This is a genomic window from Microbacterium kunmingense, assembly GCF_023155745.1.
In the GTDB taxonomy this organism is placed as follows: Bacteria; Actinomycetota; Actinomycetes; order Actinomycetales; family Microbacteriaceae; genus Microbacterium; species Microbacterium kunmingense.
In genome coordinates this window covers 1-56232 of sequence record NZ_JAKNUS010000008.1, presented here as the reverse complement: position 1 = coordinate 56232, position 56232 = coordinate 1, and the positions used below count along the sequence as shown (strand labels likewise).

Below are 56232 nucleotides of genomic sequence, written 5' to 3'. Positions count from 1 at the left end.
CAGCCGGGGACGATGCCGAGGGCGCCGAGGTGGTTGAAGTCGTAGAACGAGCCGTCCGCGACGATGGCGTCGACGCTGCCGTGGATCCACAAGATCGGCGGCTTGTCGTCGAGATCGACGATCCCCGAGACGTCGAAGTACCTCGGCGCCATGGTGTTGAGCACGCCGAGATGCCCCGCGCCGAACCCCGGCCAGTTCTTGCTCGGCACCGAGTTGCCGGGGTAATTGCCCTCGGCGGTCGAGGTCGTGAGCATCGATTCGACGAAGACGTCTTCGTGGGGCGTGGTGAATCCGGGTGCGACGTAGGCGGCCCGGAAGACGTTGCGAGGTGAGGTCTGGGCCTCGTCGCCGGTGTCGTGCGCGATGAGGCGCTCGACGAAGTCGGGGTTCGCCCCGCCGCCTCCGCAGCCGGCGTCGTCGTCGGTGAGCCGCGAACCGTCGCGTCGCGTGCCTCCAAAGCCGTAGGGCGATACGGGGGCCTGCAGGGTGAGGCTGAGCACCGGGTGATCGAGGGCGTACTGCATGACCACGCCGCCGCCCATCGACCAGCCGACGAAGTGCGCCGTCGGAATGCCGAGGGCCTGGAGGGCAGCGAAGATGTCGTCGCTGAAGTCTCGGACACCCCGCGTCGCGTCGACCGGGGTGTGCTCGCTGCCGCCGAAGCCACGGAGGTCGATGGCGATCACCCGGAGGTCGCTCGGCAGGTCGAGCATGGTGGACTGCCAGAACAGCGCCGACGAGACGTTGCCGTGCACGAGCACGACGGTCTTCTGCGGCACCGTTTCGGGATCGTCGCCGCGGCGCTCGAGGATGTTGACCGCCACGTCGGGCGTGTCGATGATGCGTGACGTGATGCCGTCGAAGAGCGAACTCGGGGGCGTGATCATGGCGGTCTCCTTCTCGCCCGGGGCGTCCGCGCCCCGCCGTTTCGACTATAGCCCGGGGCCCTCGGCGCGTCGGGGTGGGTTCGTAGGATGGCGGGATGACCGACGCGTTCACCCTCCCGTCCATCGCCGTCCTCGGAGCAGGGTCGATGGGAGGAGCCGTCCTCCGCGGCGTCGCCGCGTCCGCCCTCGCCACCGCAGGGCTCGTCGCGACGAATCGCTCCCGTGCGAAGGCCGACGAACTGGCATCCGTCCCCTCGGTGACGAGTCTCGCCGTCGAGGACGAGTCCGACGCGAACGTGCGGGCGGCGGCGAAGGCCGACATCGTGCTGGTGGGGGTCAAGCCCGCGATGGTGCCCGATCTTCTCCGCGAGATCAGCCCGCACTTGCGTCCCGGCACGATCGTCGTGAGCCTCGCCGCCGGGGTCACCATCGCGACATTCGAGGAAATTCTGGGAGCGGATGTCGCGGTGTTCCGCTCCATGCCCAATACGCCCGCGCTCGTGGGGAAGGCCGTCACGGGAATCTCGGCCGGGAGCCGCGCGAGCGAGGCCGACGCGGTGCTCGTGCGGCGTCTCTTCGAGACCGTGGGCACGGTGATCGAGCTGCCCGAGACGCAGATCGACGCCCTGTCGACGATCTCGGGTTCGGGGCCGGCGTACGTCTTCCTCCTCATCGAGGACCTCACGCGCGCAGCGGTCGGCAAGGGGTTCGGTGAAGCGGACGCCCGTGTGATGGTGGAGCAGACCTTCGCCGGCGCGACGGCACTGCTCACGGCGACGGGGGAGGAGCCGGCCGAGCTGCGACGCCGCGTGACGAGCCCGAAGGGAACGACCGAGCGCGCCGTCGCCGTGCTGCAGGAGGCGCGGCTGGACGAGGTGTTCGCACGGGCGACCGATGCGGCGCTCGCGCGCGCGAAGGAGCTCGCCGCGGGGGCGTGACGCACCCGGGTGTCAGCTGGTCTTCGACCGGTCCATCCACCACTCCACGAACGACCGGGCCCGGCCGTCCTCGGCGAGGTCGATCACCCACAGGTTGCTGTAGCTCCGGCCGCCGGTGTAGGCCGTCTCGGCCTGCACGAACGCCCGGTCGCCGTCGACTCCTGCGACATCCCAGGTGAAGGTGAAGGAGTCGGGCTCGTCCTGTCGGCGCAGCCACTCGGCGACGATCGCGTCATGCCCGGTGAACGGGGTCGTCCACGGTTCGAAGCGCACCTCGGCATCCTCGGTGAAGAGTGACCGGATGTCGTCGGGTTCGTTCGAGCGCCACGCGACGAGGTAGGCGTCGATGAAGCGGCGCGCCGCGGCCTCCGTCTGCTGTCTGTCGGTCGTGCGGGCATTCTGGGCCCGCCCTGCGACACGAGTCGACCGGGTTGACGGGGCCGGCGTGTGCGTAACTCCTGCAAAACCTGCGCCGGGGGGTTGTCGCAACCGGTTCCACACCGGTTCCGGCCGATTCTTGAGGAGTTGTGCAGGAGTTAGGAACGGGCGGTCAGCGGTCGAGCGCCGCGAACCGCTCGATGTCGGAGTTCGTCCCCGAGACGATGATGAGGTCGTGGTTGGTGACCACGGTGTTCGCCTCGGCGTAGCGGAACGGCTTGCCGGGGCTCTTCACACCGACGACGGTGACGTTGTACTTGGTGCGGACGCCGGATTCGTTCAGGCCCACGCCCCGGATGAACTTCGGCGGGTACATCTTGGCCAGCACGAAGTCGTCGTCGAAGCGGATGAAGTCGAGCATGCGGCCGCTGACGAGGTGCGCGACGCGCTCGCCGGCCTCGCGCTCGGGGTAGATGACGTGGTTCGCGCCGACGCGGGCGAGGATCTTGCCGTGCGACTGCGACACCGCCTTCGCCCAGATCTGCGGCACCTTCAGGTCGACCAGGTTGGCGGTGATGAGGACGGATGCCTCGATGAGAGACCCGACCGCGACGACGGCGACCTGGAAGTCCTGCGCGCCGATCTGCTTCAGGGCATCGATGTTGCGCGCGTCGGCCTGAACGGTGTGGGTGACCCGGTCGGACCACTTCTGCACGAGCTCGAGGCTCTCGTCGATGGCGAGGACCTCGCGTTCGAGCCGGTCGAGCTCGCCGGCGCAGGCGGCGCCGAAACGCCCGAGGCCGATGACGAGGACGGGCGCGTCCCCTCTGATGCGATCACCCAACGATCGGCCTTTCCACGGGCAGCGAGTACAGCTGCGAACGGGATGACGCGGCCACGGCCGCGGCGAGAGTCACTGTACCAATGCGGCCCATGAAGATCGTGACCGCCTGCACGTAGACGGCGGCGTCGGGAAGTTCTGCGGTGAGGCCGGTCGACAGACCCACAGTGCCGAACGCCGAGATGACGTCGAAGAGCACCTCGTCGACCGGAGCCTTGGTGATCTGGGCGATCGTGATCGTCGACAGCGCGACGATCGTCGCACCCCAGGCGACGACCGACAGGGCAACGCGCTGCACGTCGCTGGGGATGCGTTTACCGAAGACCTCGACCGACTGGCGGCCCTTCGCCTCCGACCACACCGCGAGCGCGAGGACGGCGAGGGTGGTGACCTTGATTCCACCGGCCGTGGAGGCCGAACCGCCGCCGACGAACATGAGCATCGACCCCACCAGCAGCGACGAGCCGTTGAGCTCGCCGATGTCGACGACGGAGAATCCGCCGGAGCGGGTCATCGCCGAGAGGAAAAACGCCTGGAAGGTGGTGTCCCACGCCTCCATCGAGCCGAACGTGCCGGGATTGTCGTACTCGAGCGTGAGGAAGGCTGCGGCGCCGGCGACGAACAGGACTCCCGTCGTGATCAGCGTGAGCTTGGTGTGCAGCGACCAGGCCTTGACATGCCACACGTTCTTCCACAGGGCGTAGATCACCGGGAAACCGATGCTGCCGAGGAACACCGCGATCATCAGGATCGTCAGGAGCACATAGTCGTCGGCGAAGGGCTGGAGTCCGCCGGGGTTCGGGGTGAACCCGGTGTTCGTGAAGGCCATCGCGGCGTAGAAGGGCGCCTCCCACAGCGCCTCGAGCGGGCCGATCCCGGCGAAGACCAGCGCGGGCCACAGCGCGATCGCGACAGCCGCTTCGATCACGAGGGTCGACAGGGCGACCGTGCGCAACAGCTGGCCGACCTCTCCGAGGCGCACCGCCTGGCCCTCGTTCACGGGACCCCCGTGGCTGCGCAGCGGGTTCGAGTCGCTCGCGGCGATGAGCTTGGCGCGCAGCCCCAGCCGCTTGGAGATGATCAGGCCGAGGATCGAGGCGAGCGTCAGCACGCCCATGCCGCCGATGTTGACGCCGATGAAGATGATGACGAGGCCGAGCGGCGTGAATGTGGTCGCGACGTCGACGGTCGCGAGCCCCGTCACGCAGATGGTGGACACCGCCATGAAGAGGGCGTCGGCGAGGGGCAGGGGCTCTCCGACGGTCGCTGCGGGCAGGGACAGCAGCGCCGTGAAGACGAGGATCAGCGAGACGAACACCAGAACGGCGAAGCGTGCCGGGGAGGAGGTGGTGAGGTTGCGGAGCGCGTCCCAGGCGCGTTCGCCGACAGCGAGCAGTCGGCGCCGCGCCGCACGTGCTTGGCCCGTCGGCATGCGCCGCCCCTTTCGCCGAGAAAACCTGAGTCATGGTACTCCGCTGCTGGGCGGCACTAACCTAAAGCCATGGCGGACATCTTCGACGTGATCGCAGACGGGACGCGACGCGACATCCTCAGGCTCCTGCTCGATCGCTCCACCGCCGGTGAGAACGGCACGAGCGTGTCGCAGATCGTCAGCGCCCTCGGAGTCAGCCAGCCGACGGTCTCCAAGCACCTGAAGGTGCTGCGCGAAGCGCACCTCGTCTCGGTGCGCGAGGTCGGTCAGCACCGCTACTACAGCCTGCTCGCCGCACCCCTGGACGAGGTCGATGACTGGCTCGTCCCCTTCCTCGACACCGCGGATCTCGAGGCTGCCGACAACGCCGCGCTGATCTCGCTGCCCGAGCCGGCGGCGCATGCCGCGGAGCTCGTCGGCCGCGCCGCTGCATCCGCTCAGCACGCTGTCGCGAACGCGCTGAAGAAGCTGCCCGGGCGCTGAGGAGGCGGGGTTCGGCGGCCGTCGAGGAGACCCGCCGGATCTCATGAGTCACACGGGTTTACACGCGTCGCGGCGACCCCATAAAGTAGGCCCAGCAGAACTGCAGAAAAAGAGCCGAGCGCCGGAAGGGGGCACCGTGGCTGATTTGCCGGATGTCCGCTTCCTCACCGTCGCCGAGGTGGCCGAGCTCATGCGGGTGTCGAAGATGACGGTCTACCGTCTCGTCCACGCCGGAGAGCTGCCCGCGGTCCGCTTCGGACGCAGCTACCGGGTGCCCGAATCGGCGGTCACCGAGGCTCTGCAGCGGCCTATCGCCGACGTCGGCTAGACTGACCCGAGGCATTTTCCGCTTTTGCCCGTTCCCGATCGTGCATGCCCGTGCGATCAGACCCCGACATAGTGAGGTTTTCCGTGGGTTCAGTCATCAAGAAGCGCCGCAAGCGCATGGCGAAGAAGAAGCACCGCAAGCTGCTTCGCAAGACTCGCCACCAGCGCCGCAACAAGAAGTAAGCGGCACCGACACCGAGCGCCTGTCCGATGGACGGGCGCTTCGTGTTCGTGGCGCCGTGCGCCCGGCATCCATCCGGTATCCGACGTTCGGAGGAATCATGAAGACGATCACCGTTCACGAACTGCAGCAGAACCCCGACGTCCCTCTCGTCGACGTGCGGGAGGAGCACGAGTTCGTCGAGGGACGTGTGCCCGGTGCGATCAACCTGCCGATGTCGACGCTTGGTGAGCGGATCGACGAGCTGCCCGAGGGACCGTTCCGTGTCGTCTGCGCGCTCGGCGGTCGTTCGGCTCGCGTGGTCGAGGCGCTCGAGGCGCGCGGGTACGACGCCACCAACGTCGAGGGCGGCACGACGGCGTGGGCCGAGGCGGGTTTCCCGCTCGAGCGGTGACGACGCCCCTCCCGACCGCCCCGACCGCGCCGCACCGCCGTAAAATAGCGGATGTGACCACCCTCACCGTCATCGGCAAGCCCGACTGCCACCTGTGCGACGTGGCGCAGGGCGTCGTCGAGGCCGTGGTCGCCGACTTCCCCGAAGACGAGGTCGTCGTCGAGCACCGCTCGATCGTGGATGACCCTGCCCTCCACGCCGAATGGTGGGAGAAGATCCCCGTCGTCCTCATCGACGGGCGGCTCCACACCTACTGGCGTGTCTCGGCCGATCGCCTGAGCACGGCGCTTCGCGAAGCCAAGCAGTCCTGACGCTCAGCTCCGCCGCTCGCCGCCGTCCCCGCCACCCACGACGGGGATCGCCTGCGTGAAAGCACTCGCGCGCTCGACGGCGTCGGCGCTGCCGGTGAAGAGCCCGCCGGTGTCGGGGCGCGGCTCGTCGGCCTCGGCGGTCTCGCCTTCGCCGCCGCCCGTCTCGGTCAGGAGCACGCGCTGGGTCGGGAGCGCGGCGGGCATCGTCCGCTGCATCCACGTCACCATCGCCTCGCGCACGGCGCAGCGCAGGTCGAACAGCGTCGGTGCATCCACCGCCGAGACGAGAATCCGCACCCGGACGTACCCGGCGACGGCGTCGGTGACCTGCAGCACGGCGGTGCGTCCGTCCCACAGGTCGCTGTCGGCGACCACCCGCGCGAGCTGATCGCGCATCTTCGACGGCGAGACCCGCCAGTCGACGTCGAGCTCGACGGCACCGAGGAGCGCGCTGCCCTGCCGGGTCCAGTTCTCGAACGGCGTCGTGGTGAAGTAGGTGCACGGGAGCACCAGCCGGCGCTCATCCCAGAGGTCGAGCACCACGTAGCTGAGCGTGATCTCGCCCACCCGCCCCCACTCGCCCTCGACGACCACGACGTCGTCGACGCGGAGCGCCTCGCTGAAGACCAGCTGGATTCCGGCGAACATGTTCGCCAGCACCGACTGGGCGGCAAGGCCGGCGATCACCGAGGCGATACCGGCCGAGGCGAGGACGCTCGCTCCGACGGCCCGCACCTCGGGGAAGGTCAGGAGGATCGCCCCGGCGGCGAGCACGACGATGATCGCGATCGCGAGGCGTCGCAGGATCAGCGTCTGGGTGCGTATCCGCCGCGCGACCCGGTTGTCGGGCACGTCGATGCGGTACCTGCCGAGTGCAAGATCGGAGAGGAACAGCACCATCGCCCCGACGAGCCACGCCCCGACGATGATCGTCACGATCGTCATCGCCTGGTTCAGCCCCGGCTTCCACGACGGGTCGGGGAAGGTGACGGCGATCGCGATCCACAATCCGATCACGAGCACGAACGCGCGGAACGGTCGGCGGGCGCGGGTGATGAGGGATGCCGGCCACTGGCGCTTCCGCACGAACAGGCGCATCACGCCGGTGACGATGAGGGCGAGAGCGACGGCTCCGACGACGGCGATGGCGAGTGCGATGGCGAAGTTCAGCCAGTCCTGCCACATGGGATCCTCCGTTCGGGGGTCGGCGGAACGACCACCTTAGGCGACCCGCCGATGCGACCCTCTCACCGAGTGACCAGCCTTCGGCGGATCGCGCGCGGGGAGTCAGATTCGCGCCCGCACCACCACCGGCTCGGGCGCGAGCGCGATGCGCACCCGATCGCCGAACTCGACCCGCTCCGCCACGGGGTGCTGCACCTGCACGAGCGACCCGTCGGCGGTCTGGACGAGGGTGCGCCGAGAGCTCCCGAGGAAGGTGCTCTCCTGCACCACCGCGTCGACCCCCGCCTCCTCCACCCCGGCGAGCCGGACGTTCTCCGGCCGCAGGAACACCTCGACCTCACCCGCCGCGGGCGCGGCGCCGTCGGTGGCGCGCAGCGGCAGCGGCAGGCCCCACACCTCCACCGTCTCGCCGCGGAGCGTGCCGGGCACGACGCTGGAGACCCCGACGAAGGCCGCGACGTACGGCGTCGCCGGCCGAAGGTAGAGATTTTCGGGGGTGCCGATCTGCTCGATACGTCCGGCGTTCATCACGGCGATGCGGTCGGAGACGGCCAGGGCCTCCTCCTGATCGTGGGTGACGAAGACCGTGGTGATGCCCAGACGCAGCTGGATGCGGCGGATCTCATCGCGCAGCTGCACCCGCACCTTGGCGTCGAGGGCTGAGAGGGGTTCATCCAGGAGCAGCACCCGCGGTTCGGTGACGAGGGCACGCGCGAGCGCCACCCGCTGCTGCTGGCCACCCGAGAGCTGATGGGGGTAGCGGTCGGCCAGGTGCCCGAGCCCGACGAGGACGAGCGCGTCGGCGGCGCGGGCGGCGGCATCCCTCTTCCCCACTCCCCGCCGGCGCAACCCGAAGGCGGTGTTGTCCCGCGCCCGCAGGTGCGGGAAGAGCGAGTACGACTGGAACACCATGCCGATGTCGCGCTTGTTGGTCGGAACGGATGACACGTCGTTTCCGCCGAGCAGGATCTGCCCCTCGGTCGCCCGCTCGAGCCCCGCGAGGACGCGGAGCGCCGTGGTCTTGCCGCACCCCGAGGGGCCGAGCAGCGAGACGAACTCGCCCGGGGCGATGTCGAGGTCGACGCCGCGCAGCACGCGCGTCGCGCCGTAGTCCTTCACCACGGTGCGCAGCTCGACGCGGGTACCCGAACCCGCCTCGGCGAGGAGGGTGTTGTCGGCGGTGGCGGGCAGGGTGCGGGGGCTGGTGTCGGAGGTCGTCACGAGCGGCTCCTTCGAAGGGTGCGGCGGGGCGAAGCGGTGCGGGGCGAGACGGAGCCGCCGACCCGCCCGGCGCGCCCGATGATGAGCAGCAGCACGAACGCGAAGGCGAGCGCGAGCAGGGTGAAGATGGCCGCAGCGTAGGCATCCTGTCGGTTGATGACGACGAGCCCCGTCTGCAGCACCTGGCGGTTCAACAGCGACGCGATGGTGAATTCGCCGAGGACCACCGCGACCGAGATGAGGGAGGCCGCGAGCAGGCCCTGACGGAGGTTCGGCGCGATGACGCGCGCGAGCACGGTGAACCACCCGGCGCCGAGCGTTCGCGCTGCCTCGGCCAGGATCTTCACGTCGACCGCGTCGATGGAGGCCTGGATCGAGCGGTAGGTGAAGGGCAGGACGAGGATCCCGTACGCGAACGCCAGGGTCCAGGCGCCGGTGCCGAGGGTGCGTCCGATCTGGAGGTAGATCGGGGCGAGGCCCACGACCAGCACGATCGCGGGGATCGTGATGGGGAGGAGGGCGAGGAATTCGAACCCGCGCCGGAGCTTCGGGAACTTCAGCGCCACGAGCACCATCGTGGGGGTGAAGAGGAACAGCACGATGAGCACCGTCACCCCGGCGAGGATCAGCGAGTTGCCGAGCCCCGTCCAGATCGGCGCGTACCGTGACGCGTTCGCCGGGTCGAACACCGACAGCCAGCGCTCGAACGTCGGGGCGCTGCCGTCGGGCGAGGAGAGGGTGAACAGGAACGTCGCGACGAAAGGGACGGCGAAGACGAGCCCGACGACGACGCCGATGAGCCACCGGACTGCCGGCGGCGGGGCGATGCCGCTCATGCCTGCCACCTCGCCGTGCGCCGCTGGATGAGGGAGTAGAGCCACATCACGACGGCGACGACGACGATCATGCCGAGTGCGAGGGCACCGGCGAGGTTCTCGCGACCGAGGACCGTTTCGCTGGTGAGTGCGGCGCGGATCTGCAGCGGCACGATCTGCGACCCCTGGCTCGCCAGCGCGGCGGCTGTCGCATAGGACGAGAACGCGTTGGCGAACAGCAGCAGCAGGCTCGCGAGGAATGACGGGGCGAGCACGGGGAATCCGACGTGCCGCCAGAACTCGCTCCGCGTACCGCCGAGGGTGAGGTGGGCCTCGAACCACTGCGGGCGGAGGGCCGCCAGGGCGGGCATGAAGGTGATGACCATGAGTGGGATCTGGAAGACGAGATAGGCGGGGATGAGACCGGGGAGGGCGTAGATCCACGCGCCGCCGGCGAAGATGTCGATGCCGAGCGCAGCGCGGAGGAAGCGCGTGACGATGCCCTGGGTGCCGATCGTCGCGATCATCGCGAAGGCGAGCATCACGCCGCCGAACTGGGCCAGGACGCCGGATGCCGCGTCGACCGTCGTGCGGACGACGCCGGCGTCGGGAAGGCCCAGCATCGCGTAGCAGACCGCTGCTCCCACGACAGCGCCCACGACGGCGGTGAGAAGGGAGACCCAGGTCGAGTTGACGAACGTGTTGATGATCACCGGGTCGCCGAGCGCGGCGATGTTCGCCAGGGTGAACGCACCGTCTCCGTCGAAGAGCCCTGAGGCGATCGCGAGCACCGTCGGGAGGGCGAGGAAGAGCAGGACGTAGACGGCGAACGGGGTGAGGCCGAGCCATGACCAGTCGCCGGACGCGCGGCGCTGCCGTGCCGGAGCCTGGAGCTCCGGCACGGCAGCGACCGTCTCGTGGTCGGTGGTCGGCCCGGCGTGAGCGGGGGCTGCGGTCACCGGACCGCCGCTGCCCACTCCTGGCCGAGGAGCTCGCCGGCCGCGGCGCTCTGCTCCTCGGTCGGCACGACGGTGTCCTCCGGAGCCTCGGGCAGGGCCGCCGCGAGTTCCTCGTCGATCGTGCCGGCTTCGATCATCGCGTCCATGCGCACCGGGCGGGCGCCGCCCTTCAGCCACAGGTTCTGCACCTCGTCGCTGTAGAGGAACTCCTGCCACAGGCGCGCCGCGGCCGGGTTGGGGGCATCCTTGTTGATCGCCTGGTTGTAGTACCCGGCGTACCCGGTGCCGGGGAAGACCACGACCTCCCAGTCGGGGTTGTCGGCAGCGTGCGCGGCGTTGAGGTAGTCCCAGTCGAACACCACCGGGGTCTCGCCGCTCGCGACCGTCGCCGAGGTGACGTCGAGCTTCAGCAGATTTCCGGCGGCGTTGAGCTCGGAGAAGAAGTCGATTCCGGGCTGGAAGTCGTCGAGGTCGCCGCCGGTCTGCACGGTCGCCAGGCCCACCGCTGCGAACGCGGCACCGGCCTGGGTCGGATCGCCGTTCAGGGCCACCGCACCGCGGTAGTCACCACCGAGCAGGTCGTCGATGCTCTCGGGGGCCGGGAAGCGCGACGAGTCGTAGCCGACCGACATGTAGCCGCCGTAGTCGCCGACGAACAGGCCCTCGGGGTGCTTCAGCGCGTCGGGGATGTCGTCCCAGGTCTGCACCTGGTACGGGGCGAAGTAGTCGGTGCTCTGCAGGGCGACGGTGAGGCCGAGGTCGAACACGTCGGGGGCGGTGTCCAGGCCCTGGTTGGTCTCGGCGGCCTGGATCTCCTCGGCGCTCGAGGCGTCGGGCGACTGCTCGTTGACGGTGATCTCGGGGTAGCGCTCCGTGAAGAGGTCGATGATCTCGCCGTAGTTCGCCCAGTCGCGGGGGAGGGCGATGACGTTCAGCTGGCCTTCGGCCTTCGCGGCCTCTTCGAGGTCTTCGAAGGTGCCGAAGTCGGCCAGGCTCGTCGCGGTGGCGGCGTCGACGCCGAAGTCGGAGGAGGCGTCGCCGGAGCCGGCGGCGGCGCCGCCGCAACCGGCGAGCGTGACGGCCGCGGCGGTGGCCATGGCGAAGACGGCGAGCGCGCGGGTCGCCGGGCGAGGGATGCGTGACATGGGGTTGTTCCTCTCGGGTGAGCACACCGCGGTGCCGCGCAGCAGCGCGTGCGGTGCAGGGGACGAGAGGAAACTAGAAGCGCCCGGTTACCGGGCACACCGGCGCGGGTGAACGCGCGGTGAGCGCCCGGTGACGGTTCGCGGCGGCGACGCGCCTACGGCGCGAGCCGGGTCGGACCCCGGAACAGGAATGTGACCTCGCGGATCGACGACTCGCCGAGCAGCAGCATGAGCACGCGCGCGAGCCCCATGCCGAACCCCCCGTGCGGGGGCACGCCGTAGCGGAAGAAGTCGAGGTAGTGCTCCAGGCCCTCCAGCTCGAGGCCCTTCTCCTGAGCCTGCTTCTCGAGCACCTCGACGCGGTGCTCGCGCTGTGCGCCGGTGGTGATCTCGGTTCCGCGGTACAGCAGGTCGTAGCTCTTGGTGAGCCCCGACTCCTCGTCGCGCATGTGGTAGAACGGCCGGATCTCGGCGTGATAGTCGGTGACGAAGACGAAGTCGTGCCCGAAGGTCTCCTTGACGTACGCCGACAGCTGGCGCTCGCCCTCGGGGTCGAGGTCGCCGTCGGTGCGCGGGATCTCATAGCCGCGGGAGGCGACGATCTCGCGGGCCTCGGCGAGCGGGATGCGCGGGAAGGGCACCGCCGGCACCTCCACCTCGATGCCGAAGAGCTCGCGGATCTCGTCGCCGTGCTTGTCCTTGACCGTGGCGATGGCGGTGGCCAGGAGCTCCTCCTGCATGGCGGCGACGTCTTCGTGCGAGTCGATCCAGCTGATCTCGGCGTCGATCGAGGTGAACTCCGTGGCGTGGCGGCTGGTGAACGACGGGTCGGCGCGGAACGCGTCGGCGATCTCGAAGACCTTGCCGAAGCCGGCGGCCTGCGCCATCTGCTTGAAGTGCTGCGGGCTCTGCGCGAGATAGGCGGTCTGGTCACCGAAGTACTCGAGCTGGAAGAGCTCGGCGCGCGACTCCGACGGGCTCGCCATGAGCTTGGGGGAGTGGATCTCGATGTAGTCGCGCTCCACCCAGTACGACCGCATCGCGTGCTCGAGCGTGGTCTGCACGCGGAAGATGAGGTTGTTGCGGCGCTGACGGAGGTCGAGGAAGCGCCAGTCCATGCGCTTGTCCATGCCGCTGTCGGCGGCGATTGGGGTCTCGGGGAGCGCGGCGGCGGCGATCTCGAGCGACCCGATCTTCACTTCGACGCCGCCGAGCTTGACGCGCTCATCGTGCTTGAGCTCGCCCGTAACGGTCAGGAAGGTTCCCGTCGCGAGGCCGGAGATCGTCTCGGTGAGGGCGAGCGCCGCAGCATCCTGCTCCGACGGTTCCTCCGTCGGCCGGGTGGCGGGGTTGACCAGCTGCACCGCCCCGGTCTCGTCGCGCAGAATGACGAACTGCACCTTCTTCTGGTCTCGGACGGTCTCGACCCAGCCCGAGACGGTGACCGGCCCGTCGGCACGGCCCTGCAGTTGTTCCACCAGCACGCGTTCACTCACGAGGGTCGAGTCTAGTCGGCGGGTCACCGCGCCCCCGGGCCCGGAGCGGGGGATACCCCGAAGAAAACCCGGCGGCCGGCGCACAGGAGCCGGTGATCTCGATCGCATAGCCTGGGCGGATGACTTCGGGAAGCGACGGTTCGTGGCTGGGTGGGCTCATCGACTGGACCGTGTCGCTCATGGAGGTGATCGGCCCCGTCGGGGCCGGCATCGGGATCGCATTGGAGAACCTCTTCCCTCCGCTGCCGAGTGAGGTCATCCTGCCACTCGCAGGCCTGACGGCGAGCCGCGGTTCGTTCACCCTCGCCGAGGCGCTCATCTGGACCACGCTCGGATCGATCGTCGGTGCGTTCGTGCTCTACGGACTGGGCGCCTGGCTCGGCGTGGATCGCCTGCGCCGCATCGCCGAGCGCATACCGCTCATGAAGGGCGAGGACATCGACAAGACCGTGGCGTGGTTCCACCGCCACGGCGGCAAGGCCGTGTTCTTCGGTCGCATGGTGCCGCTCTTCCGCAGTTTCATCTCCATCCCCGCCGGAATCACCCGGATGCCGCTGTGGAAGTTCGGGCTCCTCACCGCCAGCGGGAGTCTCATCTGGAACACGATCTTCGTGCTGTCGGGGTTCTTCCTGGGCGAGGCCTGGCCCGTCGTAGAGCAGTACGCCGAGATCCTGCAGTACGTCGTGATCGCAGCCGTCGTCGTCGCCGTGGTGTGGTTCGTCGTCACGCGTGTCAGGGCGTTGAGGGCGGGACGCCAGGCGGACGCGTGAGCCGTCACGTCACGCCCGGCCTCGCCGTAGGGCGTCGATCTCTCGACACCGAGCCAGGTTCAGGATCTCCCCAGAAGCGGCGCCTTTAGACTGAGGACGTGCCCGCAGACCGCCTCCATCTCGTGCGTCACGGGGAGGTCGACAACCCCCGCCGCGTGCTGTACGGCCGTCTTCCCGGCTATGGATTGAGCCCCGAAGGGCGTCGGATGACACGTGAGGCGGCCGAATACGTCCGCGAGACCGGGCGGGGCGTCAGCCGCCTGGTGTGCTCGCCGCTCCAGCGGACCCGCGAGTCGGCCGAGCCCTTCACCGAGGCGTTCGGGCTCGAACCCGTCGTCGACGAGCGCGTCATCGAACCGACGAACGTGTTCGAGGGGAAGCGGATGTTCCGGGCGCTGCTCAACCCGTGGAACTGGCGGCACCTGCGCCGCCCCGCCCTCCCCAGCTGGGGGGAGCCCTACAACGAGGTGATCGCCCGCATGAACGCCGCGATGACCGAGGCGTGGGAGGCGGTGGACGGCGGCGATGTCGTGATCGTCTCGCACCAGCTGCCGATCTGGGTCACCCACCTCGCCGCGGCGGGCCTGCCGTCGCGGCACGATCCCCGCGAGCGCCGCTGCGCCCTGTCGAGTGTGACGAGCTTCGAGATGGTGAAGAACAAGTGGACCGAGGTCGGCTACGTCGAGCCAGCGAGTCTGGCCGGAGCACGGGACGAGGGAGCCGTATGACCGGGTTCCTGCGTCGCGGCCGTGCCGCAGCATCCGCTCTTCTCGCCCTCGTGCTGGTGGGCGGCCTCGCCGCCTGCACCAGCGATCCCCTCGCCGAGCAGTATCGCGAGGGCGCGAACACCGGATTCATCGCCGGCGACTTCCGGGTCGTCGAGATCCCCGAGGCCGAGCGCGGTGAGCCGGTGGCGTTCTCCGGCGTGCTCGACGACGGATCGACGGTCACCGAGGCCGATTACGCCGGCGAGGTGCTGGTCGTCAACTTCTGGTACGCCGCGTGCGCGCCGTGCCGGGTCGAGGCGCCGTTCCTCGAGGAGGTCAATCAGGCGTACGCCGATGCCGGCGTGTCGTTCCTCGGGGTGAACACCTACGACTCGGCCGAGGCCTCCCTGGCCTTCGCCGAGACCTACGGCGTGACCTATCCCAGCGCGCTCGCCGTGGAAGACGGCTCGACCAAGCTCGCCTTCGCCGAGCGCACGCCGCTGAACGCCACCCCCACCACGCTCGTGATCGACCGCGAGGGGCGCGTCGCGGCGCGCATCATCGGCCAGCTCGAGGACGCCTCGGTGCTCGACACGATCGTCGGCGAGTTGGCGGGGTCTACGGCGGGGTCGTCGTGAACATCTCCGCGCTGATCGCCGACGGTGCGCTCTGGCTCGCGCTGCCGATCGCGGTGGCCGCGGGGCTGGTGTCGTTCCTCTCGCCGTGCGTGCTGCCCCTCGTGCCCGGGTATCTCGGGTTCATCGGCGGTGCGGTCGCGCCGCGTTCGGCGCCGGTGCGCGCGGCGGCGCCGGCCGGCGCGCGGACGATCGGCCCGCGCGCGAACGATTCAGCCCCGGACGTCCTCGTCAGGGCCGATTCTCCGCGCGTGGACGCGGGCGGCGCCGTCGGAGAAGGGGATGCCACGGGCGTGCGCCCCGCCCGCGGACGCCTGGTGCTCGGCACCCTGCTCTTCATCGCCGGATTCACCGTGGTGTTCATGGCGATCAACATCTTCGGCGGCACCCTCGGCCGCTTCTTCGTCGAGTACACCGACCTCATCACGCGGGTGCTCGGCGTTGTGGTCATCCTTCTCGGCCTGGTGTTCATCGGCGTCTTCGGGTTCGCCCAGCGCATCGCGCGGCCCCAGATCCGCAGCAGCCTGGGTCTCGTCGGTGCGCCGCTGCTCGGCCTGGCCCTCGGGATCGGCTGGGCCCCCTGCATCGGCCCGACCCTGAGCGCCATCCTCGCGATGTCGTGGAACTTCGGCGACCCCGTGCGGGCCGGCATGCTCGGCCTGGCATATTCGCTGGGCCTCGGGATCCCGTTCGTCCTGCTCGCCCTCGGATTCGGGTGGGCGACGCGGTCGGTGGCGTTCCTGCGCCGGCACATCCGCACCGTCAACCTCGTCGGGGGCGCCCTCCTTGTGGTGCTCGGCCTGCTGATGGTCACCGGTGTCTGGACCGCGATCATGGCGCAGCTGCAGGGGGTGTTCCTCAGTGTCCCGCTCCCGCTCTGACGCCGGTGCCGGGGTGGCCGCGGATCCGCTGCGGCCCTCGGATCACGCCGACTCCGGATCATCCGCTCCCGACCAGCCGGCGCTCGGTCTCATCGGCTGGCTGCGCTGGGCGTGGCGCCAGCTGACGTCGATGCGCACGGCGCTCGTGTTGCTGCTCCTGCTCGCGATCGCCGCGGTGCCGGGGTCGATCTTCCCGCAGCGCAGCGCCGACCCGAACGGTGTCACGCAGTGGTTCACCGACAATCCCGACCTCGCGCCGGTGCTCGACAACCTGAGCCTGTTCGACGTCTACATCTCGCCGTGGTTCTCGGCGATCTACATCCTGCTGTTCATCTCCCTGATCGGGTGCGTCATCCCGCGCACCAAGCACCACTGGAAGGCCCTGCGCGCCCGTCCGCCCCGCACGCCCGCGCGGCTGGCCCGACTTGAGGACCATCGCGAGCGGGTCGTCCCGGTGCGCTCGGAGGATGCGGCGGATGACGCGCGCCTCGCGATCGACCTCGCGCACGATCAGCTGCGCCGGGCGGGCTACCGCGTCGAACGTTACGACGACGGGCTGTCGGTGTCGGCCGAGCGCGGGTACCTGCGCGAGACCGGGAACCTCCTCTTCCACGGCGCGCTCGTCGGCGTGCTGCTGGCCGTCGGCATCGGCGGCGGATTCACCTACACCGGGCAGAGCGTCATCATCGAGGGACGCACCTGGGTCAACTCGCTGCTGGACTACTCTTCGTTCAACCCGGGCCGGTTCGTCGACGAGGAGCAGCTCGTCCCCTATTCGATGACCCTCGAGGACTTCGAGGTGACCTACCAGCCGGTCGGCTCCAACGGCGCGGGGCAGGCCGGCGACTTCGCGGCGAACCTCACCACGCAGCTCGCCGGCGAGGAGCCGCAGGAGGGCGTCGTGCGCGTCAACGCCCCGCTCGAGCTCGCCGGAGACCGCATATACCTCATGGGCAACGGGTACGCCCCGACCCTCACGGTGCGCGACCCCGCGGGCGAGGTCGTGTTCTCCGAGGCGGTGCCGTTCCTGCCGCAGGACACCAACATGACCTCGCTCGGGGTGGTGAAGATCCCTGACGGGCTCTCGGAGCAGCTCGGCCTCGTCGGGTTCTTCTACCCCACCGAGGCGCCGCTGGATACCGGGGCGTTCACCTCGGCGTATCCCGCGCTCATCAACCCCGTCGTCTCGCTCGACGTGTACGAGGGCGACCTGGGGATCGACGGCGGCATTCCCCGCTCGGTATACGCGCTCGACACCGGCGACATGGAGCGGCTCACCGGCGGTGACACCGGCGTGGACTCGATCCAGCTCGCCCCGGGCGACACCGCCGACCTGCCCGGCGGGCGCGGCACGATCACGTTCGAGGACGAGGCCGGTGAGGGTGCCCAGGGGTACGACGAGTCGGTCAAGCGCTACGTGTCGCTGTCGGTGCACCGCGACGTGGGGGCGCCGTGGGTGCTGGCGTTCTCGGTGCTCGCCATGGCGGGGCTGCTGGCGGGACTCTTCGTGCCCCGGCGCCGCATGTGGGTGCGGGCGACCCCGGTCGCCGGCGACGGTGAGGGAGCCGTGAAGCTCGAGTACGCGGGTCTCGCCCGCGGCGAGGACCCGGGCCTGGCCGGTGCCGTCGACCAGCTCGCGCAGCGTCACGGCGACGCCGTGGCCGGCGTGCTTCGCGAGCGGGTGTAGCCCCGCGCGACCGTTCCACGGTCGCCCCACGCTCGCGCGCGCCCGCCCGCCCGCCCTGCCGCCGTGAACCCGCGGCGGCGGGATCTCACGACGGCGAACCAACCCCGGCTCGGCGTCGGACCCCGCGCGTAGACTGGGATCCATGCCCGACGCCACCCTGACGCTCGATTCGGTCTCGGTTCTGCTGGTCTGGACCGCCATCGCGATCTACGCCCTCGCCTTCGTCGCCTATGCGATCGACCTCGCCCGCCGATCAGCGTCGGCGATCGAGGAGAAGGATGCCGCGAGCGGCGCCGTCCGCACCGAGGCGCGCGAGCTCGTCGGGGCCGCCGCCGGAGGATCGACGACCCGAGCGCGAGGCGCGGGCGCCGTGACATCCGGCTCCGATTCGGTGTCGTGGACGCAGGCCGACGGTGCGAAGAAGCCCCGCCTCGTGTGGGCCCGTCTCGGGACGGTGCTGACCGTCCTGGGCTTCCTGTTCCACCTCGGCGCGACCGTCACGCGCGGCATCGCCGCCGAGCGGGTGCCGTGGTCGAACATGTACGAGTTCGCCCTGACCGGGACGCTCCTCATCATCGCGGTGTACCTCGCTGCGCTCGTGCGGTCGGATCTGCGCTTCCTCGGCTCGCTCATCACGGGCCTCACCGTGCTGCTCCTCGGCGGAGCGACGCTGGCGTTCTACGTCGAGATCGTGCCCCTGATGGACCCGCTCAAGAGCGTGTGGCTCGTCATCCACGTCTTCGTTGCATCGCTCGCGACGGCGCTGTTCGCGCTGGCGTTCGGGCTGTCGATCCTGCAGCTCATGCAGTCGCGTCGCGAGACGAAGGCCAAGGGCCCCGGCTTCCTGCGCACCCTGCCGCGGTCGGAGGCGCTGGAGTCGCTCGCCTACCGCTTCACGATCATCGGCTTCATGTTCTGGACGTTCACCCTCATCGCCGGCGCGATCTGGGCCAACGACGCCTGGGGCCGGTACTGGGGCTTCGACACCAAGGAAGTCTGGACGTTCGTCATCTGGGTGCTCTACGCCGGCTACATCCACGCGCGGGCGACGCGCGGCTGGCGCGGGTCGCGGTCGGCGTGGCTGTCGATCATCGGCTTCGCCGCCGTGCTGTTCAACTTCACGATCGTGAACATGTTCTTCAAGGGCCTGCACGCGTACAGCGGCCTGAGCTGAGCGCTCTGCGCGCTTCACCCGTGTGAAGACTCGGCTCCGGATGACTCGGGGCAGCGTTCTCCGACGACCCGCGTCCTGCCCGCGCCGCCACCCGCACTCGCGACGGATCGGCCGCACCCGTTGTCGGGCGCGCCCGTACCGCGTGCACCGGCTCCCCCGACGACATACGCCCCTCCCCGGGGCCGTGGAAGGGCGTTTCGTGACGGGGGAGCGGGGAGGGTGAGGCGTAAACGCGCCCGCGCACCGCAAAGCCAGGGGACCCCGGTCGTGCCCGCTGTCGGGCGCGCCCGAAACCACGTGCACCGGTTCCCCCGACGACTTACGCCCTCCCCGACGCGCTGGAGGGGCGTTTCGTGCCGGGGGAGCGGGGAGGGTGAGGCGCCACCGCGCAACCGCACGCCGCACACCGCGAAGCCCGCGACCCGTCAGAAAACGCGGCTTCGGCTCGCTCGAGGCCGCATTCATTGACGGGTCGCGATGATTCGGGGTCGCTTTCCCACAGTGCCCGAGCCGCCGGGGCGGCACTCGCCGAGGGTAGGGATGCCGCGGGGGCGCGTGCGGCGACGGCCCGGCTCCGCGGCGAGGGCCAAGGCCTCACGCCGGAACGGGTCGGAGGGGCGGGCGAGAGCCCCGCAGCACCCCGCCGCGTCAGGCAGGCGCGGGTGCGGCCTTCAGCGATCGGGCCGAGACGGTGCGCCGACGCGCGACCGCCAGGACCGTCGCGAGCAGGGCCAGGACCGTCCACACGAGAAGACCGCCGAGCCCCGCGCCGAGACCACCGGCCGAGGTGAGCGCCGCGAGCATGCCCTGGTAGGCCGGGGCGGTCGGCAGGAGCGATGCGACGGAGGTCAGCGCCCCCGGCACGGTCGAGACCACCCCGGTCGCGACGACGAGCACGCCGACGAGCGCCGAGATCCAGCGGCCGACGCCTCCGAACACCGCGACGAGCGCCTGGTTCACCGCGGCGAAGGCGACACCAGCGACGACGCAGACCGCGGCGAAGACCGTCCACTCTCCCCAAGTGTACGACGCCGCGAGCTGCACGATGCTGGCGATCAGCACACCCTGCACGGCGCCGATGACGGCCGCCGGAAGGAATCCGCGAAGCGCCAGCATCGCCGAGGGCGCCCTCGACGTCAGCGCGCGCCGTGACACCGCCTGCAGCGCCACGAATGTGCCGAGGCCGCCGAACCACAGCGCGAGCGTCGACAGCAGCGGGATCGCCGAGGCCCCGAAGAGGTTGTCGCCCACACCGCGAGCGGCGACAGGATCGGCCACCACCGTGGCGAGATCGGTTGCCTCGCCATCGGTGTAGGTCGGGATCTCCTCCGTCGCCGTCGCCAGTCCGTCGGCAAGGCTCGTCGTGCCGTCGGCGACCTCGGCCGCACCCTCGCTCAGCCCCTGCACGCCGTCGGCGAGCGACTGCGCGCCCTCAGCGGCCTGGCCGGCGCCGCTCGCAAGCGCACCCGCACCGCTGCCGATCTGGGTTGCCCCCGAGGCCAGCTGGCCTGCGCCCGCCGCCGACTGGTCCGTCCCGGCCTGGAGCTGGTCGAGACCCGACGCGAGCGAGTCGACGCCGTCGGCGGTCTGTCGGAACTGCCCGACGAACTGCGCGGTCGCCTCGGCGTTGAACCGCTCCAGCACCACCGGAACCGTCCCGGCATCGGTCGCCGCCTGGGTCGCCGACCCCTGCGCGATCCCCCCGACCTCCCCAGCCGAGCCGCCGATGCCGATCGCCACCTCACCACCGGCCGTCGCGGCGGCGGCGACGCGCTCGCAGTACGCCGGGCTCGCGCCCGACGCCGCACAGTCGGCCGCCAGGGCCGCGAGCGTTCCCGAAAGGGTCCCGGCGCTCTGCGCCACGCCGCCGAGCGTCTGCGCGGCACCGCCGATCTCGGTCGCCACGGTCACCGTCGACGCCGCCGCGACATCCGCGAAGCCCGACACCTGCGCCGGCACGAGCCCGTCCCGCTCCAGCTGGTCGGCGCCGCCCCGCAGCCCCCCCGAGATCTGCCGCGCCCCGTCGGCTGCTCCGCCGATGCCGCCGCCGATCTGCACGAGCCCGCCCTGCAGCGCCGAGGCGCCCTGCGAGAGCCCCGTCGCCCCGGTCGCGAGCTGTGAGGCCCCCGACCCGAGCTGCGCGATGCCGCCCGGCAGCTCCGCCGCGCCATCGGCTGCCTGCGACGCGCCGTCGGCGAGCTGGCCCGCGCCGTCGGCGAGCTGATCGGCCCCGGAGGCCGCCTCGCCGAGCTGCTCGCCGAGCGTGGTGAACCCGAGGAAGACGTTCTCGAGATACGTCTCCGACAGCTGCTGCCCCACGAGCGAGGCGGCGGTCGTCGTCACCTGCGCGGTGATCGCGTCGTCGACCACGCGGCTGTCGGGCGGGGTCGTGACCTCGATGGTGGCCTGCTCGGGCGTCTCACCCGGCTGCGTCGAGGTCGCTGCCGCAGAGAAGTTGGACGGGATCGTCACCACCGCGGCGTAGGTGCCGTCCGCGAGACCCTCGGCGGCGTCGTCCTCGTTCGAGATCGTCCAGGTGAGGTTGCTCTCGAGGTCATCCGACCCCTCGACGAGCCCGGCGCTCAGCTGGCGTCCGAGCGGCACGGTCTGTCCGTCGATCTCGACGGGCTCGTCCTCGTTCACGATCGCCGCGTTCAACTGATCGAGTCGCTCGGTGGGGTTGTAGAGAGCGGCGACGAGAATGCCGCCGACGATCACCGGCAGCAGCAGCACGCCGAGGATCGTCAGCCACGTCACCGGCTTCGGGTTGCGCGCGCGTTCGAGGGGAAGACTCATGAGAACACCTCATCGAAGGGGGAGGTCGAAGACGCTGCGTCGTCGGAGCGCGAAGAACGGGACGAGCGGGAGAGGACGGATGCCGCGGGGGGGCCGCTCACCGACAGCACCGTGACGGCGGAGCGGCCGGCGTCGACGAGCGCGCGCTCGGCGAAGGCGGCATCGCTGGCCGAGACGATGAGGGTGACCTCGCCACTCCGGCGGAGCACCTCGAGCGACTGGTCCCGAGCGGCCAGCGACTGCGTCTCGATGGAATCCAGCGCGTCGACAACCACCACTCGGCTGCCGCCGTCGAAGGCCTCGCGGAGCTCGCCGGCGGGGTCGTCGTTGTTGTGGAGGAGCGCGACCCCGACCCGGGGGCGCACCCAGGCGGAGCGCTCGGGGAGGAGATGCCCCTCGACCTTGATCCGCCCCTGGGTGGGCGCGAGGCGCCCAGCGATGGTGAGGAGGAGGCCGCGCGCGGCACGCGCGTCGTCGGAGGTGACGATCAGTGTCGACCCCGCCTCGAGGCGGAAGGATGCCCCGGAGTACACCACGCCCTCGCGGCGGTCGCCTGCGTAGGCGACCCCGACGTCCTCCGCCACCACGGCGGCGGTGGTGTCGCGCTCGGGCCAGTCCTCGAGCGCGATCTCGCGCTCGACGGCCTCACCCTCGATGTCGAAGTGCGGCAGCATCCGGTCCAGCACCTTCGGGAACCACCACGCCCTGTCTCCCAGGAGGGTCATCACCGCCGGTACGAGCGTCATGCGCACGAGGAACGCGTCGACGGCGATGCCGACGGCAAGACCCAGGGCGATCGGCTTGATCGACGTGTCTCCCTCGGGCACGAACGCGGCGAACACGGCGAACATGATCACCGCCGCCGCCGTGACCACGCGGGCCGATGCGGTGAAGCCCGAACGCACGGCGCCGACGGCGATCTCGCGCAGCTCCTCACGGGTGGGGGTGCGGCCGAGGCGCCGGCGGGCGTGGACGTAGTCCTCGCGCATGCGCGAGACGAGGAACACCTCATAGTCCATCGCGAGGCCGAACAGCACGCCCATGAGAATGATGGGCATGAAGCTGATGACCGGGCCCGTGCGCGACACGTGCAGCAGGTCGGCGAACCAGCCCCATTCGAACACCGCGGCGACGGCGCCGAAGCCCGTCGCGACCGACAACAGGTAGCCCGCGGCGGCCTTCAGCGGCACCCAGATCGAGCGGAAGACGATCATCAGCAGGATGAGCGAGAGCCCGACGACGAAGATGCCGAAGGGGAGCAGGGCCTCGCCGAGCCGATCGGAGATGTCGATGGCGACGGCGGTGAACCCGGTGACCTTCAGATCGACCCCGTACTCGTCCAGGAGCCGATCGTGCTGGGCGCGGAGTTCGCGGACAAGGTCGGCGGTGGCAGGGTCGTCGGGTGCGGTCTCGGGGATGATCTGGATGATGCCGGTGTCGGCTGTCTCGTTGGGGGTGGCCAGGGCCACCTCCGCCACCCCGGGCACCTGCTCGATCTCTGCGGCGAGGTCGTCCATGAGGCCGAGCGGATCGGTCGAGGTGACGATCGTGCCGGTCATGATGAGCGGGCCGTTGGCGCCGGGCCCGAACTTCTCGGCGACGAGGTCGTAGGCCTGGCGTGCCTCGCTCTCCTCGCTCTGCATCCCGGCGTTCGGGAGGGCGAGGGTGAGGCTCGCGGCCGGGATGGCCGCCGCGCCGAGAGCGGCGACGACGGCGATGGTCGTGACGAGGGGACGGCGCGTGACGAGCATGACCCAGCGGTTGGGCCTCTTCGTGCCGTCCGCCCGGAGCGACCTGGGCGCTTTCCGCCGCTTCCAGCCGATGACCCGACCCCCCGCGAACCCGAGCAGAGCCGGGGTGAGGGTGAGGGCGACGACCACGGCGATCGCGACGGCGACGGCGGCGGCGATCCCCATCGTGGTGAGGAACGGGATGCCGGCGAAGGAGAGACCGATGAGGGCGATGAGCACGGTCACACCGGCGAAGACCACCGCCGAACCGGCTGTGCCGGTCGCCCGCGCGGCCGACTCCTCGGGCTCCATGCCGGCCCGTACCTGGTCCTGATGTCTCGCGACGATGAAGAGGGAGTAGTCGATGCCGACAGCGAGTCCGAGCATCACCGCCAGCAGCGGCGTGGTCGACGAGATGGTCGTGAAGACGGTGGCGACGAAGATGAGTGCGACGGCGAGTCCCACGCCGATGATGGCGCTGATGAGCGGGAACCACGCCACCGCGATCGAGCGGAACGTGATCATGAGCACGAACAGCGCGATGAGCACGCCGATCGCCTCGATGATCGTCAGCGTCGGCACCGCGGTGGAGAACAGGTCGCCGCCCAGGGCCGCCTGAGACCCGGCGGGCAGGGACTCCGCGAGGTCGTCGGCGATCGCCTCGGCCGAGGCGACGGTCTCATCGGAGATCTCGGTGGCCTGTCCCTCGAACTGCATGCGGATGATGGCGGCGGTGCCGTCATCGGACAGCAGGCCGCTGATCGTGTCGTCGTAGGGGTCGGTGACGGCGATGACGTCGTCGAGGTCGGAGAAGTCCGCCACGGCGTCGTTGATCGCGCCGCGGTACGCGTCATCGTCGATCCGGTCGCCGTCGGCGGCGACCACGACGAGCTGGGCGCTCGTGCCGCTCACCTGCGGGAAGGTGCGGTTCAGCTCCTCCAGCCCCTCCTGCGCCTCGGTGCCGGGGATCGAGAAGGAGTTGTCGGTGCCCTGCGAGAACAGGGCGGCCCCGCCGCCGGCCAGCACCAGCAGCAGCACCCAGGTGACGAGCACCTTCCACGGCCGGCGGAACGACCAACGTCCGAGTGCGTACAGCAGTGTGGACACGAACGCCTCCAGAGAACGGGATCAGATATCGATACAGCGTTGTATCCAATACACAGGTGTATCGTAAAGCGCGTCCCGAGCGCCAGTCTGGGGACTTCCCGTGAAAGCCGAAGGAGGATCGATGGCGACGAGCACCACCCCTGCGCGCCGTCGCGACGCCACGCGTCAGCGTCTGCTGGATGCCGCCGGCGAAGTCTTCGCCGAGTCGGGCCTGGATGCCGCCTCGGTCGAGGCGGTGTGCGAACGTGCGGGGTTCACCCGCGGCGCGTTCTACTCCAACTTCGACAGCAAGGAGGAGCTCTTCCTGGAGCTCGCGGCACGGGTGTGGGAGGCACGGATCGACGCCGTGGCGGTGCGCGTGGCCGAGCTCGAGGACGGGGGGCACCTCGAGGTGACGACCGACGCGATCCAGGCCGTGGTGCAGCGCGTGCTCGATGGCCCCGCCGAAGACCGACTGGGTGTGCTGCTCATGAGCGAGATCCGCATGCATGCGCTGCGCAACCCGCGCTTCGCGGACGGCTTCCTCCGCCAGCAGGATGAGATGCACGCCAGCGTCGCGCGGATCATCGATGACATCGGCCGATCTACCGGGGTGCGCTTCCGCGTCCCCGCCGCCGACGCGGCGCGGCTGTTCATCTCCTCGTGGGAGTCGACGCTCGTCCGCTCCGTGATGGCGGGACTCGGCGACGACGAGCGTGAGCAGCGGTGCCGAGCCGAGGTGGCGCAGATCGCGCACCTCGTGCTCGCAGGCGACTGACGAACGGGATTCAGCCGCTCGCGAGGAGGGCGTGGCAGCGCGCGATGCGCTCCGCCCACCAGCGCCGACGCTCGGCGTCGACAGCCCGCCGCTCGAGCAACGCGGGGTCGGGGACGGGGCGGCGAACCGGCAGCGCCCCGTCGTGTGCGGCGTAAGCTGCGACATCCTCGGCGAAGAGGGCTCCGGTGCCCAGGCCGCAGTCGTAGGGCAGGTCGGGGAGGGATGCCGCCAGGGCCGCCCCCATCGACAGGCCGACGGCCGAGTCCAGCGCGCTGGAGACGACGACCGGGAGCCCGGCCTCGGCGACGATGTCGAGCGCCCGACGGATGCCGCCGAGCGGCTGCACCTTGATCACGAGAAGGTCGGCCGCGCCGGCCCGCGCCACGGCGAGCGGGTCGTCGGCTTTGCGGACGCTCTCGTCGGCGGCGACGGGGATGTCCAGGCGCGCGATGCGTCGCCGCAGCTCGGCGAGTTCGTCGATGCTCGCGCACGGCTGCTCGACGTACTCGAGGTCGTGATGCTCCATCGCCCGGACCGCGTGCTCGGCCTCGTCGAGGTTCCAGGCGCCGTTGGCGTCGATGCGGATGCGGCCCTCGGGCCCCATCGCGTCGCGCACGGCCGCCACGCGGGCGACGTCGTCGGCGAGGCGCTGGCCGGGGTCGGCGACTTTCACCTTGGCGGTGCGGCAGCCGGGGAAACGGGCGAGCACGTCGGGGACGGATGCCGCGGGCACCGCCGGCACCGTCGCATTCACCGGGATGCTGTCGCGGTGCGCAGGGGGAGGGGACGACCACCCGTATTCGAGGGTGGCGGCGAGCCACGCGCTGGACTCCCGGTCGTCGTACTCCACGAACGGCGAGAACTCCGTCCACCCCTCCGGCCCCTCGATGAGGGCCAGCTCGCGGGTGTCGATGCCGCGGAAGCGGGCGACGAGCGGAAGGGCGACGACGTGGAGCCTGTCGAGCACCTCGTCGAGCGGAGGGAGCGTCATCCCCCCAGTGTGGCCGCAATCGCGGCATCCATCATCGTGTCATTGACGATAGTGTGTGACACACAGTACAGTGTGAGCCATGAGCGAGACCGGAGCCCTCGACACCCACCTGCAGGAGCTGCGTCGCGGCACCGTCGTGCTGGCGTGCCTGCGGCTGCTGCGGGCACCTGGGTACGGCTACGGGCTGCTCGAGGAGCTGCAGACACGCGGCTTCGACGTCGACGCCAACACCCTGTACCCCCTGCTCCGACGCCTGGAGAAGCAGGGGCACCTCTCCAGCGAGTGGAACACCGACGAGGCCCGGCCTCGCAAGTTCTACCGCACGAGCGCCGAGGGAGCGCGGCTCGCCGCCGCCCTCAGCGCCGACTTCGACGCGCTCGCTCGCGCGATCGCCGCCCTTCCCGCCCCTCCGTCTCCTGAGGACACGCCATGACCATCACCCTGACCGACCGCTACATCGACGCCGCGATGCGCACGGTGCCCGAGAAGCAGCGCCCCGATCTCGCCGCCGAGCTGCGCGGGTCGATCGACGACCAGATCGACGCCCGCGTTTCGGCCGGCGAGGACCCCGTTGCGGCTGAACGTGCGGTGCTGACAGCCCTCGGCGATCCCGAAGTGCTCGCCGCGCGATACACCGAGCGCCCGCTGCACCTCATCGGTCCGCGGTACTTCCTCGACTGGTGGCGGCTGCTGAAGCTGCTGCTGGCCATCGTGCTGCCCTTCACCGCGCTCGGTGTCTCGATCGGTCAGGTGCTCAGCGGCGCCGGATTCGGCGAGGTGGTCGGGGAAGTCGTGGTCGTGCTTCTCCAGGTCACCGTCAACCTGGGCTTTTGGACCGTGCTGGTCTTCGCCATCGTCGAACGCACCGTCACCCGTCGCACCGACATGGGGTTCAGCGAGTGGTCGCTCGACCGGCTCCCCGAGCCGCGCGAGCGCGGTGCCGGGTTCGGCGACATGATGGGGAACCTGATCTTCCTGGCGCTGGGCGCCGGTGCGCTCCTGTGGGATCGCTTCGTCGGATTCGTCCCGAGTGAGCCGGGGCTGTCCTTCTTCGACCCCGATCTGTGGCCGTGGTGGTTCCTGGGGCTCTTCGCTCTGATGGCGGTTGAGGCCGCGCTAACCGTGGTGGTGTACCTCGTGGGTCGCTGGACGGTGCCGCTGGCTCTCGTGAACCTCGTGCTGAATCTCGTGTTCACCCTTGTCGCGCTGTGGCTGCTGTTCCAGGGGAGCCTGCTGAACCCCGAGTTCTTCCCGACGATCATCGGTTCGGACGGCGAGACCGTCGCGGGGATCCTGCGGGTCCTCGCCGGATTCGGCATCGTCGCGATCGCCGGGTGGGACACCGCCGACGCGTTCCTCAAGGCCCGGGCGGGGCGCGGTGGGGCGATGCTCGGCCGCTGACCGGACCTCATGTCGGGGTTTCGCAGGCTCCCGCCGTGCGATTTCTGCGTAACCCCGACATCACCCGGTGAGCCCCGACATCGGTCGCGATCCGCGGCTGCGCCCCGCGTTCTAGGCTGGCGACATGCTTCTCGACACCCCCGTGCGCCTCGGCGTGCAGATCCAGCCCCAGCACGCGACCTACCCGCAGATCCGCGACGCGGTCCTGCGCCTGGAGGAGATGGGCGTGGACATCCTGTTCAACTGGGACCACTTCTTCCCGCTCTTCGGCGACCCCGACGGCCTGCACTTCGAGTCGTGGACCATGCTCGGCGCCTGGGCCGAGCAGACCGAGCGGGTCGAGTTCGGGGCGCTCGTGAACTGCAACAGCTATCGCAACGCCGACCTGCAGGCCGACATGGCCCGCACCCTCGACCACATCAGCGGCGGCCGGTTCATCTTCGGAACGGGTTCGGGATGGTTCGAGCGCGACTACACCGAGTACGGCTACGAGTTCGGCACGGCCGGGTCGCGGCTGAACGACCTCGCCGAGGGCCTCCAGCGCGTGGTCGCACGGTGGGGCAAGCTCAACCCGGCACCCACCCGCGACATCCCGATCATGATCGGCGGGAAGGGCGAGCAGAAGACCCTGCGCCTGGTCGCCCGTCACGCGCACATCTGGCACAGCTTCGTCACCCCCGACGAGCTCCGGCACAAGCTCGGCGTCATCGAGAACTGGGCGGAGAAGGAGGGCACGGATGTCTCGGGCCTCGTCGTCTCGAACGACCTGCAGCGCCGCGACCAGTCCGACGCCGACGCCCTCTTCGACGCGGGAGTGCGGCTGTTCACCCTCGGGTGGGCGCCCTCCGAGGCGGACTACGACGGGATCGCCGGGTGGCTGCGCTGGCGCGACGCCAAGAACGGCACGGGGAGCGCGGTGTGACAACGCCCGCGGTCTCCGATCTCTTCGATGCGGCCGAGTGGGTCGCCGCGCCGGGCGCGGAGCGGTACACCGACATCACCGCGCACGTCTCCACCGACGGCCGCGTCGCGCGTATCGCGTTCGATCGGCCCGAGGTGCGCAACGCCTTCCGCCCCCGCACGGTCGACGAGCTGTACGACGCCCTCGACCTCGCCCGGCAGGACCCGCGCATCGGGGTGGTGCTGCTCACCGGCAACGGGCCGAGCCCGAAGGACGGCGGCTGGGCGTTCTGCTCGGGCGGCGATCAGCGCATCCGGGGACGGACCGGCTACCAGTACGACGGGACGGATGACGCGAGCGAGGCGTCCGGCGAGATGCGGGCCGCGCTCGGACGCCTGCACATCCTCGAGGTGCAGCGTCTGATCCGCTTCATGCCCAAGGTGGTCATCGCGGTGGTGCCCGGGTGGGCGGCCGGTGGCGGGCACTCGCTCCACGTCGTGTGCGACCTCACCATCGCCAGCCGCGAGCACGGCCGCTTCAAGCAGACCGACGCCGATGTGGGATCGTTCGACGCCGGCTACGGCTCGGCGTTCTTCGCCCGGCAGATCGGCCAGAAGTTCGCGCGCGAGGTGTTCTTCCTCGCCGAGGAGTACTCCGCCGAGCGCGCCTACGAGATGGGCGCGGTGAACCGTGTGGTCGACCACGCCGACCTCGAGCGCGAGGCGCTGGCGATGGCCCGCGTCATCCTCACGAAATCGCCGACGGCGATCCGGATGCTGAAGTTCGCCTTCAACGCCGTCGACGACGGCATCGCCGGCCAGCAGCTGTTCGCCGGCGAGGCGACGCGCCTGGCCTACGGCACCGATGAGGCGGTCGAGGGCCGCGACGCCTTCCTGCAGAAGCGCGACCCCGACTGGTCGCCCTACCCCTGGCACTACTGACGGATCCGGCGGTGAAGCTCCACCCGGTCGACGGCGACGATCCCCGCGACATCCTCCCCGCCCTGCGGGCCGCGGTCCTGGGCGCAGGCCCGGCTCTCGGGCTCGGGATGACCGGGGCCGACACCGGCGCCGACGCGGAGGAGGTCCCGGCGGGCACCGCCGTGGTGGTCACGACGTCGGGGTCGACCGGAATCCCCAAGCGCGTCGTCCTCAGCCGGTCGGCGCTCACCGCCAGTGCGCTGGCCACCGCCGCGCGGATCGGAGACGGCGCGTGGCTGCTGGCCCTCCCGGCGAGCTACGTCGCGGGATTGCAGGTGCTCGTCCGCTCGCTCGTCGCCGATCGGCAGCCTGGGCTGCTGTCGGGGCCGTTCCAGCCGCAGGCGTTCGCCTCGGCCGCGCTCATGCTCGTCTCCAGCGAGAACGGCCGGCGGGTCCCGACCTTCACCTCCCTCGTCCCCGCCCAGCTGATCCGGCTCCTGGACGCCGCCGACGACGACGCGTCGGTGCGCGCCGCCCTGCGCTCCTTCGAGGCGATCCTCATCGGCGGTCAGGCCCTTCCCGCTGCGGTGCTCGAGCGGGCCGAGAGTGCGGGCGCGCGGATCGTCCGCACCTACGGCGCGACCGAGACCAGCGGCGGCTGCGTCTACGACGGCGTCCCGCTGGACGGGGTCGGGGTGCGGATCGAAGGCAGGGAGGTGCAGCTGTCGGGTCCGACTCTCGCCGAGGGATACCTCGGCGATCCGGCGCGCACCGACGCCGCGTTCCCCACCGATCCGGACGGGACCCGCTGGTATCGCACCGGCGACGCCGGGCTCATCGACGACGGGGCGCTGCGGGTGCGCGGGCGCCTGGACAACGTCATCGTCTCGGGCGGCATCAACGTCTCGCTCGACCGGGTCGAACGCGTGGTGCGATCGGTGGCGGGCCTTCACTCCGCCGTCGTTGTCGGAGTGCCGGATGACCGCTGGGGCGAGGCATCGGTGATCGTCGCCGCGCGCGGCGAGGCGCTCCGCCGCAGCGAAGCGACCCAGCTCACCGAGGCCCGGGCGGCCGTGGCCGCCGAGATCGGCGCCCACGCCCGCCCCTCCCGCCTCATCCTCGTCGACGAGATCGCCGCCCTGCCGTCGGGCAAGCCCGACCGGGAGGCCATCCGACGGCTCGTGGCGGGGCACCGATAGCGTCCAGCCCTAGGATGTGACCTCGTGGCACGAACCTCCAGCAAGAAGCGCAAGCGTTCGGCATCCCGTCCCCGTCCCGGCGGCAACCCGCAGCGTCAGCCGGTGGCCCCGACCCGTGCACCGCAGAAGGCGACCGCGCGCGACTGGATCGGCGCTGCGCGCCTGCGCACCCTGCCGCTCGCGGTCACCCCGGTGCTCATCGGCACGGGCGCCTCGATGCTCGTGCTCGACGCGCTCCGCTGGGTGGTGGCACTGTGCTGCCTGGCGGTGGCTGTGTGCCTCCAGATCGGCGTCAACTACGCCAACGACTACAGCGACGGCATCCGGGGCACCGACGACTTCCGTGTCGGCCCCGCACGCCTCACCGGCGCCCGGAAAGCCAAGCCCCGCACGGTGCTCGTCGTCGCCCTGGTCTTCTTCGGCCTCGCCGCCGTCGCGGGCCTGGCCGTCGTCATCCGCACGCAGCAGTGGTGGCTTCTGCTCGTGGGCGCCGTGTGCATCGTCGCCGCCTGGTTCTACACCGGAGGCAAGCGTCCCTACGGCTACTACGGCCTCGGGGAGATCGTCGTCTTCGTCTTCTTCGGGCTCGTCGCGACCCTCGGCACCACCTGGGTGCAGGCGCTCGCCCTGCCGCAGGAGGCCTGGTTCGGAGCGGTGGGCGCGGGGCTGTTCGCCTGTGCCGTGCTGCTGGCGAACAACCTCCGCGACATCGAGCAGGACCGCGCGGCCGGCAAGCGCACCCTGTCGGTGCTCATCGGTCGCCGCGGCTCGCAGGTGCTCTTCACCGTGCTGATCCTCGTGCCCTTCGTCATCTCGGGTTGGATCGCGCTGTTCTACCCGATCGCGTGGCTGACCCTGTTCGGCCTCCTCGCGGCACTGCCCGCGGTGCTCATCGTCTGGACCTACCGGCTCCCGCGGGAACTGGTCGTCGCCCTCGCGCTGAGCTCGCTGGCGTCGCTGGCCTACGGCGTGTTCTTGTTCTGGGCCTTCGTCGGCTGATCGACGGCCTGCTCCCGCGCCATGGCGTCGGCCGCGGCATCCTCGTCCCCGGCGTCGGCATCGACGGCCGCCTTCTGAGCCCGCGTCGCGCGCTCGCGGCGGTTCGCGCCGAGCGATGAGGTGACATCGTTCAGGGGACGGCGGAGGAAAAGCAGCGACAGGCTCAGCCCGATGAGGGCGGCGAAGATCGCGGCGAGCCAGTAGAGCTGCTGGAAGATCGGGAAGAGCATCATGATCCCGAAGGGGACCAGGAAGGCCAGCAGCCGCAGCACGGAGTAGACCAGGGCGGAGCGGGCTTTCACCCTTTCAGTTTACGTCGGGCTCCCCGAGGCTCTCCCCCCGAGACCTCCAGGCCCCGCCCAGCCCAGCGCGCCTAGGATGGACGCATGACGAGGGTGCTCCTCATCGCGGCACTGCTGGCCACGGTGTTCTGGGTCTACAGCATCGTCGACTGCGCCCTGCAGCCGCCGAATCGCCATCGGGGTGTGAGCAAGCCGATCTGGATCCTCATCGTCGTCCTGCTGCCCGTCCTCGGCGGCGTGCTGTGGTTCGTGGTGGGGCGCCTTCGCAAGAAGACGATCGCCGCGCGTCGCGCGCCCGACGACGATCCCGAGTTCCTCGGTCGCATCGGCTCGATCAGCGACCAGGACGAGCGCATCCGTCGCCTGGAAGAGGAACTCGCACAGCTGGATGCCGAGGCCGACGACCCCCGTTTCCTCCCGCCCGAGCGTGGGGCGGCGCCCGGTACCACGATCGAGCCGCCCGCCGCTGGCCGCGATCGGTCGGCCCGCGCCGGTGACCGCCCGGCCGACGACGACGACCCGCTCGGCACCCGCGGACCGCTGAGCTGAGGTGTCCCGCGCCACCTCCGGGCCGCAGGCCCCGTCGACGGATGCCGCCGCCGCGCTGATCGGCGGGCTGGTCGCCGGCGGTGTGCGCCATCTGGTGCTGAGCCCCGGTTCGCGATCCCAGGCGCTGGCGCTCGTGGCCGCGGAGTTCGAGCGGCGCGGCGCCGTGCGCCTGCACGTGCGCATCGACGAGCGCGTGGCCGGTTTCGTCGCCCTCGGGATCGGGCGGGAGACGGGGATGCCGGCGGCCCTCGTCTGCACCTCGGGAACCGCGACGGCGAACTACCTTCCGGCGGTGCTGGAAGCCCATCACGCCGGGGTGCCGATGCTGCTCCTCACCGCCGACCGTCCGCCGGAACTGCGGGGGATCGGCGCGAATCAGGCCACGCGTCAGCCGGGCCTGTACGCCGGGTTCACCCGGTGGGAGGCCGATCTGCCCGTCCCGACCGAGACCGACGAGACCGGCACGGGCGACCAGACGATGATGCTCCGACGCACCGCCGCCGATGCCCTCGCCGCCGCCCGCGGCGAGAACGGCCGGCCGGCCGGCCCGGTGCACCTCAATCTCCCGTACCGCGACCCTCTCGCCGGCTCCCTGCCGGGGTGGCTCACGGCGCCCGTCGGCACGCCCGCCGTCGACGTCGCACCGCCCGAGCCCTCGGGCGCGCTCTACCAGGGCGGCGGCGGGATCGGCGGGTCGGAGGGCGCGAACGAGGCGGGGACGGCCGAGGTCGACCGCGACGCCGTCCTCGAGCGCGGACCGCGCACCGTCGTCATCGCCGGCGCCGACGCCGGCGCGGGGGCCGAAGCGCTCGCGCACGAGGGCGGATGGCCGCTCATCGCCGAGATCGTCAGCGGCGCCCGCTTCGGGCGCCACCTCGTGCACGGCTACCGGACGCTGCTCGGCGACCCGGCGCTCGGGGGCCGCGTCGAGCGCGCCGTCGTCTTCGGCCACCCCACGCTCAGCCGCGAAGTGGCCGCGCTGCTCTCGCGGGACGACGTGAGCGTGCTCGCCCTGCGCGGACCGGGCGAACCGCTGAACCTCAACGGCGCCACCGCGCAGGTCGACGCCGTCTCCGTCGCCCCCGGCGCGGTCGACCGCGAGTGGCTCGGAGCCTGGATGCGCGCCTCGCACGCGGCATCCATCGATCTGAGCCCTCCCGCTCCCGACCCCGACGCGCTGTCCTCCGCGGTGCCCGACGAGCGGCTCCCCGCGATCGCGGCCGAACTGGCCGTCCTGCGCGCACCCGTCGACCGCGCCGCGCTCGTCGACGCGGTGTGGCGGGCGACCTGGCCGCACGACCGGCTGATGTTCGGCTCCTCGCGGCTGGTGCGGGTCGCCGACACCATCCTCGGTGGCAAGAAGGTGCCGGTGCACGCCAATCGCGGCCTCGCCGGCATCGACGGCACGATCGCGACGGCGATGGGGATAGCCCTGGCGAGCCAGGATGTCCCCGGTCAGGATGCCTCCGGTCGGGATGCCCCCGCCCGGCGCGCCGCCGGGGTCACCCGGGTGCTCCTCGGCGACCTCGCGATGCTTCACGATGTCGGCGCGCTGCTCGTTCCGCCCGCGGAGGTCGCCCCGCGAATGCAGATCATCGTCGGCAACGACGGCGGGGGCACGATCTTCGACGGTCTCGAGGTCGCCCGGATCGCGGGGGAGGAGGCGATGGACCGCGTGCTCTACACCCCCCACGAGGCGCGGCTCGAGGAGATCGCCGGCGCCTACGGGTGGGAGTACCGACGCGCCACCACCCGTTCCGAGCTCGATCAGGCCCTCACGTCCGCGGGTGCGGGGCGCCTCGTCATCGAGGTACCGCTCTCCCGCTGAGCCCCGCCCTTCCGGCGCCCGCCCTGGTGAGTCATCATGGCGGGATGACGACAGCAGATTCCGCAGGCTGGATCGGAGACCCCGCAACCGCGCTCCGGGTCGATGAGGGATTCGACCTGGCCGCGGTCGATCCCGACGCAACGCCGGGCTACGTCGGCTCCAAAGACGACGGCGTCGCCGATCTGGCCGCCCAGGCCCCGAGGCTCGATGAGCTGCAGGAGCGCCTGTTCGCCGAGAGTCGCAGCGAGGCGACCGACCGAGCGGTGCTGCTGGTGCTCCAGGCGATGGACACGGCAGGGAAGGGTGGGATCGTCCGGCATGTCGTCGGCTCGGTCGATCCGCAGGGCGTGAAACTCACGGCCTTCAAGAAGCCGACCCCCGAGGAGCTCGCGCACGACTTCCTCTGGCGCATCGAGCGGCGCCTGCCCGAACCCGGCTTCATCGGCGTGTTCGACCGGTCGCACTACGAGGACGTGCTCATCGCGCGCGTGCGCGCCCTCGCCCCACCTGAGGAGATCGAGCGGCGCTACGACGCCATCAACGACTTCGAGGCCCGCGTCGTGGCGAGCGGCACCCGCATCGTCAAGGTCATGCTGCACATCTCCTACGCCGAGCAGGGCGACCGCCTGATGGAGCGGCTCGACCGGCCCGACAAGCACTGGAAGTACAATCCCGGCGACGTCGACGAACGCGCGCTCTGGCCCGACTACATGGCGGCCTACCAGACGGTGTTCGACCGGACCTCCACGCGGGTCGCGCCGTGGCACGTCGTGCCCGCGAATCGCAAGTGGTACGCCCGGCTGGCGGTGCAGCGACTCCTGCTCGATGCCCTCGAGGCCGTGGACCCGCAGTGGCCCGTGGCCACCTTCGACGTCGAACGGGAGAAGCAGCGGCTGGCCGCCACGATGTCGTCGTAGCGGCGCTCGCCGCCGGGCCACCGGCCCTCGCCCGGGACCGCGCGTCCGTAGGCTGGGTCGGTGAGCGCCCCCACCGACCCGGTCCACCTGATCGCCGACGACTACGTCGCCCGACTCGCCGAGCACGAGCCCGATGCGGCGCAGGCGATCGGCCGCAGTGACGGGCCCGACCTTCCCGATCTGTCTCCGACGTGGCTGCAGGAGAAGTATGCGCTGCAGGGCGAGGTCATCGCCCGACTCGACGCCCTCGCCCCCGCGACGGGGGACCGCGCGCTGCGCTCCGCCCTTCGGGAGCGCATGGAGCGTGAGCGGCTGCTCTTCGACACCGGCTTCACCCCGCGCCTGGTCGCGGGGCTCGCCACGCCCATCCATCTGGTCCGGTACGCCGCGGAGGGTCTGACTCTGACCCCGGATGCCGCCGGCGAGGCGCTCCTGCGACGGGTGGAGGCGGCCCCCGTCGCGACCCGGCAGTACATCGAGAGCCTCCGCTGGGCGCGGGAGAACACGCGGCGGTTCAGCGGGGGCGGTGTGGCGCCGGTGCGCCAGCTCGACACCCTGGCGGCGCAGGTGGAGAGGTGGGTCGAGACGGATTGGTTCGGCGCGATCCCCGTCGCCGACCATGTCGACGACGCTGCGCGGCAGCGTCTGCGCGACGCGGCGGACGCGACGAACGCCGCGCTCGCCGAGCTCGTCGCCGTGCTCCGCGACGAGCTGCGCACCGTCGCCCCGACGGTCGACGGCGTCGGCGTCGCGGTGTATCCGCGCATGGCCGCGGCGATGCTCGGCGCCGACATCGACCTCGGCGAGACCTACGCCTGGGGCTGGAGCGAGCTGGCGCGACTGGTCGCCCGGTCCCGCCGGCTCGCGACCGAGCTGGGCGGCACCGGCGAGGACCCGGTGCGCGCCGCAGCCGCCCTCCTCGACGCCGACCCCCTGTACCGCCTGGACGGCATCCCCGCCATCCGCGACTGGCTTCGCGTCCGCGTCGCCGAGACCACCGGTGCGCTGGCCGATGCGTTCGACCTGCCCGATGCCGTCGACCGCGTCGAGTGCGTCGTCTCCGAAGCATCCAGCGGTGTCGTCTACTACACTCCCGCGCCGCCCGACGGATCGGCGCCCAGCCGCATCGTGTGGACGATTCCGAGCGGCGTGCCGGTGGCGGCCACCTGGCAGGAGGTCACCAGCGTCCACCACGAGGGACTCCCCGGCCACCACCTGCAGTTCGTCGTGACCGCCTCCGACCCGGGGCTGCACCCGTGGCAGCGTCATCTCTGCCACATCCACGGCTACGCGGAGGGGTGGGCGCACTACGCCGAGCAGCTCGCCGACAACCTCGGCCTCGTCCGCGACCCGGCCGAGCGCCTCGGGCTCCTCCTCGGCCAGATCTGGCGCACCGTGCGCATCGTCGCCGACATCGGCCTCCACACCGGATGGCCCGTGCCCGAGGGAGCCCTCATCCCCGCGCAGCCGTGGACGCCCGCGCTGGCGCAGGAGCTGCTGGAGCGTTTCGCCCTCGTCGAGCCGGCGCTCGCCGGATTCGAGGTCGATCGGTACCTCGGCTGGCCGGGTCAGGCTCTGGCGTTCCGCGTCGGCGCGCGCCTGTGGACGCAGGCTCGTGACGCCCGCGAGGTGGTCGACGGCGAGGCCTTCTCGCTCCGGAGGTTCCACCGCGATGCGCTGGCGCTCGGTCCGATGGGCCTCGATCCGCTCCGCGAGCGTCTGCTCGGCTGAGCGTCGGATCGCGTCGCCGGGTCAGTTCGCGAGCTGGGGGAGCACCTCGCGGCCGAGCAGCTCGATCCCCTCGGCCGGCACCCGCCCGTGGGGTGTGCCGAATTCGATCCGGTCCACCCCGGCGTCGACGAGCAGGCGCGCCTGTCGCGCGATGTCATCCGGAGTGCCGGCGAAGGCGAACAGCTCCAGCACGTCGCGGGGAACGAGGCGCCCCGCACCATCCTCGTCTCCGTCGGCGAGTCGGGAGCGGATGCCGGGAAGCAGCCCCTCGGGCAGATCCACCGTCGGGTCGAGGGCGGCGATCACGTCGAGGTACATCGCCACCTCGCGGCGGGCGAGCGCTCGGGCCGCGTCGCCGTCGCGGTCGACGACGGTGACCGCGCCGATCACGACCCCGACGTCGCCCTCCGTGCGGCCTGCCTTCTCCAGCCCCGGGCGGAGCCGGTCGCGCACGATGGCGATCATGGCGTGGTTAGCAGACCCGCCGATCTTGATCTCATCGGCGATCTCGCCCGCGAGCGCCATGCCGCGCGGCCCCCACGACCCGACGAGCACCGGCGCCTGGGCTCGCACCGTGGGGTAGCGCAGCCGGACGCCCGGCTCGAGGCGGAACACCCGACCCTCGTAGCCCTCGCCTCGACCGCTCAGCAAGGCCTGGATGACGCCGGCGGCATCGCGCAGCGCCGTGATCGGTCGCTCCGGCTCGAGCCCGATGGCCTCGAGCCACGAACCGCGCGCGAGGCCGAGATACGCCCGGCCGCCCGAGGCGTCGTCGACGAGCGCGAACTGTCCCGCGATCTCGTACGGATGAAGGGTGAACGGGTTCCAGCAGGCGCATCCGAGCCGGATGCGCGAGGTCGTTCCCGCCATCTCCAGCAGTGCCGCGATCGGCGACTGATACAGCAGATCCGAGAAGACGCTCACGCCGTCGAATCCCAGGTCCTCGGCCAGCCGCGCGAGCAGGCCGTACTCGCCGAGGCGCTTGTCGGTCTGCAGGCCGAGGCTCACCTGCACCGGGCGGGAGGAGCCGCTCACGTGAGCTCGTCGGTCGGGATCGATCGGATGCCGGTGCGCTCGATCCGCATGATCAGACGCTCCTCGGGGTCGGGGCAGGCGACGAGGTCGTCCCGCTCCAGCCAATCACCGGCCGGGAGCTGCCGCTGCTTGGCCGGCAGGAGAGGGAGAACCGCCTGCAGGGCGTAGAGGCAGAAGTGTCCGCCGTCGGGGAGGCGCAGTCGGCTGCTCTCGACGAGATCGATGTGGTCGCCCACCGCCATGCCGCAGACCGACCGCCCCTCGATCCGTTCGACGACGACCCGGAGGTCGTACAGATCCGAGGTGGGCTCGTCGGCGCCGTTGGAGGAGGGCTCGGGGATCGCGGTGCTCATCTGGCTCATCCTGTCAGGCGCGAGCGCCCCTCACCCGGAGGAGACGTCGGCGCGGCGGTGGTCGTCGCGGACGACGACGCCGCCCTTCATGACCAGATCGATGTCGCGAAGCGCCGCGACGTCGGCCGTCGGATCGGTCGGCGTCACGACCAGATCGGCCCAGGCCCCGGGAGTGAGGGTGCCGAGTTCGCCCTCGGCCCCCAACCATCGGGCGGGGGCGGACGTGGCGGCGCGGACGGTGTCGGGGGCGGGGAGGCCGCCTGACTGCATGTGCTCGAGCTCGCGCACGACCGCGCTCGTCCCCTCGAAGTTCCAGAAGGGAGGCATGTCGCTGCCGAGCAGCACCTCGACGCCCGCGTCCAGTGCATACCGGTACGAGGCCATGTGCCGCGGGCCCGCGCCGAGGGAGCGCTGCTGCATCCACGTCGGCACCCCGAGATCGTCGAAGAACGCGCCGGCACGGGTGACGACGAGCGTCGGCACGAGCGCCGTGCCGTTCTCGGCCATCAGCCGGGCGACCTCGGGGGTCAGCTCGTAGCCGTGCTCGACGCAGTCCAACCCCACCTCCACGGCCTCGGCGATGATCGCCGCGGGTCCCGCATGCGCGGTGACCTTTCGGCCCCAGGCGTGGGCGGTCGATATCGCCGCGGCCATCTCCTCACGGGTGAGCTGGGGCGTGGTGATCTCCTCGTGCTCGCCGGCGATCCCGCCGGAGATCATCAGCTTGATGAGGTCGGCTCCGGCCTTCACCTGCGATCTGACTCCTCGCGCGAAGGCGTCTGCTCCGTCGCACTCGAGGGTGTCGTCGCTGTCGAATCCGTGACCCCCGGTGCAGCACAGCGCCCGACCGGCGGTGAAGATGCGCGGTCCCGGCACGTGTCCGGCGGCGATCGCGCGGCGCAGGGCGAAGTCGGCGCCGCCCTTCTCGGCGACGCAGCGCACGGTGGTGACCCCCGACAGCAGCGTGCGGCGCGCGCCGTCGGCCATGTAGAGGGCGAGCTCGTGGGGGCTCAGGCCGCTGACCGCGTCGCCGCCTGCGCCCGGAAGCGACAGCGAGAAGTGCGTGTGCATGTTGATCAGGCCCGGCATCACGAACGCGCCGTCGAGGTCGATCACCGCAGCACCGGCGCCGAGCGCGTCATCCGGTGAGGTGATGCGCGTGATCCGGCCGTCCTCGACCACCAGGGCGAGGCCCTCGCGGGGGGCGGGGTCGACGCCGTCGACGAGCTGCATGCCGACGAGCACCGCGTCGCCGCGCGTCGGGAGGGAGGGGACCGCGCCGCTCATGCCAGCGCATCCACGATCGGACGGAACTTCACTCGGGTCTCCAACAGCTCCGCCTCCGGATCGCTGCCGGCGACGATGCCCGCGCCGGCGTGGGCGACGACGGGGATCCCGTCGTCCTGGACATCGAGCCCCTCGAGGCCGAACTGCGCGCAGCGCAGCGCGATCGCCCACTCGCCGTTGCCCGACTGATCGACCCACCCGACCGGTCCGGCATAGCGACCCCGGTCGAAGGGTTCCAGGCGACGGATGACGGCGAGCGCGGCCTCGGTGGGGGTGCCGGCGACCGCTGCGGTGGGGTGGAGTGCGGCGACGAGATCGAGTGAGGACGCGCCGTCGTCGAGGGTGCCCTCGATGTCGGTGGCCAGATGCCAGACGTTCGGGAGCTTGAGCGTGAAGGGCTGCTCGCTCGAGGCGAGGGCGCTGGTGTGGGGGCGGAGGGAGGTCAGCACGCTGTGCGCGGCGTAGCGGTGCTCGTCGAGGTCCTTCGCGCTCGTGGCGAGCTCGAGCGATGCGGCGTTGTCGGCGTCGGCATCGGCCCCTCGGGCGCGCGTGCCGGCGAGGACGCGGGCGGTGACCGTGCCGTCGTGCACCGTCACGAGCGTCTCGGGGCTCGCCCCGATGAGGCCGTCGACTGCGAAGGTCCAGCAGTCCGGATAATCGGTCGCCAGGGCCCGCACCAGGCGGCGCAGGTCGGCGTCGCGCGGCACCTCGCCGACCAGGTCACGGGCGAGCACCACCTTGCCGACCTCCCCGGCGCCGATCGCGGCGACCGCATCGCGGACCGCCGACTGGTACCCCTCGTGGGTCATCCGACCCGGGCCGACCGCTCCGGGCCAGTAGGGCCCGAGTCTACGGGGGGAGGGTTCGGTCGGCGCCTCGTCGTCGGTGCGGACGGTCGTGATCCAGCCGCGTCCGCCCCGCCGGCCGACGACGACCCGCGGCACGATCAGTGCGCTGGAGGCCGCGGAGGCGGCGGTGAAGCTGAACGCACCGAACGCGACCAGGCCCGAGCCGGGAACCCCCACCCGATCGGTGACCTCCGCCCGCGCGGCCACCTCGCGCCAGGCATCGGCGAGCCGGGTGATGCGGGCATTGCGGGGTTCGTCGGGGGTGTCCTCGCCACCGGGCTCTTCCAGCCGGAGGGTCTCGCCGTACCCGGCGATGCCCTCGGCGCGGCGGATCCAGCACAGCGGCGACGCCGCGTCGGCGAAGGGGAGGAGCTCCTCGACGGGGTCGATGGGAGAGGTCTCGACCACCAGTCGGGGGAGGGGGGAGATCACGGCTCCACTCTAGATCCGGGCGCCCGGGGCCGGACGGCGACGCCGTATATTGACGAGGTGCCCGACGACCCGTCATCCGCCATCCGCCCCGAGATCGGTCAGCGCGTGCGCTTCCGCTGGCGCAAGTGGAACGGCGGCGTGCACTGGGAGCACGACTGCGTCTTCCTCGGCAGCGATCAGTGGGGCGACTGGGTGGGGCAGCCGGCGGGCTGGGTCAGCGAGCGACCCGGGCGGCAGATGGTCACGCGTCAGGCATGCGTGATGCTCCTGCCTCCGGGTGGGGAGTACGCCTACACCCGCAACGCCGACCCGAACCGCACGCAGATCTACATCGACCTGGCGTGGGATGTCGGCTGGCAGGGCGGCGAGCCGGTCGGCATCGACATGGACCTCGATGTCGTGAAGCACACCGAGCGGGGCATCTACATCGACGACCGCGACGAGTGGGACGAGCACCGCGTCGCGTACGGGTATCCGCTCGACATCGTCGCGCGGCTGGAGGCCCTCGCCGTCGACCTCGAGCAGCGGGTGCGCGGGGGTGTCGCGCCCTTCGACGACGCCACTCCCGCGCGCTGGCTCGCGCGACTCGAGGCGCTGGGGGTCTGAGGGCCCGCGAGTCGTCCGCGCCCGGTCCGGGCGCGCGGCCGCGCGCATAGACTCGACCCGTGACGACCGATCGCGAGCCCAACCGCGCCGACCTCGGCAAGGACCCGCGTCGTGTCAGCGGCATGTTCGACCAGGTCGCCCGCGGCTATGATCGCACCAACACCGTGCTGAGCCTGGGCAACGACCGGATGTGGCGGGCAGCGACCACCCGCGCGGTCTCGCCTCGCCCGGGGGAGCGCATCCTCGACCTCGCCGCCGGAACGGGCGCCTCCAGCGTCTCCCTCGCCAAGAGCGGCGCCGAGGTGGTCGCCGCCGACTTCTCGCCCGGGATGATCGCCGAGGGCGAGCGTCGCTACGGCGCGACGTCGCCGGGAGGCGGCATCCGGAATCTGTCGTTCGTGCAGGCGGACGCGACGGACCTGCCGTTCGGGGACGCCGAGTTCGATGCCGTGACCATGTCCTTCGGCCTGCGCAACGTCAACGATCCCAAGAAGGCGCTGCGGGAGCTGCTGCGGGTGACCCGGCCCGGCGGGCGCGTGGTGATCTGCGAGTTCTCGCACCCGCCGTCGGGCGCCTTCAACCGGCTGTACCGCTTCTACAACGACCGCGTGCTGCCGACCGTCGCGAAGGCGGTGAGCTCCAACGCCGAGGCCTACGACTATCTCAACGAGTCGATCCGCGACTGGCCGGATCAGCGCACCCTGTCGGCGTGGATCCGCGAAGCCGGGTGGACCGATGTGGCGTTCCGCAACCTGTCGATGGGGATCGTCGCCCTCCACCGCGGCCGGAGGCCCCGCGACGACCGTCGCTGACCACGGCGCCACTAGGCTGGGGCTGTGACTCCCTCCGCTCCCGGCTCGCCGATCACCGGTCAGCTGAGCCTGACCGAGCGGGTCTTCGCCGGCCCCGGGGCGCGGCGCCTTCTCGCTGCGGTCGAGGACGGACTCGCGCGCGTCGACGAACACCTGCGCAGCGAACTGCGGGTGACCGACGCCCTGGCCAACGCCACCAGTCGATACCTGTACAACGCCGGCGGCAAGCGCGTGCGGCCCACTCTGGCGCTCCTCACCTCCCAGCTCGGTGACGGCGTCACCCACGAGGTCGTCGAGGCCGCGTCGGCGCTGGAGATGACCCACCTGGGCTCGCTGTACCACGACGATGTGATGGATGTCGCCGACAAGCGTCGCGGCGTTCCCGCCGCCCACGCGGTGTGGGGCAACAATGTCGCGATCCTCACGGGCGATCTGCTGTTCTCCCGTGCGAGCCAGATCATGGCGCGGCTGGGGGAGCGGGCCATCCGCATCCAGGCCGACACCTTCGAGCGCCTGGTGCTCGGTCAGATGCATGAGACCGTCGGGGCCACCGAGGACGACGACCCGGTGGAGTTCTATCTGCAGGTGCTCTCCGACAAGACCGGATCGCTCATCGCCGCGGCCGCACAGGCCGGCGTGATCTTCTCCGACGCCGACCCCGCCTTCGAGGCGCCCATGGTGGTCTTCGGCGAGAAGGCGGGCGTCGCCTTCCAGCTGCTCGACGATGTGATCGACCTCTCGCCCGACCCCGGTGAGACCGGCAAGGTGCCCGGCACCGACCTTCGCGCCGGTGTGCCGACGATGCCGTTCCTCCTGCTCGGTCAGCGCTCCGACGCGGACGCGGTGCGGCTGCGCGAGACGATCGACGACGGCGTGGAGCGCATCGCCGAGGGCGCCGATCCGGCGATCCTCGACGGTCCTCTCGCCGAACTGCGGGAGCACGAGACCACCGAGGCCACGCGAGAGCTCGCACACCGGTACTCTCTTGAAGCGATCGATGCGCTGGAGCCGCTGCCCGACGGGCCGGTGCGCGAAGCGCTGACGCGCTTCGCCCGCGCGGTCGCCGATCGCGCGAGCTGATCGGCGAATTCTCCCGGAACGCCGCGGCGCGGCATCCGTCAGAAAGGACTTCATGACCAGGCTCAGGCTTGCCATCGTCGGTGCAGGACCCGCCGGCATCTACGCCGCCGACATCCTGCTGAAGGCGGAGCGTCGCTTCGACGTCTCCATCGACCTGTTCGAGCAGCTGCCCGCCCCTTACGGGCTGGTGCGGTACGGGGTGGCCCCCGACCACCCGCGCATCAAGGGCATCATCACGGCGCTGCGCGAAGTGCTCGACCGCGGTGACATCCGGATCTTCGGCAACGTGCGCTTCGGTGAGGACATCACCCTCGAGGATCTGAAGCAGCACTATCACGCCGTCATCTTCGCCACCGGCGCGGTGCGCGACACCGATCTGCGCATCCCCGGGATCGACGCCGAGGGCTCCTACGGTGCGGCCGACTTCGTCAGCTGGTTCGACGGACACCCCGACGTGCCGCGCACCTGGCCGCTCACCGCGGAATCAGTGGCGGTGATCGGCAACGGCAACGTCGCCCTCGACATCTCGCGCATGCTCGCCAAGCATGCCGAGGATCTGCTACCCACCGAGATCCCCGACAACGTGTACGAGGGGCTGAAGGCCTCGCCGGTCACCGACGTGCACGTGTTCGGCCGCCGCGGCCCGGCGCAGGTGAAGTTCACCCCGCTCGAGCTGCGCGAACTCGGTGAGCTGCGCGATGTCGACATGGTCGTCTACGACGAGGACTTCGATTACGACGAGGCCTCGAAGGACGCCATCGCCAGCAACAAGCAGGTCATGGTCATCGACCGCGTGCTGCAGTCGTGGCGCAAGCGTCCGAGCGTCAACAACGCCGGAGGCGAGGCGTCCCGACGGCTGCACCTGCACTTCTGGGCCAAGCCGGTCGAGGTCAAGACCGACGAACAGGGTCGGGTGTCGGCGTTCGTCTACGAGCGCACCCGCCCCGACGGCGAGGGCGGGGTCGTCGGAACGGGCGAGCTGCGCGAGGTCGCCGTGCAGGCGATCTACCGCGCCGTCGGCTACTTCGGTTCGCCCCTGCCGGGAGTGCCTTTCGACAAGCGCCACGGGGTCATCCCCAACCACGAGGGGCAGGTGCTGAAGAAGGACTCCAACGAGCGGGTCCCCGGGGTCTATGCGACGGGCTGGATCAAGCGCGGTCCCGTGGGACTCATCGGCCACACCAAGTCCGACGCGATGGAGACCGTGCGTCACCTCATCAACGACCAGGGTTCCTGGTGGCAGCCGACCGACCCGTCGGAGGAGGCCGTCCCGGCGCTGCTGGAAGCGCGCGGCGTGAGGTGGACCGACCTCGACGGCTGGCACCGCCTCGACGAGCACGAGGTCGCCCTGGGCGCGCCGCACGGGCGCGCGCGGATCAAGGTCGTGCCGCGCGACGAGATGATCGCGGTCTCGCGCGGGGAGTAGCCTCGCGCGGGAGCAGTCGCCCGAACCGGGAGCCCCGAGCCGGATAGGCTGGGGGGAGTTCCCCTTCACCAGGAGGTCACCTCATGCTGATCGCGCTCTACATGGTCCTGCTCGTCGGCGGGATGTGGATCCTGGGTGTGAGCTTCAACTTCCCCGACTTCGGCGGTGTGCTCTTCGCCGCCGGCGTGCTCATCATCTGCGCCGCGGTGGCCCTGCCGGTGACGCTCAGCCGTCACGAGAACCGCGACTCCAACCCCGGCAACTGGTAGGTCGCGGGTCGGTGACCCGCAGCCAGGCGATCGGATGACCGGGGGATGGGCTCCGGATGTCCTCGGGGCGCCGTTCGAGCAGCGGACGCTGCCGCTCGCCGATGACGACGAGGGCGCGGTCGTCGCCACCCTGGTCCGCTGTCTGCCGCCCCGATCGCTCCGCGCGTTTCTCACCGGCGGACCGCGCCCCTTCACCGACGTCGACGTGCTCTACGTCCACGGCTGGTCGGACTACTTCTTCCAGACCCGCCTCGCCCGGTTCTGGGCGGAGCGGGGTGCGCGCTTCTACGCGCTCGACCTCCGGAAGTACGGACGGAGCCTGCGGCCCGGCCAGACTCCGGGGTACATCGGCGACCTCGCCGACTACGACGCCGACATCGCCGCGGCGATGGTTGCCATGGGCCGGGACGCGGACGGCACCGGCGCGCGTCGCCTGGTGCTCGTCGGCCACTCGACCGGCGGGCTGACTCTCAGTCTGTGGGCGGCGCGTCACCCCGATGCCGCCACCGCCGTCGTGCTGAACAGTCCGTGGCTGGAGTTCCAGCTCAGTGCGTCGCTGCGTCAGGCCATCACGCCCGTGCTCGACATCCACTCCCGTCGCCGGCCGCTGGACCTGTGGCCGCAGGTGGACGCCGGGTTCTACGCTCGCGCACAGTCCGAGGTCGCCGATCCCGACGACCCGGTGCAGGTGGATCCCGCGTGGCGGCCCGAGCGCAGCATGCCGGTGCACGTGGGGTGGATGCGGGCGATCGTCTCGGGGCACGCGGCGGTGTCGAAGGGGCTCGGGATCAGGGTGCCGGTCTGCGTCCTGCTGTCGGCGCGGTCGGTCGCACCGGTGCGCTGGGACGACGAGCTCACCCGTGCAGACTCGGTCCTCGTGGTCGATGACATCGCCCGCGCCGCGCTCAAGCTCGGATCGTCGGTGACGATCGAGCGGATCGACGGGGCACTGCACGACGTGTTCCTGTCACGGCGCGACGCCCGCGAGGACGCCTATGCGCGACTGGAGCGCTGGACGACGGCGATGCTCTCACGCTGACGGCGTCGGTGACGCTTCGGTGCGGCCCGGACGGGGATCAGGAGAGCAATCCGTCGGGACGGGGCCGATGGGAGGCGATCGGTTCGGGCCGCTCGGCCCGTGGTCGGGCCGGGGGTGGGGCGGGAGGTGCTGCCGCAGGCGGCCGTGAGCTCGGCTGGGCGGGGCTTTCCGTGCGATCGGCGAACCGGCGACCCGTGATCGTGTCGACCGACAGCTTCAGGACGTGCGCCTTGTAGCGAGGGCTCGCCGAGACGACCCGGGTGATGCCGCTCCGCTCGATCTCCACCGCGTCGACCGTGCGTGCCGCATGTCCGTGGACAACCACACTCCAGACTCCGTCCTCATCCCGGCCGTCGATCTCGAAGGCCGCCGCCGGTCGGGCGTCGAGGCTGACCACCTTCGCGTCGGGCGCGCTGCGCACGTACACCGCGCCCTCATGGACGACGTAGTTGACCGGGAAGATGTCGGGTGCGCCGTCGCGTCGGGTCACAGCGAGCCGCCCGACCTCCTCGGCCTCCATCAGGCCCCAGCATTCCGCCGTCGTGAGTCGTCGTGCAGAAGGTCCGGTCGTCATGAGATTCTCCCCTCCAGGTGCGACACTTCGAGCATGCCCGCCCGAGGCGGATCGCACGAGTCCCTCATTGGTCAGCGCGGGGATGCCGCGCCAGCTTGTGAGACTCGAGGGAGAAGTCAGAGGCCCGCCGGCTTCAGCGATTCGCCCACAGGGCCCAGGCGATGAGGACGGGCTGGAGAAGCAGCCGGATGAATCGTGCCCGGTCGGTTCGCAGCATCGGGGCGGACCGACCGGTGCGCCACTGATGCACGTTGCCGGGGAAGACGAGCACGAAGAAACCGGCGACGAGCCACCCCACGCTGCGTTCCCGGGGGATGGTGGCCACAGCGCCGGCGAGGAGGAGCTCGGCGACCCCGGAGCCGACGACGATGGCGTCCTTGCTCAAGCCGGTGGTGCGGGCCGCCCAGTCGGGGACGACGATGCGATAGCCGCGTCGCCCCCAGACGAGATGGGAGACGCCTGCGGCGGCGAGGAGTGCCGCGAGGAGCCTGCGTGCACCCGCGCGCCAGAACTCCACAGAACGCAATACGCGGATCAGCGGTAGTTCACGAACTGGAGGTCGACGTCGAGGTCAGCGGCCTTCAGCAGGCGCTGCACCTCCTGGAGGTCGTCACGAGATTTCGACTGCACGCGCAGCTCGTCGCCCTGGATCTGCGACTTCACCGACTTCGGACCCTCGTCCCGGATGATCTTGCCGATCTTCTTGGCATTCTCCTGCGAGATGCCTTCCTTCAGAGTCGAGACGATGCGGTACTCCTTGCCGCTCGCGGTCGGCTCTCCCGAGTCGAGGCTCTTCAGCGAGATGCCGCGCTTGATGAGCTTCGTCTGGAAGACATCGAGGACCGCCTTCGCGCGCTCCTCGGAGTTCGCCTTGATAAGGATCGCCTCGCCGCTCCACTCGATGGAGGCGTCGGTGCCCTTGAAGTCGTACCGCTGCTCGACCTCCTTGCGTGCCTGGTTGAGCGCGTTGTCGGCTTCCTGCCGATCGATCTTCGAGACGATGTCAAAACTTGAGTCGGCCATACCGCGATTCTAGCGAGCCCGCCTGTTGGTGTAAGCGCTTCCAAGGGCGAAGCACGGGTGAGGTGTTGTGGCTCCGGCACAATTCCGACCGGGCGAGGGTCACAGGATGGTATCGACCCCGGATCGAGATTGCGGATGGCGCACAACTGGCGCAAACTGTAAGCGCTTGCAACATGAGCTTGCGACAAGGGAGCCGCTCCCGCGGTCTTGTCGCCCTCCCCAAAGAAAGAGGCGAACACCGATGAAGGTGATGAACAAGCGTGCACTGGGTCTCAGTGCGTTCCTGGTCGGCGGGGCCGTTGTGCTCGCCGGCTGCGCAGGCGGCGGCGGTGGCGAGAGCTCCGGCGGTGCCGACAACGGCGGCGACTCGGGCGCCGCGGAGAACACCCTGACCGTCTGGGTCGACGCCGACCGCGAGCGCGCCCTCCAGGATGTCGCGACCGCCTTCGAAGAGGAGAAGGGCATCGCCGTCGACCTCGTCGTCAAGGAGTACGAGGACATCCAGCAGGACTTCATCACGCAGGTGCCGAGCGGCGAGGGCCCCGACATCACCATCGGCGGTCACGACTGGACCGGTGCCTTCGTGCAGGACGGTGTGGTCGCGCCCGTCGAACTCGGCGACAAGGCCGCCGAGTTCGAAGAGGTCGCCATCGCGGCGGTCACCTACGACGGCAACACGTACGGACTGCCCTACGCGATCGAGAACATCGCGCTGGTCCGCAACGCCGACCTCGTGCCCGAAGCACCCACCAACTTCGACGACATGATCGCCAAGGGCACCGCGGCCGGCACGCAGTACCCGTTCGTCGTGGGTCTGAACCCGCAGAACTCCGACCCCTACCACCTGTACCCGTTCCAGACCTCCTTCGGGAACTCGGTCTTCGCGCAGAACGCCGACGGTTCGTACGACGCCGCCAACCTCACCATCGGTGACGAGGCCGGCCAGCAGTTCGCCACCTGGCTCGGTCAGCAGGGCGCTGCGGGCGTGTTCAACCTGAACCTCGACGGCGACCTGGCCAAGGAGGCCTTCAACGCCGGCCAGGCTCCGTTCTTCCTGACGGGTCCGTGGAACATCGCCGACGCGGTGGACGCCGGCGTCAACGTCGCCGTCGACCCGATCCCGTCGGCCGGCGGCCAGACCGCCCGCCCGTTCGCGGGTGTGCAGACGTTCTTCCTGAGCTCGCAGTCGGAGAACGCCCTCGCGGCGAACGAGTTCCTCGTGAACTACGTCGCCACCCCCGAGGTGCAGACCGCGCTGTTCGAGGCCGGCGGCCGTGCTCCGGCTCTGACCGAGTCGTTCGAGGCGGCGCAGTCCGACCCGATCGTCGCCGGCTTCGCCGCCGTCGGTGCCGAGGCCGTGCCGATGCCCAGCATCCCGCAGATGGGTGCCGTGTGGGATGACTGGGGCACCACCCAGGTGGCCATCATCCAGGGTGCCGACCCGGTCTCCAGCTGGACGACCATGGCCGAGAACATCCAGGGCAAGATCGGTTGATCGCCTTCGGCGGGGATGTCGCTCACGCGGCATCCCCGCCGAACCCCTTTCCCCTGACTGATCGACCGCGCCGTCGATCGTCCGCCAAGGAGCCTCGATGACGATTCCGACCCTCGACACCGACGACCGCGCGTCCGACCGACGCGCAGACCCGGCCACCGAGAGGCGCCGCCGCCGTGCGGCGGCCTTCGCCGACGCCGCCTCCGCGGGCTGGAAGGTGTGGCTGTTCAAGATCGTCGCGCTCGGCATCGTGGACGCGATGGCGATCTACGCGATCCTCGTCCTGGTCGTTCAGGAGCAGTGGGTGGTCGCTGGGGCCATCGCGGTGGGCGTCGTCATCCTCAACGCGGTGTACCTCATTCCCGGCCTCCTCCCGGCGAAGTACCTCGCACCGGGTCTGGTGTTCCTGTTCATCTTCCAGATCTTCGTCGTGCTCTACACCGTCTACATCGCGTTCACGAACTACGGGTCGGGACACAACTCCACCAAGGAGGACGCGATCACCTCGCTCCTCCAGCAGTCGCAGACGCGGGTGGAGGATTCCGCCACCTACCCGGTGCAGATCGCCACGCGCGACGGGGAGTTCTTCCTCGTCGTCGAAGACCCCGAGACCGGCGATCTGAGCGTCGGCGGCACCGAGCAGCCGCTCGAATCCGTCTCCTCGCCCGAGGCGGCCGGCTACGAGGTGCTGGACTTCTCGCAGATCCTCGCCAATCAGGCCGAGATCGGCGCACTGGCCGTGCCGCTGGACGACGACCTCAACGACGGCTACCTTCGCACGACCGACGGCTCCAACGCCTACCTCTTCCAGTCCAGCCTGGAGTGGGATCCGGTCGCCGACACGATGACCGACACCGAGACCGGCACGGTGTACCGCGACATCGGCACCGGCGCGTTCACCGCGGATGACGGGACGGAGATCCTCCCCGGCTGGCAGGTCTGGGTCGGCGGCGAGAACTTCGTCCGCGCGGTCACCGAGGAATCCATCCGCGGCCCGTTCATCGCGGTCCTCGTCTGGACCTTCGTGTTCGCCTTCCTGTCGGTGGCGACCACCTTCGTCCTCGGCCTCTTCCTCGCGATCGTCTTCAACGATCCGAAGATGAAGAGCCGCAAGTACTACCGCGTGATCCTCATCCTCCCGTATGCCTTCCCGGCGTTCCTGTCGGCGCTCATCTGGGCGGGCATGTTCAACCAGGACTTCGGCTTCATCAACCAGGTGCTGCTGGGAGGGGCGTCCATACCCTGGCTCCTCGATCCGATCCTCGCGAAGGTCGCGATCCTCATCGTCAACCTCTGGCTCGGGTTCCCCTACATGTTCCTGGTGTGCACCGGTGCGCTGCAGTCGATCCCCGACGACATCCAGGAGGCGGGGCGGGTCGACGGCGCGGGCGTGTGGCAGGTGTTCCGGCACATCAAATTCCCGCTGCTGCTGGTCTCGGTCGCGCCGCTGCTGATCTCGTCGTTCGCGTTCAACTTCAACAACTTCAACATCGTCTACATGCTCACCAACGGCGGCCCCCGATTCGCCGATGCCTCCATCAACGTCGGTGCCACCGACATCCTGATCTCCATGGTCTACAAGGTGGCCTTCGTCGGAGCGAACCGTGACTACGGGCTCGCGAGCGCGTTCTCGATCATCATCTTCATCCTGGTCGCCGTCATCTCCTACGTGAGCTTCCGACAGACCAAGGTCCTCGAGGAGCTGAACTGAGATGGCACTGAACTCCAACCCGCTCACCTCCCAGCCCGCGCCGACATTGGCCGAGGCTCTCGCCGACGACCAGCGGGGTGCCGCCGCCGCGCAGAAGCCGGCGCCCGCACCGCGTCGCCCCTTCGGGCGCTGGTTCCGTGAGACCGGCTGGCGCCACCTCATCGGCATCGTCATGCTGCTGTTTTGCGCGTTCCCGCTGGCGTACGTCCTCTCGGCGTCGCTGAACCCCGGCGGCACGCTGCTGACCGCGAACAGCCTGTTCTCCACCTTCGACCTGGGCGCGTACTTCCGCCTGTTCGAGAATCCGTCGCAGCCCTATGGCGCCTGGTTCGTCAACACCCTCGTCATCGGGCTCGCCACCGCCTTCGGCACGGTGCTCCTCGGCGCGCTCGCGGCGTATGCGTTCTCGCGCATGCGCTTCACCGGACGCCGGTTCGGCCTTCTCACCCTGCTGCTGGTGCAGATGTTCCCGCAGCTGCTGGCGTTCGTCGCGATCTTCCTGCTCATGTCGGCGATCGCCGACATCTTCCCGGCGCTGGGGCTGAACTCCCAGCTCGGACTGATCATGGTCTACCTCGGCGGCGCGCTGGGCGTGAACACCTACCTGATGTACGGGTTCTTCAACACCGTGCCGGCGTCCATCGACGAGGCGGCGAAGATCGACGGCGCCGGTCACGCGCGCATCTTCTTCACGATCATCCTGCGTCTGGTCGCGCCGATCCTCGCCGTCGTCGGGCTGCTGTCGTTCCTGGCGACGACGAACGACTTCGTCATCGCGTCGGTCGTGCTCTCCGATCCCGACAAGCAGACGCTCGCCGTCGGTCTCTACCAGTTCGTCTCGCAGGAGACCGCACGCAACTGGAGCGTCTTCGCCGCGGGTGCGGTGCTGGCCGCGATCATCCCGGTCGCGCTGTTCCTCGCCCTCCAGCGCTTCATCGTCGGCGGCCTCACCGCCGGCAGTGTGAAATGACCCGATGACGGCTCCGGCCGGATCCGCTCGGTTCTCCGCGCTCAGCCGCGGCCTGGCCGCCGGCGTGGAGGCGCACGGCGATCTGATCGGCCTCGTGCTGCTCGGGTCCGCATCGGAGCAAGCCGCGCATCGACGCGACGAGTGGTCGGATCACGACTTCTTCGCGCTCATCGCCGACGGCCGCGGCGCCCAGGTGCGGCCCGACCTGTCCTGGCTGCCCGACCAGGACGATCTCGCGGTCACCGCCCGGGAGGGCGAGATCGGCTTCGTCGCCGTCTACGACGACGGGCATGTGTTCGAGTTCGCCCTCTCGGAGGCCGCAGAACTGGACGGGGCGGTCGCGGGGGAGGCGACCGTGGTCGTCGACGACGACCGCGGTACGACGGCCGATCTGGTCGCGCGGGCACGGGCCACCGCTGCCGCACGCGACCGGTTCGATCCCGAGAACGATGCCGCCCTGGTCTTCGTCAAGCTGCTCCTTGGCACCGGCCGGGCCCGTCGGGGTGAGGTGCTGAACGCGGGCCAGTTCGTCCGCGGTGCCGCGGTCATCCATCTCGTCCGCGCGATCCGCGGGCGCTTCGGCGATCGTTCGACGACGCGCCGTGACATCATCGACCCGCTCCGCCGGTTCGAGCGCGACTTCCCGGAATGGGGTGCCCGCATCGCCGAGGCCGCCTCGGCGCCCGTGGAAGACGCCGCTCGAGGACTGTACGTCCTGGCTCGCGAGATCCTCGAGCCCGGGTGGGATGCGTTCCCTGCGCGTGCGGCCGACGCCGTGGCGCGTCGCCTCGGTTTCTGAGACTCAGCGCCGAGCGTCCACGCGCCAGCGGAAGGTGCTTCTCAGGTCGTACCCGCCGTCGGTCCGCCGGAAGGGTTCGGCCGCACGAGCGATCACGTCGGAGAGGTCGGCGATCGTCGCCTCGTCCTCACCGAGCAGCACGGTCGCCGCGAGTTCGTCCGGGCCGGCGGCGCGGAGCTGCACCTCCACCGTGCCCCGCGAGACCGGGCGTAAGCCTGCGGCCTCGACCGCGAGATCGAGAGCGGACGGATGCGACGGACCCGCCTCTGCCGGAGCGCGGCCGGGCTCGGGGCGATCCTCGTCGGCGGGGGGATCGAACGCGGCCTCGAGGGCCTGTTCGATGACGGCCAGGTCGTTCCGCCCGGTGTCGGCCCACTCCGCGACGCCCAGGAGGCCCCCCGGCTGCAGCACCCGGGCGCCCTCGCGAACGGCGGCGTCGAGATCGTCGGCGAGGTGCAGCACGGTGACGGCGGTCACCACTTCGAAGGTGTCATCGGCGAAGGGGAGGGCCGTGGCATCCGCTTCTCGGGCCTCGCCGTGCCGCGCGGCCAGCGCCACCATCGCGGATGAGGAATCGACCCCGATCGCCTGCGCGCCGGCCGCGACGAGCTCGGCGAGGAACTCGCCCGAACCGCAGCCGACGTCGAGCACGCGCGTGCCCGGGCCGATGGCGCATGCGGAGAGGAGTGCCCGACGCGCCGGCGCCGAGACCCCGCCCCACCGCTCGGCCCATCCCTCAGCCAGGGTCGACCACCCGTCGGCCTCCGCAGGGAAGCCGTCGCCGGTGTCGTCCTCCGTCACGGGCGCCACCCTATCGCCCGTCGTCGGCGCGACCCGTCAGAAAGTGCGGTCCACACGCGCGGCGGGCCGCCGTTTTCGACGGGTCGCGTCGCGGTCGCGCGCGGCGGCGCGCCCGCGGTCGCGGCGGAGCTTCGCCGGCCGCGACGGGCCGCCCGCCCCGCGGATGGGGAGAGGTTCGTAGACTGTCCCGAGACCAGGCGAGGAGAGTGCATGAGCCCGCTGACCGAGGACGACATCCGCACGTCGTTCGTGAACGCCCGTCCCGACGAACTGCAGGTGATGGCACTGCCGAGCGATTTCGTGCTGACCGATTGGGACCACCTGGACTTCTTCGCGTGGCGCGACCCCCGCACACGCGGCCGCGCGTACGTCATCGCCGAGGTGGACGGCGAACCCGTCGGTGTGCTGCTGCGCGCGGCAGAGGGGACCTCATCGGCGCGTTCGGCGATGTGCAACCTGTGCCACACGATGCAGCCGGCCGATCAGGTCGCGCTGTTCACCGCACGCAAGGCAGGCGAAGCAGGTCGCAACGGCGACAGCGTCGGCACCTACATGTGCGCCGACCTGAGTTGTCACGAGAACGTCCGGCTGGCGGCCCCGCTCGCGCCGAGTGAGATCCGTGCCAGCGTCGACCGGCGCATCGACGGTACCCGCCGGCGCACCGAGGCGTTCGTCGAGAGCGTCGCCCAGCACGCCCGGAGCCGGTCGTGAGCCGCGCCGTCGTCATCGGCGATGCCCTCATCGACGAGCTGCGCGACGACCACGGCGTCCGCGAGTTCGTCGGCGGCGCCGCGCTGAACGTCGCGGTGGGGCTCGCGCGCCTCGGCGTTCCGGCGACCCTCATCGCCATGGTCGGCGATGACGAGGCCGGAGCGCGCATCCGCTCCTACCTCGCCGACTTCGGCGTGCAGCTTCTCGCGACCCCCTCGCCCCGGGGCTCGTCGCGCGCCGTGAGCACGCGCAGCGGCGGGGGCGAACCGACCTATGTCTTCAACGACGCCGCCCAGCACCGCGCCGTGCACCTCGGCGCAGACGAGCGGGCCGCTCTGGACGCGGCATCCGTCATCGCCATCAGCTGCTTCCCCTTCGACGACGTCGCCCAGACCCTGGCGCTGTCGCAGGCCGTCCGTGCATCGGGTTCGCCGCTGGCGATCGACGTCAACCCACGCGAGGGGATGATGCACGACCGGGCGGAATTCGTCCGCGGCTTTGAGCAGCTCGCGGCGGGCGCCGCGCTGGTCAAGATCGGGGAGGACGACGCCGAGCTGCTCTACGGCGAACCGCTCGATGCGCTTCGGGCGCGGCTCATCGACGCGGGGGCGGGCGCGGTGCTCGCCACGCAGGGGCGTGCCGGCGCCACCATCGAGGCGGGGCCGGAGGTCGTCACCCGTCCGATCTCCGACCTTCCGGGTCGCATCGTCGACACCATGGGTGCGGGGGATGCGGCCTTCGCGACCGTGATCGCCGCCATGATCGACGCCGCCCCGACCGACGCGGAGGCCTGGGGTGCGGCACTGCAGAGGGCGATGGATGTCGCGGCCGCGACCTGCCGCTTCGAAGGCGCGCTGCTGCGGCTGCCTTCGGCGCTGACCGATCCCGATCTCGATCGCCTCGAAACCTGAGGGTCGGACTGTGGCATCCGGCGCGGATTTTTTCGACGCCCGCCGGGGGTCTAGACTTGTTTCTCGCGCCTCCGGTCGACTGCACAAGCCGGGCGGGTGCGCACTCGGCGAGTTACCCAAGCGGCCAAAGGGATCTGACTGTAAATCAGCCGGCGTAGCCTTCGGGGGTTCGAATCCCTCACTCGCCACCCTGTGATGAGTCGCGACATAGGAGACATCTGAGTCGCGACATAGATGACATGTCATGAAGGAGAGTCCGGCCATCGGCCGGGCTCTTTTTCGTTGTTTCGCCAGTAGGTGCGGGCGGGATTGATGGTGTTCGTCGCGAGGATTTCGCCGGTGTCGAGGTGGATGACGGTGATGGTGTGTTCGTCGGTGATGAGGATGCAGCGTTTCCCGCGGTGTGCGGCGCCGATGCCGAGGTGGTGCATGCGGGCGGCGCGGCGGAAGCTGATCTTCCCGTTGGTGCCGACGTGGTCGTAGCGGATCCGGTAGTGGACGGCGTCGTGCCGGCTGCCGGCGGGGGTGGCTTTCGGGGTGGCGGTGTAGGCCGTTGCTGGGGTGAGTCCGTGGGCGCGATGGGGGCGGGCGGTGTTGTAGTGATCCCGGAACTGGTCGAGCTGGGCCTGCAGCTCGGGGATCGTGTGCGCGCGCGGTCGTGCCGCGAGCCAGCGTTTCAGGGTCTGATGGAACCGTTCGATCTTCCCTTGCGTCTGCGGGTGGTTCGGGGCGCCGTTCTTCTGCACGATGCCGAGGGCGGCGAGGACGTATTCGAACTCGTTGCGGGCTCCGGCGTGCCGGGCGGTGTAGACCCGTCCGTTATCGGTGAGGGTGGAAGCGGGCGGGCCGTAGGTGTCGACGGCGGCGAGGAACGTGTCCACGACGGTGCGGCCGGTGACGGGGTGGTGGGCGGTGCAGCTGAGGAGGAGTCGGGAGTGGTCGTCGAGCCAGTTCAGGATCTCCACGTCGGTGCCGTCCGCGAGGCGCCAGTGTGTGAAGTCGGACTGCCAGGTCTCGTTGGGTTGTGCGGCTTCGAACCGGACGAACGATGATCGGGGGCGTTTGCGGGGCTCTG

The 56232-nt window shown here is 70.6% G+C and carries 58 protein-coding genes and 1 tRNA gene (1 of these 59 only partly in view); 36 read left to right on the top strand and 23 right to left on the bottom strand.

Translation table 11 applies throughout. The features are described 5' to 3' along the window. Window positions 1-887 carry the 5' portion of an alpha/beta hydrolase gene (locus MA875_RS12385; RefSeq protein ID WP_248242560.1) on the bottom strand. The gene continues 238 nt to the left of window position 1, outside the view, so 887 of the gene's 1125 nt are visible here — the first part of the coding sequence; the start codon lies at window positions 885-887; its stop codon lies off the left edge, out of view. A 95-nt stretch (window positions 888-982) separates the two neighbouring features. Here MA875_RS12385 and proC point away from each other — a divergent pair, with 95 nt between their 5' ends. After that, window positions 983-1825 (top strand): pyrroline-5-carboxylate reductase, encoded by an 843-nt coding sequence (proC, locus tag MA875_RS12380; protein ID WP_248242559.1) that lies wholly within the window; start codon window positions 983-985, stop codon window positions 1823-1825. 12 nt (window positions 1826-1837) lie between these two features. Here proC and MA875_RS12375 read toward each other — a convergent pair whose 3' ends face one another. Genes MA875_RS12375 through MA875_RS12365 form a run of 3 tightly spaced genes read right to left on the bottom strand, consistent with a single transcriptional unit; the run spans window position 1838 to window position 4476 of the window. Beyond that, window positions 1838-2326, bottom strand: a complete 489-nt coding sequence (locus tag MA875_RS12375; protein WP_308221528.1) for a nuclear transport factor 2 family protein — start codon at window positions 2324-2326, stop codon at window positions 1838-1840. Window positions 2327-2375: 49 nt separating this feature from the next. Further along, complete coding sequence (locus MA875_RS12370) at window positions 2376-3047, bottom strand: potassium channel family protein (protein ID WP_124294084.1); 672 nt, start codon at window positions 3045-3047, stop codon at window positions 2376-2378. After that, complete coding sequence (locus tag MA875_RS12365; protein WP_248242558.1) at window positions 3040-4476, bottom strand: TrkH family potassium uptake protein; 1437 nt, start codon at window positions 4474-4476, stop codon at window positions 3040-3042. Before MA875_RS12365 ends, MA875_RS12370 begins: the two co-directional genes overlap by 8 nt. A gap of 69 nt (window positions 4477-4545) precedes the next feature. On the opposite strand from MA875_RS12365, the gene MA875_RS12360 reads away from it, so the two are divergent. The 5 genes from MA875_RS12360 to MA875_RS12340 all read left to right on the top strand — a co-directional run bounded on the left by MA875_RS12360 (window position 4546) and on the right by MA875_RS12340 (window position 6172). Beyond that, window positions 4546-4959 carry an ArsR/SmtB family transcription factor gene (locus MA875_RS12360; protein ID WP_248242557.1) on the top strand — a complete coding sequence of 138 codons (414 nt, stop codon included), beginning with the start codon at window positions 4546-4548 and terminating at the stop codon, window positions 4957-4959. A gap of 136 nt (window positions 4960-5095) precedes the next feature. After that, a complete protein-coding gene (locus tag MA875_RS12355; RefSeq protein ID WP_124294081.1) occupies window positions 5096-5287 on the top strand; it encodes a helix-turn-helix domain-containing protein in 192 nt (63 codons plus the stop codon). Between the two features lie 83 nt (window positions 5288-5370). After that, window positions 5371-5469, top strand: a complete 99-nt coding sequence (locus tag MA875_RS12350; RefSeq protein ID WP_003792170.1) for a 30S ribosomal protein bS22 — start codon at window positions 5371-5373, stop codon at window positions 5467-5469. Between the two features lie 98 nt (window positions 5470-5567). After that, window positions 5568-5861, top strand: coding sequence for a rhodanese-like domain-containing protein (locus tag MA875_RS12345; RefSeq protein WP_248242556.1), 294 nt, complete (start codon window positions 5568-5570; stop codon window positions 5859-5861). Window positions 5862-5914: 53 nt separating this feature from the next. Further along, window positions 5915-6172, top strand: coding sequence for a glutaredoxin family protein (locus MA875_RS12340; protein ID WP_248242555.1), 258 nt, complete (start codon window positions 5915-5917; stop codon window positions 6170-6172). 3 nt (window positions 6173-6175) lie between these two features. Here MA875_RS12340 and MA875_RS12335 read toward each other — a convergent pair whose 3' ends face one another. The 6 genes from MA875_RS12335 to aspS all read right to left on the bottom strand — a co-directional run bounded on the left by MA875_RS12335 (window position 6176) and on the right by aspS (window position 12993). Continuing rightward, window positions 6176-7357: a mechanosensitive ion channel family protein gene (locus MA875_RS12335; protein ID WP_248242554.1), complete on the bottom strand. Its 1182-nt coding sequence runs from the start codon at window positions 7355-7357 to the stop codon at window positions 6176-6178. Between the two features lie 102 nt (window positions 7358-7459). Continuing rightward, complete coding sequence (locus MA875_RS12330; RefSeq protein ID WP_248242553.1) at window positions 7460-8578, bottom strand: ABC transporter ATP-binding protein; 1119 nt, start codon at window positions 8576-8578, stop codon at window positions 7460-7462. Beyond that, window positions 8575-9414, bottom strand: coding sequence for an ABC transporter permease (locus tag MA875_RS12325; protein ID WP_248242552.1), 840 nt, complete (start codon window positions 9412-9414; stop codon window positions 8575-8577). Before MA875_RS12325 ends, MA875_RS12330 begins: the two co-directional genes overlap by 4 nt. Continuing rightward, the gene (locus MA875_RS12320) at window positions 9411-10352 is read right to left on the bottom strand and encodes an ABC transporter permease (RefSeq protein ID WP_372492575.1); all 942 of its coding nucleotides are present in this window, start codon (window positions 10350-10352) and stop codon (window positions 9411-9413) included. The genes MA875_RS12325 and MA875_RS12320 overlap by 4 nt, the downstream gene beginning before the upstream one ends. Beyond that, window positions 10349-11497, bottom strand: coding sequence for an ABC transporter substrate-binding protein (locus tag MA875_RS12315; protein WP_248242551.1), 1149 nt, complete (start codon window positions 11495-11497; stop codon window positions 10349-10351). Before MA875_RS12315 ends, MA875_RS12320 begins: the two co-directional genes overlap by 4 nt. Window positions 11498-11652: 155 nt before the next feature. Then, window positions 11653-12993, bottom strand: coding sequence for an aspartate--tRNA(Asn) ligase (gene aspS, locus MA875_RS12310; protein ID WP_248242550.1), 1341 nt, complete (start codon window positions 12991-12993; stop codon window positions 11653-11655). 119 nt (window positions 12994-13112) lie between these two features. Here aspS and MA875_RS12305 point away from each other — a divergent pair, with 119 nt between their 5' ends. The 6 genes from MA875_RS12305 to ccsB all read left to right on the top strand — a co-directional run bounded on the left by MA875_RS12305 (window position 13113) and on the right by ccsB (window position 18847). Further along, window positions 13113-13763, top strand: a complete 651-nt coding sequence (locus tag MA875_RS12305) for a DedA family protein (RefSeq protein ID WP_248242549.1) — start codon at window positions 13113-13115, stop codon at window positions 13761-13763. Window positions 13764-13861: 98 nt separating this feature from the next. Further along, a complete protein-coding gene (locus MA875_RS12300) occupies window positions 13862-14491 on the top strand; it encodes a histidine phosphatase family protein (RefSeq protein ID WP_248242548.1) in 630 nt (209 codons plus the stop codon). Beyond that, window positions 14488-15108 carry a TlpA family protein disulfide reductase gene (locus MA875_RS12295; protein ID WP_248242547.1) on the top strand — a complete coding sequence of 207 codons (621 nt, stop codon included), beginning with the start codon at window positions 14488-14490 and terminating at the stop codon, window positions 15106-15108. Before MA875_RS12300 ends, MA875_RS12295 begins: the two co-directional genes overlap by 4 nt. Then, window positions 15105-15986: a cytochrome c biogenesis CcdA family protein gene (locus MA875_RS12290; protein WP_248242546.1), complete on the top strand. Its 882-nt coding sequence runs from the start codon at window positions 15105-15107 to the stop codon at window positions 15984-15986. Before MA875_RS12295 ends, MA875_RS12290 begins: the two co-directional genes overlap by 4 nt. After that, complete coding sequence (gene resB, locus MA875_RS12285) at window positions 15967-17673, top strand: cytochrome c biogenesis protein ResB (RefSeq protein ID WP_248242545.1); 1707 nt, start codon at window positions 15967-15969, stop codon at window positions 17671-17673. Before MA875_RS12290 ends, resB begins: the two co-directional genes overlap by 20 nt. A gap of 142 nt (window positions 17674-17815) precedes the next feature. Beyond that, complete coding sequence (ccsB, locus tag MA875_RS12280) at window positions 17816-18847, top strand: c-type cytochrome biogenesis protein CcsB (protein WP_248242544.1); 1032 nt, start codon at window positions 17816-17818, stop codon at window positions 18845-18847. 648 nt (window positions 18848-19495) lie between these two features. Here the strand turns inward: ccsB and MA875_RS12275 are convergent. Further along, window positions 19496-21643, bottom strand: coding sequence for a YhgE/Pip family protein (locus MA875_RS12275; RefSeq protein ID WP_248242543.1), 2148 nt, complete (start codon window positions 21641-21643; stop codon window positions 19496-19498). After that, on the bottom strand, window positions 21640-24480 hold the full coding sequence (locus MA875_RS12270) for an MMPL family transporter (RefSeq protein ID WP_248242542.1): 2841 nt from the start codon (window positions 24478-24480) through the stop codon (window positions 21640-21642). The genes MA875_RS12275 and MA875_RS12270 overlap by 4 nt, the downstream gene beginning before the upstream one ends. A gap of 121 nt (window positions 24481-24601) precedes the next feature. Between MA875_RS12270 and MA875_RS12265 the strand changes: the two genes are divergently transcribed. Further along, the gene (locus MA875_RS12265; protein ID WP_248242541.1) at window positions 24602-25237 is read left to right on the top strand and encodes a TetR/AcrR family transcriptional regulator; all 636 of its coding nucleotides are present in this window, start codon (window positions 24602-24604) and stop codon (window positions 25235-25237) included. A gap of 10 nt (window positions 25238-25247) precedes the next feature. Here the strand turns inward: MA875_RS12265 and MA875_RS12260 are convergent, their stop codons facing one another. Next, window positions 25248-26228, bottom strand: a complete 981-nt coding sequence (locus tag MA875_RS12260) for an o-succinylbenzoate synthase (RefSeq protein ID WP_248242540.1) — start codon at window positions 26226-26228, stop codon at window positions 25248-25250. A gap of 79 nt (window positions 26229-26307) precedes the next feature. Between MA875_RS12260 and MA875_RS12255 the strand changes: the two genes are divergently transcribed. The 6 genes from MA875_RS12255 to MA875_RS12230 all read left to right on the top strand — a co-directional run bounded on the left by MA875_RS12255 (window position 26308) and on the right by MA875_RS12230 (window position 31648). Next, the gene (locus MA875_RS12255; RefSeq protein ID WP_248242539.1) at window positions 26308-26661 is read left to right on the top strand and encodes a PadR family transcriptional regulator; all 354 of its coding nucleotides are present in this window, start codon (window positions 26308-26310) and stop codon (window positions 26659-26661) included. After that, window positions 26658-27629, top strand: a complete 972-nt coding sequence (locus MA875_RS12250) for a permease prefix domain 1-containing protein (RefSeq protein WP_248242538.1) — start codon at window positions 26658-26660, stop codon at window positions 27627-27629. The genes MA875_RS12255 and MA875_RS12250 overlap by 4 nt, the downstream gene beginning before the upstream one ends. Before the next feature lie 124 nt (window positions 27630-27753). After that, a complete protein-coding gene (locus MA875_RS12245) occupies window positions 27754-28551 on the top strand; it encodes an LLM class F420-dependent oxidoreductase (protein ID WP_248242537.1) in 798 nt (265 codons plus the stop codon). Next, window positions 28548-29471, top strand: coding sequence for a 1,4-dihydroxy-2-naphthoyl-CoA synthase (locus tag MA875_RS12240; RefSeq protein ID WP_248242536.1), 924 nt, complete (start codon window positions 28548-28550; stop codon window positions 29469-29471). The genes MA875_RS12245 and MA875_RS12240 overlap by 4 nt, the downstream gene beginning before the upstream one ends. Before the next feature lie 11 nt (window positions 29472-29482). Then, window positions 29483-30649, top strand: a complete 1167-nt coding sequence (locus tag MA875_RS12235; protein ID WP_248242535.1) for an AMP-binding protein — start codon at window positions 29483-29485, stop codon at window positions 30647-30649. A 24-nt stretch (window positions 30650-30673) separates the two neighbouring features. Then, the gene (locus MA875_RS12230; RefSeq protein WP_248242534.1) at window positions 30674-31648 is read left to right on the top strand and encodes a 1,4-dihydroxy-2-naphthoate polyprenyltransferase; all 975 of its coding nucleotides are present in this window, start codon (window positions 30674-30676) and stop codon (window positions 31646-31648) included. On the opposite strand, the gene MA875_RS12225 is transcribed toward MA875_RS12230, so the two are convergent. Further along, window positions 31612-31950, bottom strand: coding sequence for a DUF4229 domain-containing protein (locus MA875_RS12225; RefSeq protein WP_248242533.1), 339 nt, complete (start codon window positions 31948-31950; stop codon window positions 31612-31614). The two genes, MA875_RS12230 and MA875_RS12225, sit on opposite strands and share 37 nt — an antisense overlap. A gap of 84 nt (window positions 31951-32034) precedes the next feature. On the opposite strand from MA875_RS12225, the gene MA875_RS12220 reads away from it, so the two are divergent. The 4 genes from MA875_RS12220 to MA875_RS12205 are packed head-to-tail and all read left to right on the top strand — an operon-like array spanning window position 32035 to window position 36975. After that, on the top strand, window positions 32035-32499 hold the full coding sequence (locus MA875_RS12220) for a PLD nuclease N-terminal domain-containing protein (protein WP_248242532.1): 465 nt from the start codon (window positions 32035-32037) through the stop codon (window positions 32497-32499). 1 nt (window position 32500) lies between these two features. Continuing rightward, window positions 32501-34327, top strand: coding sequence for a 2-succinyl-5-enolpyruvyl-6-hydroxy-3-cyclohexene-1-carboxylic-acid synthase (menD, locus tag MA875_RS12215; RefSeq protein WP_248242531.1), 1827 nt, complete (start codon window positions 32501-32503; stop codon window positions 34325-34327). 44 nt (window positions 34328-34371) lie between these two features. Next, window positions 34372-35244 carry a polyphosphate kinase 2 family protein gene (locus tag MA875_RS12210; protein ID WP_248242530.1) on the top strand — a complete coding sequence of 291 codons (873 nt, stop codon included), beginning with the start codon at window positions 34372-34374 and terminating at the stop codon, window positions 35242-35244. 60 nt (window positions 35245-35304) lie between these two features. Then, complete coding sequence (locus tag MA875_RS12205) at window positions 35305-36975, top strand: DUF885 domain-containing protein (RefSeq protein WP_248242529.1); 1671 nt, start codon at window positions 35305-35307, stop codon at window positions 36973-36975. 21 nt (window positions 36976-36996) lie between these two features. On the opposite strand, the gene MA875_RS12200 is transcribed toward MA875_RS12205, so the two are convergent. Genes MA875_RS12200 through MA875_RS12185 form a run of 4 tightly spaced genes read right to left on the bottom strand, consistent with a single transcriptional unit; the run spans window position 36997 to window position 40930 of the window. Continuing rightward, window positions 36997-38010, bottom strand: a complete 1014-nt coding sequence (locus MA875_RS12200; protein WP_248242528.1) for an LLM class flavin-dependent oxidoreductase — start codon at window positions 38008-38010, stop codon at window positions 36997-36999. Beyond that, window positions 38007-38363, bottom strand: coding sequence for a TIGR04076 family protein (locus MA875_RS12195; RefSeq protein ID WP_248242527.1), 357 nt, complete (start codon window positions 38361-38363; stop codon window positions 38007-38009). Before MA875_RS12195 ends, MA875_RS12200 begins: the two co-directional genes overlap by 4 nt. Before the next feature lie 30 nt (window positions 38364-38393). Further along, a complete protein-coding gene (locus MA875_RS12190) occupies window positions 38394-39650 on the bottom strand; it encodes an amidohydrolase family protein (protein ID WP_248242526.1) in 1257 nt (418 codons plus the stop codon). Beyond that, complete coding sequence (locus tag MA875_RS12185; RefSeq protein WP_248242525.1) at window positions 39647-40930, bottom strand: isochorismate synthase; 1284 nt, start codon at window positions 40928-40930, stop codon at window positions 39647-39649. The genes MA875_RS12190 and MA875_RS12185 overlap by 4 nt, the downstream gene beginning before the upstream one ends. A gap of 57 nt (window positions 40931-40987) precedes the next feature. Here MA875_RS12185 and MA875_RS12180 point away from each other — a divergent pair, with 57 nt between their 5' ends. From MA875_RS12180 to MA875_RS12155, 6 genes are all read left to right on the top strand, one after another. Then, entirely contained in the window at window positions 40988-41536 is a 549-nt protein-coding gene (locus tag MA875_RS12180; protein WP_248242524.1) for a DUF402 domain-containing protein, read from the top strand. 59 nt (window positions 41537-41595) lie between these two features. Next, the gene (locus tag MA875_RS12175; RefSeq protein WP_308221526.1) at window positions 41596-42348 is read left to right on the top strand and encodes a demethylmenaquinone methyltransferase; all 753 of its coding nucleotides are present in this window, start codon (window positions 41596-41598) and stop codon (window positions 42346-42348) included. 24 nt (window positions 42349-42372) lie between these two features. Beyond that, on the top strand, window positions 42373-43428 hold the full coding sequence (locus MA875_RS12170; RefSeq protein ID WP_248242523.1) for a polyprenyl synthetase family protein: 1056 nt from the start codon (window positions 42373-42375) through the stop codon (window positions 43426-43428). Between the two features lie 52 nt (window positions 43429-43480). Then, on the top strand, window positions 43481-44854 hold the full coding sequence (locus MA875_RS12165; RefSeq protein WP_248242522.1) for an FAD-dependent oxidoreductase: 1374 nt from the start codon (window positions 43481-43483) through the stop codon (window positions 44852-44854). An 83-nt stretch (window positions 44855-44937) separates the two neighbouring features. After that, window positions 44938-45123, top strand: a complete 186-nt coding sequence (locus tag MA875_RS12160) for a hypothetical protein (protein ID WP_248242521.1) — start codon at window positions 44938-44940, stop codon at window positions 45121-45123. Window positions 45124-45157: 34 nt separating this feature from the next. Next, on the top strand, window positions 45158-46162 hold the full coding sequence (locus tag MA875_RS12155) for an alpha/beta hydrolase (protein WP_248242520.1): 1005 nt from the start codon (window positions 45158-45160) through the stop codon (window positions 46160-46162). A gap of 37 nt (window positions 46163-46199) precedes the next feature. On the opposite strand, the gene MA875_RS12150 is transcribed toward MA875_RS12155, so the two are convergent. From MA875_RS12150 to MA875_RS12140, 3 genes are all read right to left on the bottom strand, one after another. Then, window positions 46200-46736: a pyridoxamine 5'-phosphate oxidase family protein gene (locus MA875_RS12150; protein WP_248242519.1), complete on the bottom strand. Its 537-nt coding sequence runs from the start codon at window positions 46734-46736 to the stop codon at window positions 46200-46202. A gap of 133 nt (window positions 46737-46869) precedes the next feature. Beyond that, complete coding sequence (locus tag MA875_RS12145; protein WP_248242518.1) at window positions 46870-47253, bottom strand: DoxX family protein; 384 nt, start codon at window positions 47251-47253, stop codon at window positions 46870-46872. A 17-nt stretch (window positions 47254-47270) separates the two neighbouring features. Next, a complete protein-coding gene (locus tag MA875_RS12140) occupies window positions 47271-47759 on the bottom strand; it encodes a YajQ family cyclic di-GMP-binding protein (RefSeq protein WP_124294033.1) in 489 nt (162 codons plus the stop codon). A gap of 241 nt (window positions 47760-48000) precedes the next feature. Here MA875_RS12140 and MA875_RS12135 point away from each other — a divergent pair, with 241 nt between their 5' ends. From MA875_RS12135 to MA875_RS12120, 4 genes are all read left to right on the top strand, one after another. Beyond that, window positions 48001-49254: a sugar ABC transporter substrate-binding protein gene (locus MA875_RS12135; RefSeq protein ID WP_248242517.1), complete on the top strand. Its 1254-nt coding sequence runs from the start codon at window positions 48001-48003 to the stop codon at window positions 49252-49254. A 97-nt stretch (window positions 49255-49351) separates the two neighbouring features. Further along, window positions 49352-50965 (top strand): ABC transporter permease subunit, encoded by a 1614-nt coding sequence (locus tag MA875_RS12130; protein ID WP_248242516.1) that lies wholly within the window; start codon window positions 49352-49354, stop codon window positions 50963-50965. A gap of 1 nt (window position 50966) precedes the next feature. Continuing rightward, window positions 50967-51935, top strand: coding sequence for a sugar ABC transporter permease (locus MA875_RS12125; RefSeq protein ID WP_248242515.1), 969 nt, complete (start codon window positions 50967-50969; stop codon window positions 51933-51935). A gap of 4 nt (window positions 51936-51939) precedes the next feature. Further along, the gene (locus tag MA875_RS12120; RefSeq protein WP_248242514.1) at window positions 51940-52734 is read left to right on the top strand and encodes a hypothetical protein; all 795 of its coding nucleotides are present in this window, start codon (window positions 51940-51942) and stop codon (window positions 52732-52734) included. 3 nt (window positions 52735-52737) lie between these two features. On the opposite strand, the gene MA875_RS12115 is transcribed toward MA875_RS12120, so the two are convergent. Beyond that, window positions 52738-53535 (bottom strand): class I SAM-dependent methyltransferase, encoded by a 798-nt coding sequence (locus tag MA875_RS12115; protein WP_248242513.1) that lies wholly within the window; start codon window positions 53533-53535, stop codon window positions 52738-52740. Between the two features lie 210 nt (window positions 53536-53745). Between MA875_RS12115 and MA875_RS12110 the strand changes: the two genes are divergently transcribed. The 3 genes from MA875_RS12110 (at window position 53746) to MA875_RS12100 (ending at window position 55345) form a co-directional block, all read left to right on the top strand. Then, entirely contained in the window at window positions 53746-54246 is a 501-nt protein-coding gene (locus MA875_RS12110) for an FBP domain-containing protein (protein WP_248242512.1), read from the top strand. Then, the gene (locus MA875_RS12105; protein WP_248242511.1) at window positions 54243-55157 is read left to right on the top strand and encodes a PfkB family carbohydrate kinase; all 915 of its coding nucleotides are present in this window, start codon (window positions 54243-54245) and stop codon (window positions 55155-55157) included. Before MA875_RS12110 ends, MA875_RS12105 begins: the two co-directional genes overlap by 4 nt. Window positions 55158-55263: 106 nt before the next feature. Further along, window positions 55264-55345, top strand: a tRNA-Tyr gene (locus MA875_RS12100). A gap of 54 nt (window positions 55346-55399) precedes the next feature. On the opposite strand, the gene MA875_RS12095 is transcribed toward MA875_RS12100, so the two are convergent. Further along, the coding region (locus MA875_RS12095) for an integrase core domain-containing protein (RefSeq protein WP_248242510.1) at window positions 55400-56232 on the bottom strand (833 nt) is incomplete at its 5' end.

Coding starts and splice junctions, on each gene's coding strand:
- proC (WP_248242559.1), top strand. CDS start 983: ATGACCGACGCGTTCACCCTCCCGTCCATCGCCGTCCTCGGAGCAGGG.
- MA875_RS12365 (WP_248242558.1), bottom strand. CDS start 4,476: ATGCCGACGGGCCAAGCACGTGCGGCGCGGCGCCGACTGCTCGCTGTC.
- MA875_RS12360 (WP_248242557.1), top strand. CDS start 4,546: ATGGCGGACATCTTCGACGTGATCGCAGACGGGACGCGACGCGACATC.
- MA875_RS12345 (WP_248242556.1), top strand. CDS start 5,568: ATGAAGACGATCACCGTTCACGAACTGCAGCAGAACCCCGACGTCCCT.
- MA875_RS12335 (WP_248242554.1), bottom strand. CDS start 7,357: ATGTGGCAGGACTGGCTGAACTTCGCCATCGCACTCGCCATCGCCGTC.
- MA875_RS12325 (WP_248242552.1), bottom strand. CDS start 9,414: ATGAGCGGCATCGCCCCGCCGCCGGCAGTCCGGTGGCTCATCGGCGTC.
- MA875_RS12315 (WP_248242551.1), bottom strand. CDS start 11,497: ATGTCACGCATCCCTCGCCCGGCGACCCGCGCGCTCGCCGTCTTCGCC.
- MA875_RS12305 (WP_248242549.1), top strand. CDS start 13,113: ATGACTTCGGGAAGCGACGGTTCGTGGCTGGGTGGGCTCATCGACTGG.
- MA875_RS12295 (WP_248242547.1), top strand. CDS start 14,488: ATGACCGGGTTCCTGCGTCGCGGCCGTGCCGCAGCATCCGCTCTTCTC.
- ccsB (WP_248242544.1), top strand. CDS start 17,816: ATGCCCGACGCCACCCTGACGCTCGATTCGGTCTCGGTTCTGCTGGTC.
- MA875_RS12275 (WP_248242543.1), bottom strand. CDS start 21,643: ATGAGTCTTCCCCTCGAACGCGCGCGCAACCCGAAGCCGGTGACGTGG.
- MA875_RS12265 (WP_248242541.1), top strand. CDS start 24,602: ATGGCGACGAGCACCACCCCTGCGCGCCGTCGCGACGCCACGCGTCAG.
- MA875_RS12260 (WP_248242540.1), bottom strand. CDS start 26,228: ATGACGCTCCCTCCGCTCGACGAGGTGCTCGACAGGCTCCACGTCGTC.
- MA875_RS12255 (WP_248242539.1), top strand. CDS start 26,308: ATGAGCGAGACCGGAGCCCTCGACACCCACCTGCAGGAGCTGCGTCGC.
- MA875_RS12250 (WP_248242538.1), top strand. CDS start 26,658: ATGACCATCACCCTGACCGACCGCTACATCGACGCCGCGATGCGCACG.
- MA875_RS12245 (WP_248242537.1), top strand. CDS start 27,754: ATGCTTCTCGACACCCCCGTGCGCCTCGGCGTGCAGATCCAGCCCCAG.
- MA875_RS12220 (WP_248242532.1), top strand. CDS start 32,035: ATGACGAGGGTGCTCCTCATCGCGGCACTGCTGGCCACGGTGTTCTGG.
- MA875_RS12210 (WP_248242530.1), top strand. CDS start 34,372: ATGACGACAGCAGATTCCGCAGGCTGGATCGGAGACCCCGCAACCGCG.
- MA875_RS12195 (WP_248242527.1), bottom strand. CDS start 38,363: ATGAGCACCGCGATCCCCGAGCCCTCCTCCAACGGCGCCGACGAGCCC.
- MA875_RS12190 (WP_248242526.1), bottom strand. CDS start 39,650: ATGAGCGGCGCGGTCCCCTCCCTCCCGACGCGCGGCGACGCGGTGCTC.
- MA875_RS12165 (WP_248242522.1), top strand. CDS start 43,481: ATGACCAGGCTCAGGCTTGCCATCGTCGGTGCAGGACCCGCCGGCATC.
- MA875_RS12160 (WP_248242521.1), top strand. CDS start 44,938: ATGCTGATCGCGCTCTACATGGTCCTGCTCGTCGGCGGGATGTGGATC.
- MA875_RS12155 (WP_248242520.1), top strand. CDS start 45,158: ATGACCGGGGGATGGGCTCCGGATGTCCTCGGGGCGCCGTTCGAGCAG.
- MA875_RS12150 (WP_248242519.1), bottom strand. CDS start 46,736: ATGACGACCGGACCTTCTGCACGACGACTCACGACGGCGGAATGCTGG.
- MA875_RS12140 (WP_124294033.1), bottom strand. CDS start 47,759: ATGGCCGACTCAAGTTTTGACATCGTCTCGAAGATCGATCGGCAGGAA.
- MA875_RS12135 (WP_248242517.1), top strand. CDS start 48,001: ATGAAGGTGATGAACAAGCGTGCACTGGGTCTCAGTGCGTTCCTGGTC.
- MA875_RS12130 (WP_248242516.1), top strand. CDS start 49,352: ATGACGATTCCGACCCTCGACACCGACGACCGCGCGTCCGACCGACGC.
- MA875_RS12125 (WP_248242515.1), top strand. CDS start 50,967: ATGGCACTGAACTCCAACCCGCTCACCTCCCAGCCCGCGCCGACATTG.
- MA875_RS12120 (WP_248242514.1), top strand. CDS start 51,940: ATGACGGCTCCGGCCGGATCCGCTCGGTTCTCCGCGCTCAGCCGCGGC.
- MA875_RS12110 (WP_248242512.1), top strand. CDS start 53,746: ATGAGCCCGCTGACCGAGGACGACATCCGCACGTCGTTCGTGAACGCC.